At 36.5% G+C, this 57,671-nt stretch carries 52 protein-coding genes (1 of these 52 only partly in view); 27 read left to right on the top strand and 25 right to left on the bottom strand.

Going from position 1 to position 57,671, the window contains the following annotated elements; translation table 11 throughout:
• Nucleotides 1-15 precede the first annotated feature (15 nt).
• The gene (locus tag WJN01_RS08860) at nucleotides 16-1,575 is read right to left on the bottom strand and encodes a DEAD/DEAH box helicase (RefSeq protein WP_445196798.1); all 1,560 of its coding nucleotides are present in this window, start codon (nucleotides 1,573-1,575) and stop codon (nucleotides 16-18) included.
• Between the two features lie 200 nt (nucleotides 1,576-1,775).
• On the opposite strand from WJN01_RS08860, the gene mgrA reads away from it, so the two are divergent.
• Nucleotides 1,776-2,789, top strand: a complete 1,014-nt coding sequence (mgrA, locus tag WJN01_RS08855) for an L-glyceraldehyde 3-phosphate reductase (protein ID WP_445196797.1) — start codon at nucleotides 1,776-1,778, stop codon at nucleotides 2,787-2,789.
• Nucleotides 2,790-2,792: 3 nt separating this feature from the next.
• Here the strand turns inward: mgrA and WJN01_RS08850 are convergent, their stop codons facing one another.
• Together WJN01_RS08850 and WJN01_RS08845 are read right to left on the bottom strand one after the other, a co-directional pair.
• On the bottom strand, nucleotides 2,793-3,512 hold the full coding sequence (locus WJN01_RS08850; RefSeq protein WP_445196796.1) for a T9SS type A sorting domain-containing protein: 720 nt from the start codon (nucleotides 3,510-3,512) through the stop codon (nucleotides 2,793-2,795).
• A 33-nt stretch (nucleotides 3,513-3,545) separates the two neighbouring features.
• Nucleotides 3,546-4,220, bottom strand: a complete 675-nt coding sequence (locus WJN01_RS08845; RefSeq protein WP_445196795.1) for a hypothetical protein — start codon at nucleotides 4,218-4,220, stop codon at nucleotides 3,546-3,548.
• A 638-nt stretch (nucleotides 4,221-4,858) separates the two neighbouring features.
• Here WJN01_RS08845 and WJN01_RS08840 point away from each other — a divergent pair.
• Nucleotides 4,859-4,993, top strand: a complete 135-nt coding sequence (locus WJN01_RS08840; RefSeq protein WP_445196794.1) for a hypothetical protein — start codon at nucleotides 4,859-4,861, stop codon at nucleotides 4,991-4,993.
• Between the two features lie 68 nt (nucleotides 4,994-5,061).
• Nucleotides 5,062-5,619, top strand: coding sequence for an ExbD/TolR family protein (locus WJN01_RS08835; RefSeq protein ID WP_445196793.1), 558 nt, complete (start codon nucleotides 5,062-5,064; stop codon nucleotides 5,617-5,619).
• Between the two features lie 2 nt (nucleotides 5,620-5,621).
• Here WJN01_RS08835 and WJN01_RS08830 read toward each other — a convergent pair whose 3' ends face one another.
• Nucleotides 5,622-6,041, bottom strand: coding sequence for a 3D domain-containing protein (locus WJN01_RS08830; RefSeq protein WP_445196792.1), 420 nt, complete (start codon nucleotides 6,039-6,041; stop codon nucleotides 5,622-5,624).
• A gap of 17 nt (nucleotides 6,042-6,058) precedes the next feature.
• Nucleotides 6,059-8,035, bottom strand: coding sequence for an alpha-ketoacid dehydrogenase subunit alpha/beta (locus WJN01_RS08825; protein WP_445196791.1), 1,977 nt, complete (start codon nucleotides 8,033-8,035; stop codon nucleotides 6,059-6,061).
• 138 nt (nucleotides 8,036-8,173) lie between these two features.
• Here WJN01_RS08825 and WJN01_RS08820 point away from each other — a divergent pair, with 138 nt between their 5' ends.
• The 7 genes from WJN01_RS08820 (at nucleotide 8,174) to WJN01_RS08790 (ending at nucleotide 17,173) form a co-directional block, all read left to right on the top strand.
• On the top strand, nucleotides 8,174-9,124 hold the full coding sequence (locus tag WJN01_RS08820; protein ID WP_445196790.1) for an isopenicillin N synthase family dioxygenase: 951 nt from the start codon (nucleotides 8,174-8,176) through the stop codon (nucleotides 9,122-9,124).
• A gap of 33 nt (nucleotides 9,125-9,157) precedes the next feature.
• Entirely contained in the window at nucleotides 9,158-9,487 is a 330-nt protein-coding gene (locus WJN01_RS08815; protein ID WP_445196789.1) for a translation initiation factor, read from the top strand.
• 3 nt (nucleotides 9,488-9,490) lie between these two features.
• Complete coding sequence (locus WJN01_RS08810; protein ID WP_445196788.1) at nucleotides 9,491-10,432, top strand: DUF1835 domain-containing protein; 942 nt, start codon at nucleotides 9,491-9,493, stop codon at nucleotides 10,430-10,432.
• Entirely contained in the window at nucleotides 10,422-11,303 is an 882-nt protein-coding gene (locus WJN01_RS08805; protein ID WP_445196787.1) for a nucleoside phosphorylase, read from the top strand. Before WJN01_RS08810 ends, WJN01_RS08805 begins: the two co-directional genes overlap by 11 nt.
• Nucleotides 11,303-12,157, top strand: a complete 855-nt coding sequence (locus tag WJN01_RS08800) for a substrate-binding domain-containing protein (RefSeq protein ID WP_445196786.1) — start codon at nucleotides 11,303-11,305, stop codon at nucleotides 12,155-12,157. The genes WJN01_RS08805 and WJN01_RS08800 overlap by 1 nt, the downstream gene beginning before the upstream one ends.
• A gap of 98 nt (nucleotides 12,158-12,255) precedes the next feature.
• Nucleotides 12,256-13,629 (top strand): TlpA family protein disulfide reductase, encoded by a 1,374-nt coding sequence (locus tag WJN01_RS08795; RefSeq protein ID WP_445196785.1) that lies wholly within the window; start codon nucleotides 12,256-12,258, stop codon nucleotides 13,627-13,629.
• Nucleotides 13,630-13,831: 202 nt separating this feature from the next.
• Complete coding sequence (locus tag WJN01_RS08790) at nucleotides 13,832-17,173, top strand: S8 family serine peptidase (protein WP_445196784.1); 3,342 nt, start codon at nucleotides 13,832-13,834, stop codon at nucleotides 17,171-17,173.
• Nucleotides 17,174-17,216: 43 nt separating this feature from the next.
• Here the strand turns inward: WJN01_RS08790 and WJN01_RS08785 are convergent, their stop codons facing one another.
• A complete protein-coding gene (locus WJN01_RS08785; protein WP_445196783.1) occupies nucleotides 17,217-18,773 on the bottom strand; it encodes an NAD(P)H-hydrate dehydratase in 1,557 nt (518 codons plus the stop codon).
• 339 nt (nucleotides 18,774-19,112) lie between these two features.
• Here WJN01_RS08785 and thrA point away from each other — a divergent pair, with 339 nt between their 5' ends.
• From thrA to WJN01_RS08765, 4 genes are all read left to right on the top strand, one after another.
• The gene (gene thrA, locus WJN01_RS08780; protein ID WP_445196782.1) at nucleotides 19,113-21,557 is read left to right on the top strand and encodes a bifunctional aspartate kinase/homoserine dehydrogenase I; all 2,445 of its coding nucleotides are present in this window, start codon (nucleotides 19,113-19,115) and stop codon (nucleotides 21,555-21,557) included.
• 74 nt (nucleotides 21,558-21,631) lie between these two features.
• Entirely contained in the window at nucleotides 21,632-22,555 is a 924-nt protein-coding gene (locus WJN01_RS08775) for a homoserine kinase (protein WP_445197068.1), read from the top strand.
• Between the two features lie 7 nt (nucleotides 22,556-22,562).
• Complete coding sequence (thrC, locus tag WJN01_RS08770) at nucleotides 22,563-23,858, top strand: threonine synthase (protein WP_445196781.1); 1,296 nt, start codon at nucleotides 22,563-22,565, stop codon at nucleotides 23,856-23,858.
• A gap of 13 nt (nucleotides 23,859-23,871) precedes the next feature.
• Nucleotides 23,872-24,234 carry a DUF1801 domain-containing protein gene (locus tag WJN01_RS08765; RefSeq protein WP_445196780.1) on the top strand — a complete coding sequence of 121 codons (363 nt, stop codon included), beginning with the start codon at nucleotides 23,872-23,874 and terminating at the stop codon, nucleotides 24,232-24,234.
• A 157-nt stretch (nucleotides 24,235-24,391) separates the two neighbouring features.
• On the opposite strand, the gene WJN01_RS08760 is transcribed toward WJN01_RS08765, so the two are convergent.
• From WJN01_RS08760 to rpsA, 7 genes are all read right to left on the bottom strand, one after another.
• On the bottom strand, nucleotides 24,392-24,889 hold the full coding sequence (locus WJN01_RS08760) for a CAP domain-containing protein (protein WP_445196779.1): 498 nt from the start codon (nucleotides 24,887-24,889) through the stop codon (nucleotides 24,392-24,394).
• Nucleotides 24,890-25,054: 165 nt separating this feature from the next.
• Complete coding sequence (pdxH, locus tag WJN01_RS08755; RefSeq protein ID WP_445196778.1) at nucleotides 25,055-25,702, bottom strand: pyridoxamine 5'-phosphate oxidase; 648 nt, start codon at nucleotides 25,700-25,702, stop codon at nucleotides 25,055-25,057.
• Between the two features lie 107 nt (nucleotides 25,703-25,809).
• Entirely contained in the window at nucleotides 25,810-26,715 is a 906-nt protein-coding gene (locus WJN01_RS08750) for a ribonuclease Z (RefSeq protein WP_445196777.1), read from the bottom strand.
• A 76-nt stretch (nucleotides 26,716-26,791) separates the two neighbouring features.
• The gene (locus WJN01_RS08745) at nucleotides 26,792-27,124 is read right to left on the bottom strand and encodes a ribonuclease Z (RefSeq protein ID WP_445196776.1); all 333 of its coding nucleotides are present in this window, start codon (nucleotides 27,122-27,124) and stop codon (nucleotides 26,792-26,794) included.
• Between the two features lie 3 nt (nucleotides 27,125-27,127).
• Complete coding sequence (locus WJN01_RS08740) at nucleotides 27,128-28,057, bottom strand: aspartate carbamoyltransferase catalytic subunit (RefSeq protein WP_445196775.1); 930 nt, start codon at nucleotides 28,055-28,057, stop codon at nucleotides 27,128-27,130.
• Between the two features lie 6 nt (nucleotides 28,058-28,063).
• Entirely contained in the window at nucleotides 28,064-28,603 is a 540-nt protein-coding gene (pyrR, locus tag WJN01_RS08735) for a bifunctional pyr operon transcriptional regulator/uracil phosphoribosyltransferase PyrR (protein ID WP_445196774.1), read from the bottom strand.
• Nucleotides 28,604-28,856: 253 nt separating this feature from the next.
• A complete protein-coding gene (rpsA, locus tag WJN01_RS08730) occupies nucleotides 28,857-30,698 on the bottom strand; it encodes a 30S ribosomal protein S1 (protein ID WP_445196773.1) in 1,842 nt (613 codons plus the stop codon).
• A 288-nt stretch (nucleotides 30,699-30,986) separates the two neighbouring features.
• Between rpsA and WJN01_RS08725 the strand changes: the two genes are divergently transcribed.
• From WJN01_RS08725 to WJN01_RS08715, 3 genes are all read left to right on the top strand, one after another.
• Nucleotides 30,987-31,367 (top strand): LysM peptidoglycan-binding domain-containing protein, encoded by a 381-nt coding sequence (locus tag WJN01_RS08725; protein WP_445196772.1) that lies wholly within the window; start codon nucleotides 30,987-30,989, stop codon nucleotides 31,365-31,367.
• 89 nt (nucleotides 31,368-31,456) lie between these two features.
• Entirely contained in the window at nucleotides 31,457-32,029 is a 573-nt protein-coding gene (locus WJN01_RS08720; RefSeq protein WP_445196771.1) for a GNAT family N-acetyltransferase, read from the top strand.
• A 93-nt stretch (nucleotides 32,030-32,122) separates the two neighbouring features.
• Nucleotides 32,123-32,836: a hypothetical protein gene (locus WJN01_RS08715; protein ID WP_445196770.1), complete on the top strand. Its 714-nt coding sequence runs from the start codon at nucleotides 32,123-32,125 to the stop codon at nucleotides 32,834-32,836.
• Between the two features lie 26 nt (nucleotides 32,837-32,862).
• On the opposite strand, the gene pelA is transcribed toward WJN01_RS08715, so the two are convergent.
• The 5 genes from pelA to WJN01_RS08690 all read right to left on the bottom strand — a co-directional run bounded on the left by pelA (nucleotide 32,863) and on the right by WJN01_RS08690 (nucleotide 40,636).
• Nucleotides 32,863-35,148: a pectate lyase gene (gene pelA / locus WJN01_RS08710; protein ID WP_445196769.1), complete on the bottom strand. Its 2,286-nt coding sequence runs from the start codon at nucleotides 35,146-35,148 to the stop codon at nucleotides 32,863-32,865.
• Between the two features lie 25 nt (nucleotides 35,149-35,173).
• Nucleotides 35,174-36,952 (bottom strand): alpha-L-rhamnosidase-related protein, encoded by a 1,779-nt coding sequence (locus tag WJN01_RS08705; RefSeq protein ID WP_445196768.1) that lies wholly within the window; start codon nucleotides 36,950-36,952, stop codon nucleotides 35,174-35,176.
• Between the two features lie 389 nt (nucleotides 36,953-37,341).
• Nucleotides 37,342-38,619 (bottom strand): APC family permease, encoded by a 1,278-nt coding sequence (locus WJN01_RS08700; protein WP_445196767.1) that lies wholly within the window; start codon nucleotides 38,617-38,619, stop codon nucleotides 37,342-37,344.
• 72 nt (nucleotides 38,620-38,691) lie between these two features.
• Nucleotides 38,692-39,630, bottom strand: a complete 939-nt coding sequence (locus WJN01_RS08695) for a family 43 glycosylhydrolase (RefSeq protein ID WP_445196766.1) — start codon at nucleotides 39,628-39,630, stop codon at nucleotides 38,692-38,694.
• A gap of 19 nt (nucleotides 39,631-39,649) precedes the next feature.
• Nucleotides 39,650-40,636, bottom strand: coding sequence for an aldo/keto reductase (locus tag WJN01_RS08690; protein WP_445196765.1), 987 nt, complete (start codon nucleotides 40,634-40,636; stop codon nucleotides 39,650-39,652).
• 106 nt (nucleotides 40,637-40,742) lie between these two features.
• Here WJN01_RS08690 and WJN01_RS08685 point away from each other — a divergent pair, with 106 nt between their 5' ends.
• Complete coding sequence (locus WJN01_RS08685) at nucleotides 40,743-41,093, top strand: hypothetical protein (protein ID WP_445196764.1); 351 nt, start codon at nucleotides 40,743-40,745, stop codon at nucleotides 41,091-41,093.
• Here the strand turns inward: WJN01_RS08685 and WJN01_RS08680 are convergent.
• Complete coding sequence (locus WJN01_RS08680; protein ID WP_445196763.1) at nucleotides 41,086-42,033, bottom strand: NAD(P)H-dependent flavin oxidoreductase; 948 nt, start codon at nucleotides 42,031-42,033, stop codon at nucleotides 41,086-41,088. The two genes, WJN01_RS08685 and WJN01_RS08680, sit on opposite strands and share 8 nt — an antisense overlap.
• Before the next feature lie 176 nt (nucleotides 42,034-42,209).
• Here WJN01_RS08680 and WJN01_RS08675 point away from each other — a divergent pair, with 176 nt between their 5' ends.
• The gene (locus WJN01_RS08675; RefSeq protein WP_445196762.1) at nucleotides 42,210-42,710 is read left to right on the top strand and encodes a nicotinate-nucleotide adenylyltransferase; all 501 of its coding nucleotides are present in this window, start codon (nucleotides 42,210-42,212) and stop codon (nucleotides 42,708-42,710) included.
• Here WJN01_RS08675 and WJN01_RS08670 read toward each other — a convergent pair.
• On the bottom strand, nucleotides 42,707-43,936 hold the full coding sequence (locus WJN01_RS08670) for a class I SAM-dependent rRNA methyltransferase (protein WP_445196761.1): 1,230 nt from the start codon (nucleotides 43,934-43,936) through the stop codon (nucleotides 42,707-42,709). The two genes, WJN01_RS08675 and WJN01_RS08670, sit on opposite strands and share 4 nt — an antisense overlap.
• Nucleotides 43,937-44,060: 124 nt before the next feature.
• Between WJN01_RS08670 and WJN01_RS08665 the strand changes: the two genes are divergently transcribed.
• The gene (locus tag WJN01_RS08665) at nucleotides 44,061-44,558 is read left to right on the top strand and encodes a nicotinate-nucleotide adenylyltransferase (RefSeq protein ID WP_445196760.1); all 498 of its coding nucleotides are present in this window, start codon (nucleotides 44,061-44,063) and stop codon (nucleotides 44,556-44,558) included.
• A gap of 68 nt (nucleotides 44,559-44,626) precedes the next feature.
• Here WJN01_RS08665 and cydB read toward each other — a convergent pair whose 3' ends face one another.
• From cydB to WJN01_RS08640, 5 genes are all read right to left on the bottom strand, one after another.
• On the bottom strand, nucleotides 44,627-45,664 hold the full coding sequence (gene cydB, locus WJN01_RS08660; protein ID WP_445196759.1) for a cytochrome d ubiquinol oxidase subunit II: 1,038 nt from the start codon (nucleotides 45,662-45,664) through the stop codon (nucleotides 44,627-44,629).
• Between the two features lie 12 nt (nucleotides 45,665-45,676).
• On the bottom strand, nucleotides 45,677-47,023 hold the full coding sequence (locus WJN01_RS08655; protein ID WP_445196758.1) for a cytochrome ubiquinol oxidase subunit I: 1,347 nt from the start codon (nucleotides 47,021-47,023) through the stop codon (nucleotides 45,677-45,679).
• A 114-nt stretch (nucleotides 47,024-47,137) separates the two neighbouring features.
• Complete coding sequence (locus WJN01_RS08650) at nucleotides 47,138-47,656, bottom strand: lipocalin family protein (protein ID WP_445196757.1); 519 nt, start codon at nucleotides 47,654-47,656, stop codon at nucleotides 47,138-47,140.
• Nucleotides 47,657-47,769: 113 nt separating this feature from the next.
• On the bottom strand, nucleotides 47,770-49,680 hold the full coding sequence (gene dnaK, locus WJN01_RS08645) for a molecular chaperone DnaK (protein WP_445196756.1): 1,911 nt from the start codon (nucleotides 49,678-49,680) through the stop codon (nucleotides 47,770-47,772).
• Between the two features lie 122 nt (nucleotides 49,681-49,802).
• Nucleotides 49,803-50,261, bottom strand: a complete 459-nt coding sequence (locus WJN01_RS08640; RefSeq protein ID WP_445196755.1) for a nuclear transport factor 2 family protein — start codon at nucleotides 50,259-50,261, stop codon at nucleotides 49,803-49,805.
• 127 nt (nucleotides 50,262-50,388) lie between these two features.
• Between WJN01_RS08640 and WJN01_RS08635 the strand changes: the two genes are divergently transcribed.
• The 7 genes from WJN01_RS08635 to WJN01_RS08605 all read left to right on the top strand — a co-directional run.
• A complete protein-coding gene (locus tag WJN01_RS08635; RefSeq protein ID WP_445196754.1) occupies nucleotides 50,389-51,729 on the top strand; it encodes a rhamnogalacturonidase in 1,341 nt (446 codons plus the stop codon).
• 36 nt (nucleotides 51,730-51,765) lie between these two features.
• Nucleotides 51,766-52,584, top strand: coding sequence for a 3-methyl-2-oxobutanoate hydroxymethyltransferase (panB, locus tag WJN01_RS08630; RefSeq protein WP_445196753.1), 819 nt, complete (start codon nucleotides 51,766-51,768; stop codon nucleotides 52,582-52,584).
• 113 nt (nucleotides 52,585-52,697) lie between these two features.
• A complete protein-coding gene (locus tag WJN01_RS08625) occupies nucleotides 52,698-53,051 on the top strand; it encodes a four helix bundle protein (RefSeq protein ID WP_445197067.1) in 354 nt (117 codons plus the stop codon).
• Nucleotides 53,052-53,087: 36 nt separating this feature from the next.
• Nucleotides 53,088-53,783, top strand: a complete 696-nt coding sequence (locus tag WJN01_RS08620) for an RluA family pseudouridine synthase (protein WP_445196752.1) — start codon at nucleotides 53,088-53,090, stop codon at nucleotides 53,781-53,783.
• Nucleotides 53,784-53,810: 27 nt separating this feature from the next.
• Entirely contained in the window at nucleotides 53,811-55,190 is a 1,380-nt protein-coding gene (locus tag WJN01_RS08615; RefSeq protein ID WP_445196751.1) for an aldehyde dehydrogenase, read from the top strand.
• A 95-nt stretch (nucleotides 55,191-55,285) separates the two neighbouring features.
• Entirely contained in the window at nucleotides 55,286-56,776 is a 1,491-nt protein-coding gene (locus WJN01_RS08610) for a ComEC/Rec2 family competence protein (RefSeq protein WP_445196750.1), read from the top strand.
• Between the two features lie 154 nt (nucleotides 56,777-56,930).
• On the top strand, nucleotides 56,931-57,671 hold the 5' portion of the coding sequence (locus tag WJN01_RS08605) for a carbon-nitrogen hydrolase (protein WP_445196749.1). It continues 147 nt past the right edge of the window; 741 of the gene's 888 nt are visible here — the first part of the coding sequence; its start codon is at nucleotides 56,931-56,933; its stop codon lies beyond the right edge, outside the window.

Raw genomic sequence — 57,671 nt, 5'->3', positions numbered from 1 at the left:
AATGTTTAAGCGGTATTAATCTTCTGGAGGATAACCATTAATTTCCTCAAAAACTTCATCAAAATTAGAGCGTAAATAGGCATTAAGTTTTTTTCGATAATCTCCTTTTAGCCACTCCACAAAATTGAAGGTGCTTTTGCTGATGCATTTGGTATAACGCTGAATCCTGAAATCTATATCATCACCTAATTTTTTGGCCAATGCCAAGGCATCATACACATCTTCACTATTTTCAACACATATTTTGGCATGTTGGGCAATGGAACGCTCTAAAACAACTTTGGTGGTTTCGCCATTGCGTAAGGAATCTACATAGGTTTTCTGGATGTCAAAATAAACATCTATGGATTTTGAAAATTCAGCGCGCAATTCATCGGGCATTTCATATCGAAAATTGCTTTCTAAATCTTCATCACTCAAAATGGAATCTAGATAATAGTTTGGTGACTTGAAAATGCGCTGCCAATCCAAATCGTCTCCCCATGGACCAAATCTGTGAAAATTGTTACCTAAATCAACAACCGTAAACGTTTTTTTCTCTTTTAGAATACGCGATCCACGACCAATCATTTGGTAATAGAGGGTCAATGATTTGGTGGCTCGGTTCAAAATAATACTTTCAACAGAAGGCTCATCAAAACCAGTAGTTAAAATACTAACTGAAGTTAAAATGGCCCCAGGTGTTTTTTTAAACCATTTTAATATGAGTGCGCGCTCTTTTTTGGTATTGGTGTTATCAAGGTGTGCAATTGGGTAGCCCGCCCTCCTAAAAGTGTCATACACATGAAGTGAGGTGGTAATACCATTATTGAAAATCAAGGTTTTTTTGCCCAGCGAACGCTCCTCATAAGCTTGTATGAGCTTTGATAACATATCATCGGCGGTATATAAATCTTCCGAAGATTTTACCGTGTAATCGCCGTTGGCCCCAACCACAAGTGAGGTCAACCCCACGTTGTAAGTGTACATTTCTGCCCTTGCCAAAAAGCCATTTTCTATAAGCGATTCAATACTTTCGCCCACAATAAGCTCATCATAATTATCGGTCATAGGCAATTCAATGCTCGAACTTAAGGGTGTTGCCGTAACCCCCAAAATAAAGGATTGGCTAAAGAACTTGAACAATTTTGTAAAGGAATTGTAGTGCGCCTCATCAATAATCACCAAACCGATATCCGAAATATCCAATTTGTCGTCATTCAATCGGTTATTCAAGGTTTCCACCATGGCCACAAAACAGCTGTATTCGCCTTGATCACTTAAATCAGCTTTACTGTCTACCACTTTGTTTACTACGCCAAATTCCGTGAGCATGCCAGACGTTTGCTTGCATAGCTCAATACGGTGTGTCATCACCAAAACTTTCTTTTGGTGGTGTTTTAAATATTGCCGAACAATTTCAGAGAAGATTACGGTTTTACCGCCGCCAGTTGGTAACTGATAAAGCAGATGGTAGTCGTCTGGCGATTCCTCAAAAGCCGTGAATATTTTATTGATAGCACCCTTTTGATAACTGTATAATTTTTTGCCTTCCGACCTCTCTTCTAATTCTAGTTCTGCTTTGGTAAACGCCATACATTAAATTTTGCAACGTGCAAAAATAACATCTTTAATGGGTTTATGTGCCATGTTTCGTTAGAAAATTATTAAGGGGATGTTAACAAAGAATCATTCGCCTGAAGGTTTTTCGATTTCAACAGAAATAGATTTCGGGATAACCAATGGCTACTCTAAAAGTTATGTTTACTTTTACGCTGAAACTAAATTGATGCACCATGGAAATAAATGATAAGTCTGGCGTTGAAAATTATCAGGCCAATCCCCATAGATATGAAACAATGCTCTACAACAGAACAGGAAAAAGTGGTGTGCTTTTGCCCGCCATTTCCATTGGGTTATGGCATAATTTCGGTTTTGTGGATTCCATTCAAAACGGACGTGATATTTTAAGAACTGCTTTCGATTTGGGCATCATACATTTTGATTTAGCCAACAATTATGGTCCTCCATATGGTTCGGCTGAGGAAAATTTCGGAACCATTTTCAAAAAAGATTTTAAACCTTATCGTGATGAACTTTTTATTGCCAGCAAAGCAGGTTACGATATGTGGCCTGGACCTTACGGTAATTTCGGTTCCCGTAAATACTTAATAGCAAGTTTAGACCAAAGTTTAAAACGTATGGGGTTGGATTATGTGGATATTTTTTACCATCACCGTCCTGACCCTGAAACACCTTTGGAAGAAACCATGGGTGCTTTGGCTGATATCGTGCGTCAAGGCAAGGCTTTATATGCCGGTATTTCAAACTATAATCCGGAAGACACCCAAAAGGCAGCCAAAATACTTAAAGATTTGAACGTGCCTTTTATTTTGCACCAAGCACGATATTCGATGTTTGACCGCTGGGTGGAAAACGGACTATTAAATACTTTGGGAGAAAACGGTGTGGGCTGCATTGCCTTTTCACCATTGGCACAAGGTATGCTTACCGATAAATATTTGGATAGGATTCCTGAAGGATCCAGAGCGGCCAGAAATTTAACGTATTTGGAAAAGGAAACCGTGGCCAATAATCTTAAAAAAATCCAAAAGTTGAACGGCATAGCGCAACAACGTGGACAAAAACTATCGCAAATGGCCATTGCTTGGATTTTAAGACAACCACAAGTAGCATCAGTTTTGGTTGGTGCCAGTTCTGGCAACCAGTTAAGAGAAAATGTAAAAGCTTTAGGCAATTTGAGTTTTACAGATGAAGAATTGAAGTTGGTAGACGGGATTGTTTCTTAAAAACTATTTTACAAACTTTGTGGTTGACCTATTTCCCAATCTATCTCTAATCATAAGAAAATAAACCCCTTTTGGCAAATGCTCAACGATTATTGAATTTGATTTTAACTGTTCTGAGATTTTAAGTTTCCCAAGAACATCAAATATTTCAACATTGTAATTATTTAAATTGTTGGCCGAAGAAACAAATAATTTGTCTTTTACGGGGTTTGGGTAAATTGAAAAAGCTAGTTTAGTCAAGTTGTTCGACGAAAGATAATTAGTTCCGTAGTAAGCCGTATTACCATTTGGTGCGGTGATTAAAAAATACCCCGGTATGTCTAAATTTGGTGGAGATAGGGTATAATCGTAAACTGTGGAATCCTGAAAAAAACTAAAATACAAAACTTCAAAATCAGGATCCCCTAAATTACTACATGTTTCCAATGTTGTACCAGTAGATAAAATCGTTAGTTTGTTATTTGCTTCATCTAAAGTAAAAAAGCCATCTTTTACATTACAAATATAAGTATCGAAGTTTGGATTCGGGGATTCATAAAATTTTAAAAGTATATAATTCCCATTGTCATCTGTCTTCTTTTCATCTGGATAATTAACCCGGTACTCTTGTCCATCAATTTTCAAAATTTGTAGACGCCAAAAATCGCTATAAATGTTAAACGATTGCGATAAACCTGAAAACGAGATAAGAAAAATAAAAATGAAGAGGTAGTTTTTGAGCATAAATAAATATTTACACTAAAAATAGTAAAAATATTACTCCTTTACAACAATAACCGTGGCCTTTACTCCAGTTGCCAAGTTCCATTGGTTATGCGAAATAACACGTCCAGTGTCATCAATAACTTGAAATTCCGCCGTATTGGGGCCAGATTCGCCTTGGTTTAATGCCACAAAATCTATTTTATTAAAACCCTTTTGTAAATCAAGTTTAAAACCGCTGTAACCGCCGTTTAAAAACACCCTGGGTTTTACCACATCATCATTAATGCGCACTTGTATAAGGTCGCCATCAACATAGCCATGGTCGCGATATACAACTTTTACAAATTTGGCCTGGCTTTTAAAATCACCGAAGTATTGGTCGGTTGTGCTCCCATTTATGGCCTCAATTTCTTTTGGACTAAGTTTAAGGTCTTCTATGTTCTTTTTTACTTGAGATGTGTACAGCTCTCCCGGATTGCCAAATTCTTCCTGAGGAAACATAGAGAATTGTTTTTTTGGCAGTTCTAAATTGGGCGTAACCTTTGGAGTGTTCATCCCATAAGTACTATTTTCAATAGGCTGTGAAGGTGTTAACGGACTTGCATCGGTAGAATCATTTTCATTTTCAACGGCAGGGATAATAACAGATTTAGGTCTGCTATCAACTTGGGCATGAACTGAGAATGACAAAATACTAATAAAAAGAAGTAAAACAATAGGTCTCATTAATCTTGGATACTTTATAGCGTTGAGGCTTAAATCTTTTTCAAATATATTTCATTCTTGCCAATACAAACACGTAGAGGCAAATATTTAAGAAGATTTTAAGCAATAACTATTCCTAAAACGATTTTATTTTGAAATTATTAATATTTATTGATATAACTGCCAATATTCCAAGCAAATAGATATTCTCCCCTATCCATAAAAACTCTCAAATCTGTTAAAATTTGTTAAATCATTACTTTGTAATGCATAGTACTGTAACAAAATTAATTTTCGGTCGTCTATCATATGTAATCAATCAAAAAACAACAGTTAATCATTAATCGTCAAAATCAAAAATTATGAGAACTTTAAACACCAATCAATTAACAGGAACTTTGAACGGCACTAGAAGCCACGAATGGAACAGTAAAAGACGTTACAGATAAGCATTCGCTTATAAGTAGCAAAGACTTTCATCAATCAAATCATTTTTAAAAATCAAAATCAAAAAAACATGAGAACTTTAAACACCAATCAATTAACGGACACTATTAATGGCACCAAAAGCCACGAATGGAACAGCAAAAGACGCTACAGATAAGTAGCGTCTTTATTCCAAATCTTTCATCAATCAAAACTTTTTTATACATCAACACATGAAATCGATCATCAAAATATCAAGACATCTTAATAGCATTACCCAAGAACATCTTTTGGCTAGTAAGCGTATTATAGATTTTAAATCTTCAAACGAATCCATCTGGAATGGTGCAAAACGCTACGCGCATTAATCTGGAAATCTTATGCTTATGGTATTGTTTTTGTGATTTAAGTTTTTATTAACATTTAAACTTTAATCATGAGACATTCAAAATTAGTACCCGAAGTAAATGCAGGGTCTATGGCAGACATTGCATTTTTATTGCTCATTTTCTTTTTGGTAACGGCTACCATTTCTTCTGATGAAGGCATTAACAGAATGCTTCCTGAGGAATGCCCTCCGGGAATGGATTGCAATAGCATTAAGCCAGAACGCAATATTTTGCGCATTGAAATCAACAATAATGACGAAATTATGGTTGAAAATGAAATAATTGCCATTGAAGAGTTAAACGAAATTACCAAACAGTTTCTGGACAATAACGGTGATGGCTCGTGTACTTATTGCAACGGCGAACGGGCAAGTAACTCATCAGACAATCCGAAATTGGCTGTTATTTCATTACAAAATGGCCAGCAAACCACCTATCAGCAATATGTGGCGGTGCAAAATGAATTGACAAAAGCTTTTTATGAATTACGTCAGGCGTACAGCCTGAAGATACTTAAAAAATTGCCCAACGATTTATCTGAAGACGAAATGAATCAAGTCAAAAAAGCTTATCCCTTTATTCTTTCAGAAGCGGAAACAAAATAAGGTCAGTCCTTTTTGGGAATACCGTATTCAATACAGACCCGCCTTCTGCCCCAATTTTTGGCGGCTTTAACATCTTGCCCCATATAAATATCTATGCGGTTATTCCACTTATCACTCATTTTGTCTTTTACCAAATATATCCCTTCAAGACCTTCAATCTTGACTGGGATATTGTGTTTTAAGCCTTTTCTGTATAAATCCCTTGAAACAGCAATACATTTTAAATCTGGTTTTAAACTATCACCAAATGCCGTTATATTTGGATTGGCATCCGTTTGATAAGCCAATGAATTGTAGGCCGTTGCCGTTACATTTTGGGAATCCCAGATATATTGGTTTTCAAACCGTTTTTGTTCATCAACACAATTGAACATCAAAACAACCATAGAAAACCATAAAATCCTTGAAGCAAATCGTTCCATTCCACTAAAGATAAGAATTAGTAGGCTAATAGTTCCAACAAGGTGTTTTCAAATCTGTTTTTGGGAAGGTATTGCTGCTCCAATTGAGGGGCAAAAGGTATTGGGGTTTCCATGCTGGCAACGCGTTTTACGGGTGCATCAAGATATTCAAAACAATTTTCCAAAATTAAAGCTGAAATATCACTGGCTATTCCACCAAAAAGGGAATCTTCTTGTAAAATGATGGCCCTCCCCGTTTTCTTTACAGATGCATAAATCGTTTCGGTGTCCAAAGGCTGTAGCGTTCTTAAATTGATTAAATCTGCTGAAACATTTGGGTTTTTGTTCAAAGTTTCCAGTGCCCAATGAACCGCTGCTCCAAAAGTTATTACAGTAATCTGCGAACCTTTTTTTATCATTGAAGCCTTGCCAAATGGTAGCGTGAAATAATCTTCTGGAACGTCTTGGCGAATGCTTCGGTATAACGCTTTATGTTCAAAAAAGAGCACAGGATTAGGGTCATTAATAGCTGTTGCCAGAAGACCTTTGGCATCATATGGGAATGCAGGGTAAACCACCTTCAATCCAGGAGCTTTTGTAAACCAGGCTTCATTGGTTTGTGAATGAAAAGGACCAGCGCCAACGCCGCCGCCACAGGGCATTCTAATAACCACATCAGCGTTTTGTCCCCAACGGTAATGCGACTTGGCCAAGTAATTTACAATGGGATTAAAACCAGAGCTCACAAAATCCGCAAACTGCATTTCTACAACACTCTTCATCCCGGCAATGGACAATCCCATGGCGGTTTCAACAATTCCAGATTCGCAAATGGGTGTATTCCGAACTCTGTCTTTTCCAAATTGCTCAAGAAAGCCTTCCGTAATTTTAAATGCACCGCCGTATTCGGCAATATCTTGCCCCATAATTACCAAATCTTTATGAAGCTCCATGCTTTGTTTTAGGCTTTCGGAAATAGCATCTATAAACCGGATTTCTTTAGTCTCTGTATTATGTTTAACTTCTTGATATTTAAAGTTTTGAAATAAATCATTTAATTCATCTGTTTCATTCGGAATGATATCTTCTTCCTCAAAAGTAACCTTTAAATGTTCCTCGATTTCATGGGTAATTGACTCTTTTAAAGCGTGAATATCTTCATCACTTATAAATCCATTTTGTTTCAAGAAAACTTCATAATTTAAAATAGGATCTTTCTTTGCCCATTCATTCATTAATTCATCTGGAACATATTTGGTGCCACTCGCCTCCTCATGTCCGCGCATTCTGAATGTTTTAAATTCAATTAATACTGGTCTAGGGTTTTCTCGAACACTTTTAGCAATTTCACTGACTTTAGTATAAACTTCAAGAATATTATTGCCATCAATGATATGCGATTCCATACCATAGCCCAATCCACGGTCGGCCAAATCCTTGCAATTATATTGTTCGCTTGCTGGTGTTGAAAGGCCATAACCATTATTTTCAATGCAGAATAAAACAGGCAATTGCCATACCGAAGCAATATTTAAAGCCTCATGGAAATCACCTTCGCTTGTGCCTCCTTCACCTGTAAAAACAGCCGTAACGGAATTCTTGTCTTTTAGTTTTGAAGCCAAAGCAATGCCATCCGCAACTCCCAATTGCGGCCCCAAATGCGAAATCATGCCCACAATTTTATAGTGTTGCGCACCGAAATGAAAGGACCTATCCCTGCCTTTTGTAAATCCCGAAGCCTTTCCTTGCCATTGTGAAAACAAACGGTACAACGGAATCTTTCTAGTTGTGAAAACACCCAAATTTCTGTGCATTGGCAGAATGTATTCCTCTTTATCCAAAGCCATGGTAATCCCTACCGAAATAGCTTCTTGCCCAATACCCGAAAACCACTTGCTTATTTTCCCTTGGCGCAATAAAACCAACATCTTCTCCTCTATCATTCTAGGTTTCAGAAGGTTCTTGTACAATTCAATTAAGAGTGTTTGGTCCAGATTATTTATTATGTATTCCATAAGTTCGTAAAACCATTTTCAGCTTCTCAAATATACCATAAAAAGCAAAAATGAGTGTAAAAGTTATAGGGCTGGCATTACCATAATTTCTGCAATGATTTTGTACATTTGTGTTATTACATCTAAAAATAAAACTTTATGACTTCCATTCCCAGTGTCAATTTAAACGACTTTCTATCAGAAGACCCCAAACGAAAACAAAACTTTGTTGACGCCATTGGTAAAGCCTATGAAGAAATAGGTTTTGTGGCTTTAAAGGGACATTTTTTAGATGATACATTGGTAAGCAACCTCTACAGTGAAGTAAAGAATTTTTTCAATCTTCCTGTTGAAACCAAACAGAAATATGAAATTCCGGGAATCGGTGGTCAGCGTGGTTACGTGTCCTTCGGAAAGGAAAGCGCTAAAGGCAAAAAAGAAGGTGATTTAAAGGAGTTTTGGCATTTTGGTCAATATGTTGAAAATAACGACAAGCTAAAGACCGAATATCCCAACAATGTGATGGTTGAAGAACTACCAAATTTTAATAAAGTTGGAAAAGAAGCCTATAAAATGCTTGAGAAAACAGCAAAATATGTTTTGCGCGCTCTTGCTCTTCATCTAGGTTTGGAAGAAACTTATTTTGATGGATATATCCACAACGGAAATTCCATTTTACGCCCAATCCACTATCCGCCCATTAAAGAAGAACCAAAAGAGGCTGTTCGGGCTGCAGCGCATGGTGATATCAATTTAATCACCTTGCTTATGGGCGCCCAAGGTAGAGGTCTTCAAGTGCAAAACCACAAAGGCGAATGGATTGATGCCATTGCAGAACCTGACGAATTAATGATTAATGTTGGTGATATGCTGTCTAGGCATACAAACAACAAATTAAAATCTACTATTCACCGCGTGGTCAATCCGCCGAGAGAGTTGTGGGGAACCTCACGATATTCCATTCCATTTTTTATGCATCCCATTAGCGACATGAAGCTAAACGTATTAGAAGGCTGCATTGATGAAAACAACCCAAAGCAATACGAGGATATTACAGCAGGAGAGTTTCTAAACGAACGGTTAATAGAATTAGGTCTCATAAAAAAGTAATCTACCTTTCTTAATTTTTTGAATGCAGAGCTCATGGACTTAAAAGACCAATTGAAAAACTTATTTCCTGAACATGTTGAGGAAGAAATACAAGATGAAACGGGAAATTCTCCTGAAATTTGGATACAAGATGACCCCATAATTTGCAAATATGAGAAACGAAAAGGAAAGCCAATTACCATTATAGAAGGCTACAACGGCGCCCAAGAAGATTTTAAGATTCTAGCTAAAGAGATAAAAACCAAACTAAGTGTTGGTGGAAGTTTTAAGGACGAAAAAATAATCATTCAAGGAGATTACAGAGATAGAATTATGCAAATGCTTAAGGAAAAAGGGTTTAAAGTAAAACGTGTTGGGGGCTAAATCATGGAAAAAAAACCACTTCATATAACCAATGGTAGCGTTTTAACAAACGTTTTAACCGATTTAAAAGTTGAAGGTGACATGTTGACCTGGCAGGAAATGCTTTGTGAAGGCCCAACAATAGAGCATATAAATTCTGAGGAATTTCTTGAAATCCGAAAATCTTTCCTAAATGAATTCTATGATATAGAATTGAATATAGACGAAATTAAAGAAGAGCTTGATAAACTAAATCACGTTGAAAACTATTCAGAAATTGTGCTCTGGTTTGAATACGATTTGTTTTGCCATATTAACATGGTGGCGGTGATAAGCCTACTTCATCAGAAAAAAATAAACCTTCCGCTTTATTTAGTATCTAGTGGACGAGGCGAAGGAAGTAAAGGGCTAATAGGGCTTTCTGAACTTTCTTCACAGCAACTTATAAAGCATTACAAAAAGAAAGTTCGCCTAACTGATGAAGATATCGAAATAGCCACTACGGTTTGGGGCATCTATTGTGGTGTTGACCATAATTTGCTAAAGCCCTTTATTGTGAAAGCGTCCTCTTTCGACTATCTGAGCAATTGCCTGAAAGCGCATCTAGAACGATTTCCAAATTCAATTGACGGCTTGAATGTCATTGAAAGAAATATATTGGAAATCATCAATAAGTACGGTATTACCTCTAAAAACCATTTATTGGGTTACGCCTTGAATTATCAGGGATATTATGGATATGGCGATTTGCAACTTTCCCGAATTATTGATTACCTGGAGGTGTTTTATACAGTTGAGGAAGATGGATTAGAATTGAACAGAAAAGGCCATGAAGCTCTTTTGGGCAGCCATAATTTTTCTGGAGACATCGATAATAACATGGTTTTTGGTGGAGTCAAAAAGTCTGATTTCTTTTTTAGCGTAGAGAAAAACAAACTCATAAAGTCCGTTTTAAATGCCGATTAAAGAGTCTGAACTTATATTAAATGCCGATGGCAGTATCTACCATTTGAATTTAAAGCCCGAAAACATTGCCCATACCATCATTTTTGTTGGTGATCAGGATAGGGTTGAAAAGGTGACTAAGCATTTTGAATCCGTAGATTTTGAAACCCAAAAACGTGAATTTAAAACCCAGACCGGGATTTATAAAGGAAAACGCCTAAGTGTACTTTCGACGGGCATTGGTCCAGACAATATTGATATTGTTTTAAATGAATTGGACGCTTTGGTGAATATAGATTTTAAAACCAGAAAAGTTAAAAACCAGCTTAGCCGCTTAAATATTATAAGAATTGGCACTTCTGGGTCTTTGCAAAAAAATATTCCTGTAGATTCTTTTTTATCAAGTAGTTACGGGTTAGATATTAATGGAATGCTTCATTCATATGAAATGGAATCGATTGGGGATCCAGATATTGAAAATGCATTTATAACCCATACCAATTGGAGTAAAGATAAGGCTAAACCAATAGTTGTTAAAGCCAGCGAAAAACTACTCGAGGTTTTTAAAGGGAATAAAATGTTTGAAGGGTTGACTGCCACCGCAGGAGGATTTTATGGTCCTCAAGGTCGGGTTCTTCGCTTGCCAATTCAAGACGAAAAACTGAACTCCAAAATGGATTCTTTCAATTTTAAAGGTATCCAAATTACAAACTTTGAGATGGAAACATCGGCCATATACGGCTTGTCAAAGTTGCTTGGGCATCATGCAGTTTCATTAAATGCAATCATTGCCAACAGGGCAAATGGAACATTTAGTAAAGACACATCCAAAGTCATAGATAATTTAATTGTTTATGCTTTGGATAAAATAGCGGAAAAAATTACAGATTAATGAAGAAAGTTAAAATAGGCGGTGTGCCAGAACATTTTAATTTGCCATGGTACCTTACGCTTAAAGATGGCGAATATAAAGAGAAAGACATCAACTTAAGATGGATTGATTATCCAGATGGAACCGGTGCCATGTGCCATGGACTAAGGAATGGTGATATTGATATGGCCGTTATTTTAACAGAGGGCATTATTAAAGACATCATTGCAGGTAATCCTAGTAAAATTGTACAAACATTTGTCGAGTCGCCTTTGGTTTGGGGCATTCATGTGGCGCATAATTCAACACATAAAACCATAAAAGATTTAAAGGGCACCAAGGCAGCCATAAGTCGGTATGGGTCTGGGTCACATTTAATGGCCTATGTAAATGCGAAAAATAATAATTGGAATTTAGAAAATGATTTAGATTTTGAAGTTATCAATGATTTGGATGGTGCCGTCGAAGGGTTAACCAATGGTGCTGCAGATTATTTTCTTTGGGAAAAATTCACCACCAAGCCATTGGTTGACAAAGGTGTTTTTAGAAATATAGGCAATTGCCCTACTCCATGGCCCTGTTTTGTAATAGCCGTGCGTGAAGATTTTATTCAATCAAACAAAGATGATTTAAAAACTATATTGGAAATCATCAATAACACAACTTCTGATTTTAAAAATATACCAAGCATAGACAAAACCATTGCCAACAGATATAAGCAAAAACTTGAAGACGTTCAGGAATGGCTCACAATTACAGAATGGTCGCAAGAGTTAATTGATGAAGAAACCATCAATACAGTACAAAATCAATTATTTGCATTAAACATTATTCCAGAAATTGTTCCTTATAAACGATTGACCCACAAATTATAAGACAAAACCTTTAATTTCTAGACATCCTCTAAACTATTGTTAAAATTTAACGTTTAAGTTTGGTATTGCTTATTTTTACCAAAAATCAAAAAAGAAAAATGAAGAAGCTTCTTATAGTTGCTTGTGCAGTGGCACTAATGAACTGCAAAGAAAATCCAAAATCCGGTTACGCCATTATATCTGGTAAAATAAGCAATAAAACCCCTAACGAGCTTTCCATAAATAGCTACGACCAAAGTTTCAAGGAAGTTCTTGCTGTTTCTCCTGATGGAACTTTTTCGGATACTTTGAGTACTAAAAGAAGCAACTACGTCCTTTTTGATGGAAAAAACCCTGTGTTTTTATATGTTGAACCAGGTTTTAATTTGAATATAAATTATAATGCCCAAGACTTTCCCAATACATTGAATATAACAGGAAACGGGGCTGAAATAAGCAATTACCTTTCTGAAAAAAGAAAAGAGGAACAAGAGCTTCTTGGGAACTTAAGAACCATTTATGCGCTTGATGAAGCTGAGTATTTAGACAAGCTTAATTCCTTTAAAGCTAAGCAAGAATCATTGTTGCACAATGCCAAGAATATCCCTGAAAACTTTATTAAAAAAGAGGAAAGAAATATCCATTACAACTATTTAAGGATGCTTGGCGTTTATGAAATGGCGCACATACAGTTGGCACAAGATGCAAACTTTAGGGTCTCAGAAGATTTTTTAAAAGAATTGAACGATATAGATTATTCAAATGAAGAAGATTTTGAATTCTCCCATCACTACAAAGCCTTGGTTTCAGAATATTATAAAAAGAGAGCAGACAACCTTTCAAAAACGGAAAGTATGCCGTTTGATTTAGCTCTTTTGAAAACCCTTGGTGAAATTCCTAATAAAGCTATAAAAAATGGCCTTTTATTTGATTTTGCTAATTTCAACTTGGTTAAAAGTGAAAATGTAAAAGAGTTTTACAAACTGTATACTGAATATTCTACGGATGATGAAAACAATAAATTAATTGCTGATAAATACAAAAAGTTAACCGCTATAGAAATCGGGAAAGTTTCACCAAAATTTGTTAATTATAAAAATCATAAAGGTGGCACAACTTCATTGGACGACCTTAAGGGAAAATATGTTTACATTGATGTTTGGGCAACATGGTGTGGCCCTTGCGTTAGGGAAATACCTGCTTTGAAGAAAGTTGAAGCCCAATACCATGATAAAAACATTGAGTTTGTTAGTATTTCAATTGATAAGGCATCAGATTTTACAAAATGGCAAAACATGGTTACCGATAGAGAACTTCAGGGTATCCAGTTATTTGCGGATAACGACTGGAACTCTTCTTTTGTTAAAGACTATGGCATAAATGGTATTCCACGATTCATTCTTTTGGATCCCAATGGGAACATCGTAAATCCTGATGCCCCAAGACCTTCAGACCCAAACCTTGTGAAAGTTTTAAGCGAATTGGGTGTTTAAAAGATTTTGATGGCTCTTATTTAAAGCCATTATAAGGCTTTCATTCCAGTTTAAATATTACTGATAATTCATTTTTATCTGGTTTTGACTTAAAATAATGCAGTCAAAACAAAATTTAATTTGTTTTTCATTAATTGCAAAGGTTAAAATTTTGTCAGAATAATTCAGTTTTACTTATATTTGAGAACCTAAAAAAATTGTAATGCTAAAAAATTATTTGAAAGAAAGCCTGTGTGCAGTTTTGTGCATGCTTTTCGTTTCCACGGGATTCGCACAAACCCAAAAGGAACTAAAAAAAATCACTCAAGATTATAATACTGAAAAGTTAGAAAAACTCCAAACTAGATTTGAAACCACTTTCAAAGCGAAGTATAATGCGGCAATTAGAATGGCAAATCAAAATGGTTGGCCAATACGCTACAAAGAAAAAGGAACGGCTTATAACCTAAAGGAAGTTGTAAAAGGAAAACCTATTTATTGGAGGACAGATAATGCCAATGCAGCCCTATCAACTCGGACAAACTTTTTACATACTGGGGGTGGCCTTGGCTTAGATTTGGAAGGTCAAAATATGACCGTTCATATTTGGGAGGTTGAAGGTGTTGGGCTTGTTGACCACAATGAATATGATGGCATTGGCGGTGAAAACAGGTTGTCTATTGGAGATGATGAAACCGCATTGAGCGACCACGCCGCCCACGTTACGGGTACAATAATTGCTTCTGGATTTCAGGCTGCTGCCAAAGGCATGGCACCTCAAGCATACGCTATAAATTACAACGTAATCAACGATTTAGGCGAGGCCACTACTGCGGCAAACAATGGAATGCTACTATCTAACCATTCCTATGGTGTTGATCCTCAAAACTTAACTGGTGACCTAAGTTTTTATATTGGTGCATATACACAAGATTCTAGAGATTGGGACGAATTAATGTACAACGCACCTTATTATTTACAAGTTACTTCAGCAGGTAATTCAGGGGATGATAATACCTCAAATACTTCCCCGCTTGGTGGCAATGCCAATTTTGATAAATTGACTTTTAATGCTACGTCTAAAAACAATTTGGTTGTTGCCAATGGAGAGGATGCTTCAATAGATGTTGATGGTTCATTAATTAGCGTTGTTAGAAATTCAGGGAGCTCTGAAGGGCCAACTGATGACTTTAGAGTTAAGCCAGATATCATGGGTAACGGAACGGCGCTGTACTCCTCATTTAGCAGAAGGCCTTTTTCATACGGTACGACAACTGGAACATCCATGTCATCACCAAATGTTTGTGGTTCTTTACTATTGTTGCAACAGCATTACCACAACATCAACAATAAATATATGAAGGCTGCAACCCTAAAAGGTCTTGCTTTGCATACAGCAGATGATACAGAAATGACTGGACCAGATGCAACAACAGGATGGGGCTTGCTAAACGCCAAAGCTGCTGTGGAGACTATCTCAGAAAATGGTTTTTCATCTTGGGTTTCTGAAGAAGTCCTTGAAAATGGTGAAACGTTTACGATAGAAGTTGAATCTGATGGAATTAGCCCTTTAATGGCATCCATTTCTTGGACGGATATGCCTGGTGCAGCAATCACGAATACAGGAATTCCAAATGATGGCACCCCTGTTTTGGTGAATGATTTGGATATAAGAATTAGCCAATCTGGAACAGCTTACAGACCATGGAAACTAACGGGAGTTAATTCGAACACACAAGCCGATAATATTGTTGACCCCTATGAGCGTGTTGATGTTGTTGGTGCCTCTGGAACATATACCATCAGGGTTACCCACAAAGGAACACTTGTGGGAGGTTCCCAAAATTTTTCCTTGATTATTACTGGTTTGTCTTCAAACTTTACATTTAATACCCAAGAATCAGTGCAAGCAATATGCTCTCCAAATGAGGCAACTTATAGTTTTGATTATTTGCAAACAGGTGGAGGTACTACTAATTTCTCATTAAGCAATGTTCCAGCTAATGCTACGGCAAATATAACGCCAACTTCTTTGAATGCTGATGGAAGTTTTGATGTTACTTTTGGTAATCTATCCAATGTACCTGCCAATACTTATCTTATTGATGTCATTGGTGATGATGGCAATGAAACCGAAACCAGATCAATCGAATTAAGGGTCTTACATTCTGATTTTTCACCGTACCCCATGAATTTGTCTTATCCAGCAAATGGTAGTACTACATTGCCTTCAACATTATCCTTGGAATGGCAAGAGAATTTAAATGCAGAAAATTATTTGGTTGAAGTGTCTACAAGTCCATCATTTTCATCAATCGATTTTTCAGGAACAGTAAGTAATTTAGAATTTGATCTCTCTGACCTTGTTGAAGAAACCGTTTATTACTGGAGGGTTAAACCAAGTAATAGTTGTGGTACCGGTGCTTATTCAGAAATATTTAGTTTTCAGGTTGGAACGATTGATTGTGGGAATAACGTTTTTAATGCTACAGATTTTTCAGATGCCAATATCTTGACAACACCAAACGATGCTGCATCGGTTCCCGTAACCGTAGATACTGGAGGATTAACTGTTAATTCCATTGAAACAAGCTTTGAAATCAACCATACTTGGGTGAACGATATTTCCATTGCTTTAGAAGGCCCTGCAAGTATTGGCAACGCTGATGTGTTACTTTTTAATAGCTCTTGTAATACGGATACTGGAGGACAGACCGACAGCCCCGGAGATGGCGATAATTTTAATGTTACTTACTCGGATAATGGTACAGCGCTATATTGTGATGATGCTGCAATTCCAAGTATTAGTGGCACTGTTTTACCTTTAGAAAGCTTATCGTTTTTTAGCGGAGCTGCTGCAGACGGTATTTGGACACTTAGAGTTTTTGACCCTAATAATGGTGACGGTGGTGACATTATAGCGTTCAGTGTTGATATTTGTGTTGTAGAGGCTGTAAATTCTATTCCTAATTTTGCAAATAATGGGTTTAATGCACCATTAAATAGCACGTACACCTTTTTGAGCTCAGACATTGAAGCAACATCTACAAGTGAGACCGCTTTACAACAAACATATACCATTGTAGCATTGCCAACGGGTGGGACACTTGAAAAGGAAGCTGCTGTTTTATCGGTTGGAGATACCTTTACACAAGATGATGTAAATACAGGTAAAATAACTTATAAAAACAGCAACACAGTTGCTTATGCCGATAGTTTTAAAGTCGATATAAAGAACGGTGCAAACGGATGGTTACCTAACCAAGTTGTCAATTTGAATAGTACTTTAAGTACAAACGAGTTTGAATTGGCCAATGTTTCCATTTGGCCAAATCCAACAAAGAGAGACATCAATATTAAACTGGATAATTTATTGACCAATAATAAGGTTTCTGTTAATCTTTATGATATTCAAGGAAGGTTAATCAATAGTTTTGAATATAAAGTAAACTCCAAAATTCTCTACAAAACCATAGAATTGGATGATATCCAAAATGGCTTGTACCTTGTAGAAATTAGACAAGATAATTTAAAAGCCACAAAACGAATTATTATTAATCACTAATAAAAGAATACTAATAATTAAAAGCCGCAAATTGCGGCTTTTTTTATACATCGTTATCTTGTTCTTCCTCTTGCTGTGGTGGCTCGGGTTGTTTAAATAAATCTAAATATGCCTCACCTAAATATTCAATAATATGGCTTGCAATTAAACTTTGATAGCCAAAATCTTCAACAGCAATATCGGCCGACTTACCGTGTAAATAAACACCAAAAATGCTAGCAACAACAGGATGATAACCTTGTGATATCAATCCAGTTATAATACCCGTTAGCACATCGCCACTGCCCGCTGTGGCCATGCCTGGATTTCCAGTAGTATTTACATATAGTTTTTCATCAAAAACCATAATGGTATGTGCTCCTTTAATAACTACAACAACATTGTGTTTTTTTGAAAATGCCTTTGCTTTTTTAAGTTTATCAAAATCATCTTTCCATTTACCTATTAGCCGTTCCAATTCTTTTGGATGGGGTGTTAAAACGGTTGGAGTTTCAGGTAATAGTTTTAAAAACGATTTGTTTTTGGATAATATATTCAAACCATCGGCATCAATTACCAACGGCGTTTTATTGGTTTTTAAGAAGTCTTCTATGGCTTTTGTTGTTTTTGGGTCAGTCCCTATGCCAATTCCCAATCCAACAATAGTGGGTTCAAAATCTAGTTTTATTGATGTTATTTTTTCTTCATCGGTATCCGTTAAAATCATGCCCTCTGGAAAAGACGTTTGCAAAGGCACATAACCACATTTAGGAATATAGGCAGAAACCAATCCTGCTCCCGATGATAACGCTGCCCGGCTTGCTAAATTTACTGAGCCAATTTTCCCATAACTGCCACCAATAATTAATGCATGACCGTAAGTTCCTTTATGGGCGTATTTTTCTCTTGGAATATAATTTGGTAGGACTTCAAGTTTTCCAATAAGTTCAGATTCTGTTTCCGTGGTTTGCAAAAACTCCTGATCTAATCCAATATCCAAAACTTCCCATTGCACCGTGTATTTTGCCGTTTCGGGTAAAAAGAAGACTAACTTTGGCGAAGCAAAACTCAAAGTAAATCCAGCCCAAACCACCGCGTTTTCATCTTCCACAGCCTTATCTGTGTAAAGTCCAGAAGGGATGTCAATTGAAAGTGTAAATGCTTTCGTTTTTCTGAAATGCACAAACAAGGCTTTTACCCAATCATCAACAGGTCGATTTAAGCCAATACCAAAAACACCGTCAACAATAATGTCTTCTGGTTGAATTTCTGGAAATTCGTCTTCATCCTTCAATAATGTTGGCCAATGCTTGGTAACGTTTTTCATTCTATCATAATTGATCAAAAAATCCTTAGAGCGCTTGTCGCTATAATTTACCACATAGGTTTTTACGTTGTAACCATACGTAATCAGGTGTCTGGCTATGACCAATCCGTCTCCACCATTGTTGCCAATGCCACAAAAAACATGAACAGGTACTTGGGCACCTTGCATGCGCATATGCATCCAATTGAAAATTTGCGTTCCGGCACGCTCCATTAAATCTGTCGACGAAATATTTTGTCTTTCTGTGGTAAGTTTGTCGCCTTGGTATACTTGTTCTTTGGAAAAAATCTTCATTTTAATCGATTATAGATTTTTCAGTTCTTATTGGGGTTTGCCATTTATTTTCTATAAAAGATGCCTCAATATAAGAATACTACAAAAAAAATATTTTAGTTTTTTTATTAGCTTAAAAGTAATACTTTTGAGGTGTATTATTCACTACAATGAATTATTTAAGCCAAAATATTGCAACTGTTGTTTCTGTTACTCCTCAAGGAGCTGCATCTTTTTTTGGTACAATCACAAATATTACAACCCCTTGGGGTTGCTAATTATATACTCTTCAGGCTATCTTTGTAATTTTAAGAATTACAATATTTCAAGTATTTTTTCAATTATTCAACATATTAAAACATGAAAGTTTTAAAATTTGGAGGAACTTCGGTAGGTTCTTCAAAAAATATAAATAACGTCATCAACATTTTAGAAAATTATGGTAAAAGCGGCAATATAGCTTGTGTTGTTTCTGCCGTTGGTGGTATTACCGATAAACTGCTTCTGGCCGGAAAACAGGCCCAAAACAAAGATGATGCTTTTATTGACACGTTTAATTTGATAAAGGACGTTCACTTCAGTATTATAAAAGAATTAAACCCTGATAAATACGAAGCTATCATAAATTATGCAGATGAAAAGCTTAATGCATTAAAAAGCTTATTGGACGGTATTTATTTGATTAATGAATTGTCGCCCAAAACATCTGATAAACTAGTGAGTTTTGGTGAACTTCTTTCATCGTTCATTATTGCAGAAACGATGAAAAACAGAGGTTTGTCTGCCAACAGAAAAAATTCACAAGAATTAATTACCACAAATTCAAATTTCACCAAAGCGGAAGTTGATTATAAAAGCACCAACAAAAATATTCAAGCCTATTTTAAATCTGCTTCAGAAAAAATAACCATACTTCCAGGATTTATTTCTAAATCAAAATCAGGGGAGCAAACTACCTTGGGGCGCGGTGGTTCGGACTTTACAGCAGCCATTGTTGCCGCAGCATTGAACGTGGAACAACTTGAGATTTGGACAGATGTGAGCGGTATGTTCACTACCAATCCAAAAATGGTGAAACAGGCCTACCCTATTGAGAAAATATCTTATCAAGAGGCTATGGAACTTTCGCATTTTGGAGCAAAGGTTTTGTATCCACCAACAGTGCAACCTGTATTGAGTTTAGGCATTCCAATCCATATTAAAAATACTTTGGAACCTGAGGCAACCGGAACAATAATTTCAAACGATCCGTTTAACACCAATGGACCTGTTAAAGGGATAAGTAACATCAATAATATTGCTTTACTCACCTTACAAGGAAGCGGTATGGTTGGCATTCCAGGGTTTTCTAAGCGCCTGTTTGAAACTTTGTCACAGGAAAAAATCAATGTTATTTTAATTACCCAGGCTTCTTCAGAACATTCTATTTGTCTTGGTATAGAAGCAAAAGATGCCGAACTGGCCAAAAGCTCTATTGACGCGGTTTTTGAAAATGAAATTGCATTAGGCAAAATCGACCCCATTATTGTTGAAACAGGATTGTCCATCATTGCGTTGGTTGGGGATAATATGAAAAACCATCAAGGCATAAGTGGCAAAATGTTCAGTAGTTTAGGAAAAAACAACATTAATATTAGAGCGATTGCCCAAGGTGCTTCTGAAAAGAATATTTCTGCAGTTATTTTGGAAAGTGATGTAAAAAAAGCGCTAAACACATTACACGAGCAATTTTTTGAGTCGAAAACCAAACAGTTGAACGTTTTTATTACAGGAGTTGGAAATGTTGGTGAGCGTTTGGTTGAACAGATAAAACAACAAAGAAAGTACTTAAAGGAAAACTTAAAAATAAACTTGCGCGTTATTGGGTTGTCAAATTCCAGAAAAATGGTTTTCAATGAAGATGGCATCGATTTAAAAACTTGGAAAGAACAACTCGAAAATGGTGAAAAAGCTACTTTGCAGGGTTTCTTCGATAGAACAAAATCCTTGAATTTACGAAACAGTATTTTTGTTGATGTAACCGCAAATAAAGATGTAGCTGATTTGTATGCCCAATACCTTAAAGAAAGTATTGGCATTGTTGCTTGTAACAAAATAGCTTGCTCGAGTGATTTTGATAATTATAAATTGCTAAAACGCCTATCATTGGAATATAATGCGCCTCTTTTATTTGAAACTAATGTTGGTGCAGGTTTGCCTATTATTGACACACTTAATAATTTGATAGCATCTGGAGATAAAGTAACATCAATTCAAGCGGTATTGTCCGGTAGTTTAAATTTTGTTTTCAACAATTTCAATGATCAGACAAAATTTTATGATGTTGTGAAACAAGCAGGAGTTGAAGGCTATACCGAACCCGACCCAAGAATTGATTTGAGCGGTGTTGATGTGGCCAGAAAGATTTTAATTCTCGCTAGGGAAAGTGGAACACAAATGGACTTGGAAGACATTGAAAATACGTCTTTCCTATCTGAAGCTGGCTTAAAAAGTGACACAGTTGATGATTTTTATAAAACGTTGATTGCTGATGAAGCACATTATCAAAGTTTATATGCTTCCGCTAAAGCTAAGAATTGTCAATTAAAGTATGTTGCCCAATTCAATAACGGTAAGGCAAGTGTTGGTTTACAGGAAATCCCAGAGGGACACCCCTTTTATAATTTACAAGGAAGTGACAATATCGTGATGTTTTACACACACCGTTACGTGAATCAACCTATGATTATTAAAGGTGCTGGTGCTGGAGCAGACGTAACGGCATCAGGTCTGTTTGCTGATATTATAAGAATTGGAAACGATTAAATTTTAATATGGAATTGCATAAACAAAGTGCCATTTCTTGCTCTAGCGCAGCCGAGAACTATTTAATTGATAAAATGAACGAAATAAAAATATTTTCACCAGCTACGGTAGCCAATGTGGCTTGTGGTTTTGATGTTTTAGGTTTTTGCTTGGATAGTGTTGGGGACGACATGGTCATAAGAAAAGTAGATAAAAAAGGCATCCGCATCTCACGTATTGAAGGTTTCGAATTACCCTATGAAACCGAAAAAAATGTCGCGGGCGTATCGGCACTGGCCATGTACAATGCCATTGATGTTGATTTTGGTTTTGAAATAGAAATATATAAAAGAATTAAACCTGGTAGCGGAATTGGCAGTAGTGCCGCTAGTGCTGTTGGTAGTGTTTTTGGCATGAATGAATTATTGGGAAGACCTTTCAACAAAACCCAACTGACTGAATTTGCCATTAAAGGAGAAGCATTGGCCAGTAAGTGTGAGCATGCCGATAATCTTGCCCCTGCCCTTTTTGGTGGATTTACCTTAGTAAAAAGCGTTGTGCCACTTAAGATTTTGGAAATTCCTTGTCCGAATGATTTATATGCAACCATTATTCACCCACAAATTGAAATAAAAACATCTGAGGCTAGAGCTGTTTTGCCAAAGGAAGTTCCACTTGCCGACGCCATTACACAATGGTCTAACTTAGGAAGTTTGGTGCATGGACTGCATACAAGTGATTATGATTTGATAAAAGATTCCCTTAAGGATGTCATTATTGAACCACACCGAAGCAAACTCATTCCTTTTTACAATGAGGTCAAAAATGAAGTTTTAAAAGCAGGTGCTTTAGGAGCAAGTATTTCTGGTTCGGGACCATCTATTTTTTCTTTAAGTAAAGGATTGGAAACTGCTAAAACCGTTAAAGAGGCTATGAAAACTGTATATGCAAAATCTGGAATTGACTTTGATATACATGTTTCCAAAATTAACACCAAAGGCATAAAAATAATCGACTAAACAAAAAATGAATTATTACTCATTAAACCATAAAGCACCCAATTCAAGCTTTAAAAATGCTGTTATAAAAGGTTTGGCTCCAGACAAAGGACTATACTTTCCTGAAAGTATAACACCGTTACCTAAATCCTTTTTTGACAATATCGATGATTTGTCCTATTCTGAAATTGCATTCGAAACCATAAAACAATTTGTGTCTCCCGAAATTCCAAACGATGTTTTGAAATCGATTGTTGAAGAAACATTGTCGTTCGATTTTCCTGTGGTAAAACTTAGTAATAAAATTTCCACTTTGGAATTGTTTCACGGGCCAACTATGGCATTTAAGGATGTTGGCGCACGATTTATGGCGCGTTGTTTGGGTTATTTTAATCAAAATAACGATAGGGAAGTCACCGTTTTGGTAGCCACTTCCGGCGATACAGGTGGTGCCGTGGCTAATGGCTTTTTAGGTGTAAAAGGGGTTAATGTAGTTATTCTATATCCTAGTGGAAAAGTTAGTGATATCCAAGAAAAACAATTAACTACATTGGGGCAAAACATCAAAGCATTGGAAGTCAATGGTACTTTTGACGATTGCCAAGCGATGGTTAAAACGGCATTTCTAGATGAAAGTTTAACAAGCAAAATGCAGTTGACATCAGCTAACTCTATTAACGTAGCACGTTGGTTACCACAATTATTCTATTTTATATTTGCCTATAAACAATTGCATAAACAGTATAATGACATTGTGTTTTCTGTGCCTAGTGGCAATTTTGGTAATATTTGTGCTGGTATGATGGCGCAACAATTAGGTTTGCCAATTAAGCACTTTGTCGCTTCAAATAACGTAAATAATGTTGTAACGCGTTACTTACTATCGCAGTTGTACGAACCCAAACCATCCATACAAACCATCAGCAATGCTATGGATGTTGGTGCACCAAGTAACTTTATACGTATCCAAGAAATCTACAGAAACAATTTTGAAACCTTAAAAGACAACGTTTCTTCTTATAGTTTTACCGATAACGAAACGAAAGAAGCTATGTTGGAGATTTACAACAACTACAATTATGTGGCAGATCCCCATGGCGCTGTTGGTTATTTAGGCTGTAAGGAATATTTAAAGGAAAACCCGAATGCGCACTGTGTGTTTTTGGAAACCGCGCATCCAACCAAATTTTTGGATGTTGTAGAAGAAGTGATTAATGAAAAGCAGCCTTTACCCGAACAAATACAATCGGTTATGGGAAAAGACAAGGAAGCCGTTGTTATTTCCACATACGAAGATTTAAAGGGCTTTTTGTTGGGTAGCTAACGGTTCTTTTCCAATGATGAACAGTGACTTCTATCTAAGCAAAACCGAACCGAACAAAAGCTGTTTGATCACCCTTAGGAAAGTTATTCTAAATCAAGGCGAAAATGTTTCGGAAACAACAAAATATGGCATGCCCTGTTTTTGCTACAAGAAAAAAATGTTCTGCTACCTTTGGGTCGATAAAAAAACAGATGAGCCTTATATCCTTTTTGTTGAAGGCAACCATTTGACTCATCCAAAATTGGAAACTGGCACCCGAAATAGAATGAAAATTTTTAGGGTGAATCCCAACAGAGATATTCCACTAAAAACAATAGAAGCTTTATTGAAGGGAGCATTAGATCTCTATAGAAATGGCACAATAAGCATTAAATAAAACATAAAATCCTCCCAAATCTATTTGGGAGGATCCTATTCCAAAAACTAAAGTTAATAACGGTTAAGTTATCAATAATTACCAGTTTAATTTATTCTAGGCTATTAATCAGTAAATCAAAATGGTATGTTTTAATCGTTTCATTAGAGAAACAATCTTATTTTTTTATAAAGATATTGGTGTAATACCATCTACCTTCTTCATTTTTTTCAGCGGAAATATCAAAGTTTGTGTAATCTCCTTCTAAATTTTCTTTGTGTGCTTCACTTTTAAGCCAAGCATTTACAACAGATTCTGCCGAGCTATAACCATAAGCCACATTTTCGGATACGCGCTCTGCTCCAGCATGTGATTTTAAATAATTGCTTCTTGTATAAAAGTTAGCGTGCGATACTTCACCAGTACCAACCATATAGTCGGTATGGCTAAAAGCAACAGATTTTATAATATTCATACCTTCAAGAGGACTTAATCCTTGGGAAAGTCTGTGGTCATTTATAAGGTCAAGAATTTCAACTTCTATTGATTTGGCCTCTACGGACACAAGATTCATTTCCATAGCTTCGGCCATGTCGTCTAGGTTGTCTGTTGAACATGAAGAAAATGTCAACACAGCCAATAGAGCCAATAACGGCAGTTTGATTGGTAACTTCATAGGTTAAGTCATTTAGATTTGGGGTCATAAATTTATTTACCCTAATGACTATTTTAGCTATTGAAGCTTTACAATTCGATGAATGACAAGTTTAAAATCGATGAAATACAAAATACATCGATATAATGCATTGTTAAAATAAAAAAATAGTATTTTGACGGTATTTTATGGAGATAGTCGATTAATCAACCAATTATAGTCTTTTTGTAATGTATATCGAATTCTGTCGTGAAGCCTATTGGGGCGGCCTTGCCAAAATTCCATTTCAACAGGCTTAACAATATAGCCTCCCCAATGTTTTGGTCGTGGAATGTCCTTGCCATCAAATTTAGTTTCCAATTTTGACAATTCAGATTCAAGGTATGCTCTATTCTTTACCACCTCACTTTGGTTTGAAACCAAAGCGCCCAATTGGCTACCCCTAGGTCTCGATTCAAAATAGCCATCGCTTAAATTCTCCGCAATTTTTTCTGCTTTGCCCTTAATAATTATTTGTCTTTCAGCTGCATGCCAGAAAAAGGAAAGGCATACCTTTGGATTAGCCTCAATAGCTTTTCCCTTTTCACTTTTATAGTTGGTATAAAAAATAAAACCTTCATAGGTGTATTTTTTTAATAGCACGACCCTATTTTTTGGATACCCATCCAAACCTATTGTTGACAAAGTCATGGCATTGGTTTCATCTTCACTAAAATGCATATCTACTTCATAAAACCACTTTTGGAACAATTCCAAAGGGTTTTCGGGGACTTCATGTGCACGCAACTCCCCCTTTTGATAAGTTTTCCGGTAATTGCTTAAATCCTTTTCCATAGTTTAATTTTAGAGCAAGTTTGGTGCCGTAACGACACCACTAATTTACTTAAAATGATTTATTAAACCTTTTAGAAAGCCTTGAATAACTTTTAAGCCTTTTAAACCTAAAACTCAAAAAATTTACCATCTTCTGCTAATTCAACATTTTCGAATATTTCCTGAGCTTCTTTTTTGAATAAACTTAGACTGTCATATCGTGTTGAATAATGGCCTAGAATCAATGTGCCCACATGCGCTTTTTTTGCAATCAATGCAGCTTGTTTTGCCGTGGCATGCTTGGTTTTTGTGGCCAGATGCTTGTGCTGGTTTAAAAATGTGGACTCATGGTATAGCACATCCGTGTTTTCAATAATTGGAACAATTTCCTCTTTATAAATGGTGTCGCTGCAAAACGCATAACTTTTTGGTTTAGGTCCTGGTTTGGTTACAGTTTCGTTTTTTATGTGCACACCATCTTCATTTTCAACATCAAAACCTTGGGTGAGTTTTCTGTAGTAGGCCACATTGATGTTGGCTTTTTCGGCTGCTTTTCTGTTTAGCTTTCTCAGTCCTTCCTTTTCCTTGAACAAATACCCATTGGTGTATACCCTATGGTCTAAAGGAATAGTATGAACTTCTACTTTATCATCCTCAAAAATCAATTCAGATTGCTTGGAAGTCAATTCATGAAATATCAAATTATAGTTTGTCCATGAATCAGACAATTTCAATTGAAGCGTCACCACTTCCTTGATGCCTTTGGGCCCATAAATATGTAAATCAGTTTCGCGCGTGAGTAGCCTGAATGTAGAAATTAAACCAACCAATCCAAAAAAATGGTCGCCATGAAGGTGCGAAATAAAGATATGCTTAATCCTGCTGAACTTGATTTTATGCCTACGCAATTGCACCTGAGTGCCTTCACCACAATCGATTAAAAACATGTGGTTGTTAATTTCCAGCACTTGTGCAGTTGTATTGTTTAATGTTCTTGGAGTGGCACTGTAACAGCCTAAAATGGTTAATTTCATAATATTGTATGTTGTAAAGCTGTTAAGTTGTTAAGTCGAAAAAACTGCCAAACGACAAACAACTAAGCAACAAACATTAGAACCCTAAATCACGCTCCATTTCTTCCATTTCTATAATATCGTAAGCTTCTTGGATGGTAGGAACAACTACAATTTCATCTGGAACACTTTCGAGGTCTACCTTATCTGAAACGATTACAAAGGAATGCTTTGAACCTCTATGCTTGTTTGAAATTTGTAAAAACTCAACAATATCATCCAACCCAAGAGGTTTTAAGGATGTTAAAGCAACAATAACATTATCGTTTTTAAACTTTGGGTATAACTCGTTGAGTTTTTTAACCAGTTCTACAATCGTGGCTTTTTCTTGCGTAATTGTAGTTATGTTTCCGTCTTGGTCTAAAATCATAATTTACTGTTTAATTTTTGACGCCAATAAGTATATAACGGCCATTCTAACGGCCACACCATTTTGAACTTGGTCTAGGATTATGGACTGTTTTGAATCGGCCACATCACTCGTGATTTCAACACCTCGGTTTATGGGGCCGGGATGCATAATCGTAATTTCCTTGTCCAAAGAATCGAGCAATTCTTTGTTTACACCAAACTGTTGTGTGTACTCACGCGTGGATGGAAAATAACTAATATCCATACGCTCATTTTGAACACGTAGCATATTTGCTACATCACACCAATTTAAAGCTTTACGGAGATTAGTTTCAACTTTTACTCCAAGTTTATCAATGTATTTAGGCAATAGCGTTTTTGGCCCACAAACCATCACTTCGGCACCTTGAAGTTGGAGCGCAAATATATTTGACAGGGCTACCCTACTATGTAAAATATCACCAACGATAACCACCTTTTTTCCTTTCACCTCGCCCAGTTTTTCCCTTATGGAATAAGAATCCAGCAAGGCTTGTGTGGGATGTTCGTGGGCACCATCACCAGCATTGATGATTCGTGCATTGACGTGTTTTGACAAAAACACTCCTGTCCCTGGATTGGGATGACGCATCACAACCATATCCACTTTCATGGACAAAATATTGTTTACCGTATCAATTAAGGTCTCCCCTTTTTTAACCGATGATTGTGCCGAAGAAAAATTGAGCACGTCTGCGGACAAACGTTTTTCAGCCAATTCAAACGATAGTTTTGTTCTTGTAGAGTTTTCAAAAAACAAATTGGCAATGGTAATATCCCTGAGCGAAGGTACTTTTTTAATGGGTCGGTTGATCACTTCTTTAAAATGATCGGCTGTTTCAAAAATAAGTTGGATATCCTGTTGATTAAGATATTTAATTCCCAATAAGTGATCTACACTTAATTCGCTCATTCTATTTTATTTTTCAATTAAGTAAACCGAATCTTCTTTGTCGTGTTCTGCCCAGTTTACTTTTACTTTTTCGTTATTTATTACATCCACTTGTCGGCCTCTATAATCTGGCTGAATAGGTAAATGTCTGCTAAAACGCCTGTCTATAAGGGTTAATAGCTCAATTTCATTCGGTCTACCAAATGATTGTATTGCGGTTAAAGCTGCCCTGATGCTGCGTCCGGTATATAAAACATCATCAATAAACACAATGTTTTTATCTTCAACCAAAAAATTGATTTTCGTTTTATTGGCTTCAAGCGGCTTGTCGCCTCTTCTAAAGTCGTCGCGGAAAAAAGTAATATCTAAATACCCCAACTGGATATTTTTCACTTTATAATCTTCCCGTAAAATCTTGGCTAAACGGTCTGCCAAATACACGCCACGGGGCTGCAGCCCAATTAAAACAGTATCTGAAAAGTCGTTGTGTTTTTCAATAAGTTGACAAGCCAAACGGTGTAGAATGATGTTTACCTCTTTTGCGTTAAGTAAAACTTTTTGACTCATATAAAATCCAAACGTATCTGGAAAACAAAGGTAATGCAAAATTTTAGAAGTTGAAAGATGTTTTAATACATTACGTCATTACGAGGAAAGAATGACCGAAGTAATCTTTTGGATTGGACATATAATTTAACAGATTGCCTCATCATTTGTGCCTCTTTCCTCGCAATGACGAACAAAAAAGCCCCACATTTTGCGGGGCTTATAAGTTTTACTGAGACACTTCGACTGCGCTCAGTTTGACAAAAAAATCTAATTATTTTTTAGATTTCTTTCCATCCATTTTATCCTTAAGCGCTTGTAAAGCATCGTTGGCATCACCTAATGTTGGTTTTGCTTCTGCTGCTTGAGCTTCAGCCTTTTTAACAGCTTGCTTAACTATTTTAGCTTCTTCTGCTTTAAATACCGCAGTATGTGAAGCTACAACACGTTTAAACTCTTTGTTGAATTCAATGATTTTAAACTCAGCTTTCTCTCCTTTTTTAAGTTTGCTTCCGTCTTCTTTTTCAAGGTGACGAGCAGGTACAAAAGCAACGATATCTTCATTAAACTCTACAGTAGCACCTTTATCAACTATTTCAGAGATTTCAGCTTCGTGCGTAGTATCTAAAGCGAATTCAGTTTCATATTTATCCCAAGGATTGTCAGTCGTTTGTTTGTGACCTAAACTTAATTTACGTCCTTCAACATCCAACTCTAATACAACAACATCTAATTTATCGCCAACAGCACAGAATTCAGATGGGTGTTTAATTTTCTTGGTCCAAGATAAATCTGAAATGTAAATCAATCCGTCAATACCTTCTTCCAATTCAACAAAAACACCAAAGTTTGTAAAGTTACGTACAATACCTGTGTGCTTAGAACCTACTGGGTATTTCCCAGTAATATCTGTCCATGGGTCTGGAGTCAATTGTTTGATACCAAGTGACATTTTACGGTCTTCTCTATCAAGAGTCAAGATAACTGCTTCAACTTCATCGCCTACAGAAACGAAATCTTGTGCAGAACGTAAGTGTGTTGACCAAGACATTTCAGAAACGTGGATTAAACCCTCAACGCCATCAGCAACTTCAATAAATGCACCGTAATCTGCGATTACAACTACCTTACCTTTTACTTTGTCACCAACTTTGACTTCGTCAGCAAGAGCTTCCCATGGGTGTTTGCTCAATTGTTTTAATCCTAACTGGATTCTTGATTTATCTTCATCAAAATCAAGGATTACCACATTAAGTTTTTGGTCTAACTCAACAATCTCATTTGGATGGTTGATTCTAGACCAAGAAAGATCTGTAATATGAATCAATCCGTCAACGCCACCAAGATCAATAAATACACCGTAAGATGTGATGTTTTTAACAACACCTTCCAATACTTGGCCTTTTTCTAATTGACCAATGATTTCTTTCTTTTGTTCCTCAATATCAGCCTCAATAAGTGCTTTGTGTGAAACTACTACGTTTTTGAATTCGTGGTTGATTTTCACCACTTTAAATTCCATAGTTTTATTTACATACTGGTCGTAATCTCTAATTGGCTTAACATCAATTTGAGAACCTGGTAAGAACGCCTCGATGCCAAAAACATCTACAATCATACCTCCTTTAGTTCTGCATTTAACAAAACCATTAACGATTTCGCCAGTTTCGTGTGCTTTGTTTACACGATCCCATGCTTTAATTACACGCGCTTTTCTGTGAGATAATACCAATTGGCCTGTAGCATCTTCGCGTACATCAATTAATACCTCTACTTTATCGCCTACTTTTAAATTAGGGTTGTAACGAAACTCGTTTAAAGAAATAACGCCTTCAGATTTTGCGTTGATGTCAATAATGGCATCGCGGTCTGTGATATGAACCACTACACCAGTTACTACTTCATCATCTAAAGTGTCAACAAAGTTTTCCGCTACTAGTTTTTCAAATTCTTTTAATTGTTTGTCATCAACTTCATCAATACCTTCTTGGTAATTGTGCCAGTTAAAGTCTTTTAAGAATTTTTCAGGATTTGCTTGAGCTTCAGATACTTTTGGAGCTTCGGCAGCTTGTGCTTCAGTTGCTACAACTTCAGCTTGGTTTTCGTTTTCAGCCATATGCTGATTAATAATTTGTATTCTGTATGCCTCGGAAGTTTTAAGCGATTAACACACAGAAGTGTTATTTTTAGTTTAAATACAGTTCCTTCTATCTTTCCGACGATTCGCTAAAAGGAGTGCAAAATTAAACAATTTTATTATAATTACCTAAAAATGAGAAAATAAAAGCAATTGTGACTTTATGTTAATTCTTGTGTCTTAAAATTGAAAGAAATCTTAATGCTTTGATAATACTTTTAACACAAGAAATTCATATATTTAATACTCATTAAAAACTTAATAATTATGGCAGTAAAACAAAAATATCAGCCTGTTTTAGATCTAGGCGAAAAATTGAACATTCAAGATGGTGACGTTACCGTTGAAGGCGACATCCTTAAAATTAAAGGCACCGCTAAAACACAGTACGAAAAGAACATACTTTGGGACAAAATAAAAGAAATTGGAGGCGAAAACCCAAGCGACATAAAGGCTAACATTAAAGTGGCAGATGAAAGCGTTTATGCAAGACACATTGTGCAAAAAGGTGAAACTTTGGGAAAAATTGCCAAGCATTATTATGGTAATGCCGCCAAATATCAAGCCATATTTAAGGCCAATACCAATATTTTAAAGAACCCAGATTTAATTTATCCAGACCAAGAATTGGTTATTCCAAATCTATAAGATTCAAAAACATTGAAGCATCAAGCGAAACTGCAAAAGTTTCGCTTTTTTTATTTTATTAAATTTGAAAAGCATTCTTTTTAAACCTTATGGAAGCACCAACTCTGGAAAATCATCGTGTAAAACTAACGCTATTGGGCATGGGCAATTATAAGCATTTAACCGCCATTGCCAAAGAACCCAATTTAGTGCAATACTCCCCCAGTAAAATTGATACGCCCGAAGATTTAAAAGAATACGTTCAAGAAGCCGTTGATGCCTATTACCACAAAACCGCCATGCCCTTTATTATTTTTGACAAAGAAAAAAATGCCTATGCCGGCTGTACCCGTTTCGGACTCATTAATTGGAACAATAAAGTGTTGCATATTGGCTGGACATGGATTGGCAAAGATTTTCAAGGTACGGGACTAAATAAACACATGAAGTTTTTAATGTTGCAATATGCCTTTGAAACCCTAAAATTTGATAAAGTTGAATTTCGGGTTGATGAGCGCAACACAAAATCCAGAAAAGCCGTTGAAAAACTGGGTGCCAAACTGGAAGGTATTTTTCGAAAAGATGTGTTGATGTTGGATGGTTTTAAACGAAGCACCTGCTGCTACGGTATTTTAAGCGAAGAATGGGCAAAAATTAAACGTACTGTTTTTGGTGGGTTTTAGGGTATTGCGCTTATCAATAATAATTAAAAACTAGTTATCAACAATTTAGCCTGTAAGCATATTTTTTCTAATTTTAAAGAAACCTAAACAGTTATGCAAGTAGATATCCAAAAGCAATTATTAAAACAGCGCAACAAGCACAACAAGGGCGTAGATATTTTACAACAGGTGCAAGAGGTTTTGGCACAAGATTCCGCCCACGAAACTGCTATTAAAAACGCTTTGGTAGATAACACAACTAACCTTGAACACAACACCTTGAACCTAGATTTGCTGGAAACCAACCGGATTTTCCATATTGAGGATATTAAAAATATTTGTATTACCTACCGTTTACGTTTTTTGGAAAGCTATTTGTTTAAAAACGATATTCCAGCTGAAGCTATTAGTAAAATAAAACAATTGGAAAAAGCGCACAACACTACCCTAGGTGGTTTTAAAATTATGGCACCCAGCAAATTGTTCCGTTTAGAAAACTACGACGACCCTTTACTTTTTGCGCCCATTGGCAATGGCTATTACTATTTAATCCACAAATGGGGCAACGATTTAAGTGTGTGGCGCAAATGGCTTATGTATCCGTTTAGAAACCTGGACACCATTATTGTAAGTACCGTTGTGGCGGCCATTTTAATTGCCCTTAGTTTTCCGGAAAGCTATTACCACCCCGATTATAAAACCACGCAATTTATCTTTCTGTGCTTTTTTTGGTTTAAGGTTATTGGGTTCTGCCTCATTTTCTTTGGGGTAAGCCGAGGCAAGAATTTTAACTCCGCCATTTGGGATAGCCGTTATGTAAACCGTTAACGAGGGTTGGTACCAAATAAATAACATTAATCTTTAAAGTGCAAATCCATAAAATCTGCCATAACCTTAAAATCTCTTGGCAAAACGGCATGGCCTTCATCGTGCATGTAAAAACCCATATCGTTTAAAATGGCTTCTTCCAACGGGGGCTTATTATTATCGCCAACACCTTTTAATCCGTAAAGTTCATAAACAGTTTTTGCGGCATTAGCAGACACCCATTCTCCTGCAGAATCCGACCAAGTATCCGTTAAACCCACAACCTGTAATACAGGCCGCGGCGCGATAAGTGTCAAGAGCATGTGCCCGTCAACAGGCAGTTCATTTACCTTAAAAGCATAATCTGTATATCGTGGTGTATACCAATAATAATATCTAAATGGATTGGTTAAATCAGCAACAGTTTCTCCAAAGTTACGCCGACTTATAGACGCACCTCCTTCGCCTGAGACAATAGGGATGACCATGGCATAACGTTCATCAGAAGCACCTGCCCAAATTGCTGTTTTCCCTAAACGTGATACACCAGACACTGCTACTTTTTTGGTATCCACCTGGGGTATCGTTTCAAGTAAATCTATCACTTTTCCCAATCCCCACGACCAAGCGCTAATAGCACCCCAGGCATCGGGTTTAACATCGGCTTCATTAAACATGGAACGCACACCAAACGCCGCTCCACCTTTAAAGTCGGGCTCAATATCGCCATAATAAACCGTGGCCACGCCAAAGCCTCTTTCAATGAAGTATTTTGGATCGACATCCTTGATTAAATAAGCTTCCTTATCTGGAATTTGTAATTTCATTCTGGTATTCCATGCCATGCCTTCATCTATGCCTTCATCTTCATACAGCAACATATTAGGAGTAAAACTAATATGCAATAAAGTAGGCACAGCAACTTTGGCTTTAGCGGGAACACTGATGCAAACTCTAATTTCTGGAGCATCTACAACATCGGGGAATTTTATTCTGGCTTGTGTTCTTTTAGCCAAACCTTGCATGGTTGGCTTATCTTTTTCTATGACTTCAAAAACCGTATTTATTGTTTTGTTTGGAGTATAACCATGCTGATAGGTTTTAAATAATTGCAAGATTTCAGGACGCCTTACTTCTTCCCACTCTTTAATGGTTTTCACTGTTTTTCCATTTTGCAGTTTTAGTGGATTCGGCAAGGTGTAATTACCAACTTTTGCTTCATCAATGTTTGTGGGAGGTTGGCCATCCCATTGTCTTTCGTGAAGCCATTCTTTATATCTCTCAAATACTTTTGTCCCATTTTTATTATACCATTGATAGCCTTTGCGTCGTTCTAATTCAATCTCTTTAAGTTCATCCTTTATAATACCATCTCTGCCAGAAAACAAAGGCTTATTAGTGCCTATTTCATAATATCTAGCCCAAATGGGAGGCGCAGAAGAGTTCTTTTTTACTACAACATCATCGTCTGTTTTTAGCACTTCAATACCATTAATCTGTGCTTTCCGATACCACCCTACTCCAGATTTAACCGCTTGAACAACTTCTTCGGAAGGTTTACGGATATCCATTAATAACAGCAAAACATTGGCACTTTCACCACCACTTATAGCGGCAGGCTCAAAAGCTCTAGCTTGTTTGGGTTCATAGGTTATGGGGTCGCACTGTTGAGGCCATGCCGTAAGTTTTTCACCCACTTTAATCTGGCTTTTTAAAATGAAATCCAATCCTTTTGCATAGGCTTCCTTAGCTCTTTTTAAATTATCTTCTCCTATAATTTTAAAATCCGGCAACGTAATAACCTCATTAAGAAATGTCATTATATCCGTAATCACATCGTCATTAAAACTGGCATAATGGGAATAACTACTTTTAAAATCTGGATACGTTCTGGGCCATGCGCCACTTTTATATTGCGACTCTAAGATGAAGTTCAGTCCTCCAAGTATCGCCTTTTTGTAGCGTTCATCTTGAGTAGTTTTATACCCTCTAGCTAGAAAACGCATTTCGTTAAGCGATGCTTTCACTAAGGCTGCCTTATTCCCCCATTTTCCTATTCTGGTAGAATCGTCCTCAAACGGCAAGCGAGCTGTATTCATAAGTGGCCAACCTGTATTTTTGTATTGCCACGACAATATGTTTTCTGCAACGTATAACCCTTCATCAGAAGCATACCAACTATAAGGCTTTTTACTAACCGCTGTTTGCCACCAGTAAAAATTATCCAGATAATTAGTTTCACCACTTGTCTTTTTTTGCTCTTGGGAATAGCTGATGTTCATAAAAACCATCCAAAAAAGAATGATGAATTTAGTTGTTAATTGTTTATTCATGAATTTCTAATTTTTGAATGTCCCTCTAATTCTTGATAATCTCTATGCCTTCAGGAGCGTCTATTTCTGATTTAATTTGACCATTTTCAAGTTTAACATGTTTGACTTTCACAATGCCAAAAGGAGTCGGAAAAGTGCCTTCAACCCAATCCAAATCAACTAAATGAGGGTCTATTTTTAAGGTTTTACAACCTGCCTCCAGAACCTTTATTCCCAATACATTTTCCGTTAACCAGGCGGTGACTCCCGAAGACCAACCATGACATAAACTGTGCCTATAGCTTGGGTAACAATAGGCCCCAAAATCACCATGTATATCATTCATGCCTTCTGGAGTAATTTTATCAAGTCTTGCCGAGTTTTCCATCCACTCAATATTAAAGTCTTCCCAAAACGTGGTGGCCCCCATGTCTAACATCCCACCCCAATAATCATCAATAATATCCAAGGCTATATCCTGCTTACCGGCTAAAGACAAAGCATCTAGCATATATAGCCCATAAAAGGTTGAAAATCGTGCAGCTCCATCCACGGCAATAACTTCGTCACTTGCCTTTTTTGCATCCAGAATCCCGGCAACGGCCATCAGCGCCGCGGCCTGTTTTAAATTATTATGACTTTTAATATCCCGATTTAATTTTTCTATAGATTCATCACATTTGGACATGGCTTCATTTTCATTTAGAATGCCACATAACTTACGGGCATCTTTTAAAGCCCAAATTAAAAGCGCCCTAAAACCAGCTTCAACGCCCTCTTTATTGGGTGTTGATGGCCAATCCAGAAAACGGAATTTCCCTAAATTTTCCGAGCCATCTTCTTCAATTCCTGAATTTATTTGATCTATTAATCCTAAGATATAGGCTCTATGTTTGTCGAGAAACTCTGTATCCGCATTTTGCATAAACCATTCATAATGTATAATCAAATACCAAAAGGAATAGGATGCCATACCATTCATCCAATTTGGCAGTGGATATTGCTCGCAAGCCAAATCAAGACTTTTCGGAACCACCTCGTTGTAGCCGAAAACTTTGGTAATAGTTGCCAATTCGGGATGAAAATCTCCAAGCCAAACCAATCGGTCGCGCTTAATACCATCCCATAAATATTCCTGCATATTTAAATGCGTAGTGTAGGCTCCCGTTAACCAAATGGAATCCAGTCTGGAATTACTGCTATTGAATGACCCCAAATAAGGAATATCCCGATATCTAAGAATGGCCCTAGCCTCTTTCAAATTTATTAATGTGCTTGGTTGCAATAAATCTATTCTAACAAAACGAAATCCTGTATTTCCTATTTCTATTAAGCCGGTTCTAGGTATTTCCATGACGATATCACGCTTGGCATGGTCATCAGTAGAGAAGCCCATTAACCAATCTGAATTATAAGTATCACTATTGGCTTCACCAACAGATTCCCCAAACCGAATCCTAACCAATGAAGGTTCTCTGCGCGAAGAACCTCCCATAACCAGTTGAAGTCCACCATGCAATTCTTTACCATAATCCAATAAAATAGAAGCTGTATCTTTTTCGGTCGTTTTTATGGAACAAAATTGGGTTTGCCTGCTCATATCAGATTGACTATTCCCCCTTTTCAATAAAACTTGTGTGTTTTTAATAAATCCACCTGCTTTATCAGACGTCCACATAACACGAATTGGAGAAATAAATGTTCTTGTTAATTCGTCCTTTTGAGCAATGGAATCATATTCTAGACCAAATACTGGTGGTAATTGTGCGTATGCTGTTGTAGTGATTAAAAAGAATAAAAGCCAATAGGGAAGTTTTATTTTCATTTTTTGGTGGAAGTTTTGATCATATAAAACTTAAGTTAGTTTTGCTTTAAGGTTATTCTCAAATATAACACTTCTTTTAATTAATTATTAGAAAACATCACACTAGCAATTTGACTTATAAAAGTTTATAAACTAATGACTTTAATGCTTCCTAAGAACTAAAGCCCAATCAGTTTCTGTGCTTGGCGGCCGAAATAACGTTGGGGCATTTTGAGTAGCTGTAATAGAATTATAGATTTAAGGTTTTGGCTGATACCCGTTTTATCATCAATTCATTTTACTTGATTATAGGGGCCTTCAGCTAATTGTATTGAAAAGGTATTTCCTAAAGATGAAAACGCTTAATACTGTTAAAAAAAGAAGGGCTAAATAGATGCTGATGTTTTTCATTAATCATTTTCATTTTTTTTATAAATCCATTCGGCCAAGAAGCATACCAAAACTATAACTGCCGAAACCACGACTCCTATAAAATTTGAGGTATACTGTTGGTTTATTAAAACAACAGAAGCCACCATACACAGCACAAAACCAATTAAAGGAATGGCTTTATTGCTTTGTGTTTCCTTTGATAATCTATAGTTAGCCAAATTAACAATGCTAAAAATGATTAAAAAACCAACACTTCCCGCTGTTGAAATGCTTTCCAAATCTAGCGTATTCACCAAAATTAAGGTCGCTACAGAGGTAACCAACAAGCCAATGGGCTGGTTCCATAATTTAAAGGTGAAATGTTCGGGTAGTTCGTCATCTTCAGCAATTTCATAGTTCACTCGACTTCCTCCATAAAGCGATGCGTTAATGGCTGAAAACGTTGAAATTAATGCGGCGATGGTGATGATGGAAAAGCCAATACTTCCTAACATCGGTTTTGCTGCTTCGGCCAAAACGTAATCCTCGGCTGTCTTAATTTTATCAAAAGATAGAGAACCTACCGTTACCAAGGCAATAACAACATACAGAACAATGACGAAGATTACCGAATAATAATAGGCTTTCGGAATGTTTTTATCCGGATTTATAAGATTTCCGGCAACATTGGCAATGAGTTCAAAACCTTCATAAGCAACAAAAATAACCATCCCACCAGCAAACAATTTTACAGGCGTTTGCCAATTAGAAAGTGCCAACTGCGTTAAGTTAGGATTGCCAAACAGGCCATAAGCACCAATAGCTACAAAAGCCAAAAGAATTATAAGTTTAATGATTACAGCAAAGGATTCTATTTTGCCAACAACAGCAATACTGTAATAGTTGATGGCCGTGGCAAAAATGATGATGAAGCTGCTGTAGATATGAAAATCGAGGGTTTTGTCGGGAGTGATTTCCCATAAATTGGGCGCATAAGAGCCAAATGCCGATGCATACAACGATAACATGATAATATAACTGACCCAAAGTAGATTGTTAATTCCTCCACTAAAAACAGATTTTCCAAATCCTTGGTTTATAAATTTAACCGTACCACCACTTTCAGGATATTTTTTGGATAAATGAACATAGCTGTACGATGTAATCAATGCCAAAAGACCCGCCAATAAAAAAGCGACTGGTGTACCACCCTGCGCCAATGAAACGGCAAGCCCCAATACCGCGAAAATACCGCCACCAACCATGCCACCAACACCTATGGAAATAGCGTCTTTTAATTTTATTTTATCACTCATTTGTACCTTTTATTTAGCTTAAATCAATCCCCCCCCCACAAATATATTGGTGTGCTTGGGTTTTATAAGTAATCACTTAGTTGGTATGACGGGTTGAATTGTGCCATCTTTATTGTAATAAAGCTTATCAAAGCAAATTGATCTTCTATATGGATGCGGACTATCTTTATGCCCCCAACCAAATTTGGGTATTGCACTAGGATTATTTCTAAAATATAAATCGGAATTGTGATAAAACATATACCATTGCCCCTTATATTCTACAATTGAATGATGGTTGGTACCACTGTTCATTTTGGGCAAAATAACACCTTTATATTTAAATGGCCCTAAAGGATTATTGCTCATACCATATTTTATTTCACCACTTTCACCTACATAAGACAAATAATAATTACCTGCGTATTTATGCATCCATACAGCTTCAAAAAAATCATCTGCCCCTTCTAGTAAGTATACCTTTCCATCATATGAAATCATGTCTTCATTAAGCTTAATAGCATTAACTATTAGTTGTCCCATGTACAAATAGGCTTGTCCGTCATCATCAATAAAAACAGCAGGATCTATAAAATCGCGATTACAAACAACGCCTTCCGAATTCGTATGAATCAGCGGTTCATTCAATGGATCTTTAAATGGACCATAAGGTTTATCTCCAACAGCAACGCCAATTTTACTATGTTCTACAGGATAATAAAAATAATACTTACCATTTCTATATATACAATCTGGCGCCCAAGCCTGAAACGTTGCCCAATTTAAATCATTTAAAGAAAAAGCAACCCCGTGGTCCGTCCAAGTTTTCATGTCGGTTGTAGAAAAAACATGCCAATCTTCCATAGTGAATTTAACGGCATCATCTTTATCGTGAGAAGGAAAAACGTATAGCGTGTCATTAAATACTCTGGCTGAAGGGTCTGCAGTGTACATATGTGTAATAAATGGGTTTTGAGCAAACCCTTGAATTACCATTAAAACCAATAAAACGGTAAGACTAAATATTTTCATTTTTCAAATTATTGAATTATTAATACCCACCACGTATGTGTTGGTGAACATGGTTTTTATAAAATTCCTTTAATTGTTCATGTGTTTGGGGTGATAAATGCTCTAAATTTGAAACTGCGGCATTACCAATAACTTGTTTTGGTGAGCTTGCCCCAGGAATGATGGTACTCACCGCATCATGGTCCAATATCCAACGCAAGGACAATTGCACCATGGTTAAATCATCAGAAAGAATATCTTTTTTAATGGTTTCAACAAGTTCTACACCTTTTTTAAAAGGCAATCCGGCAAACGTTTCACCCACATTAAAAGACTCACCATCTTTATTGAAATTTCTATGGTCATTTTCTGGAAACGTCGTTTGGGTGTTGAATTTTCCAGTCAATAAACCACTGGCTAATGGTAGTCGAACAATAATACCAACGCCCTTTTCTTTAGCCACTGGGAATAATTCCGAAACCAATTTCTGCCTAAAAATGTTAAAAATAACCTGCAGAGACAGCAAGCCTTCTTGCTTCATACAAATTAGTCCTTCTTCAACCGTTTCAACACTGGCACCAAAATGTTTGATGAGTCCTTCAGCTTGCAAATCTCGCAGCCAATTAAAAACTTCACCGTCTTTTAAATATTGGGATGGAATGCAATGCAATTGCAACAAATCCAAAGTATCTACCTGTAAGCGCTTCAAAGAGCCTTCAACGGTTTTTCGTAAAACATCTTTTGAATATTTATCGGGATAAGCATTTCCTGCCCTTCCGAATTTGGTAGCCACACGAATCGGGACGTCGCATGTTTTTAAAAATTCTCCAATAAGGGTTTCACTTTTACCATTGCCATAAACATCGGCCGTATCAAAAAAAGTGATGCCATTTTTAACAGCTTCATTTAAAATTTCAAATGCATTATCTTTCGAAATGGCTTCGCCCCAATCTGCTCCCAATTGCCAGCAACCTAAACCGACTTCACTAACTTCAAAACCCTTTTTACCTAATATTCTGTCTTTCATCTATTTAATTTTTTGCAGTAACTTATTTTTCAGATATTCTAAATCGTATTGATAAAGATTCATTAAAATTACATTTATTAAATTGAAAACATCGTTTAAAATAAAAATGTTTGCCTTAATAATGGCCTTGTCTTTTTGCGGTTATTGTCAAGCCCAGTTTATATCCGTGGACGATGAATTGCATTTTGGGGCAGGCGTTTTAATATCGGGTGCCACTTACGGTGTAGTGTACACAGCAACAAAGGACAAGAAAAAAGCGTTTTGGTATAGTTTGGGCGCTTCGGTACTTGCCGGTGTTGCCAAGGAAGCTGTGGATAGCCAAGAAAAAAATGATAAATTCGATACTGGTGAAGCCATTGCCACAGGAATTGGTGGACTAGTAGTTAGCACAACTTTAAACCTATTTGTTGGGAAACGAAAAGCCAAAAAACGCAAGGAAATGGTTTTGGTTAACTGACCAAACGTTTGATGATTTCTTTAGTTGGTAGAATTTTTTTGGTGTGCTGAATACTTGGGCCAGCTACCCAAACTGTTTTATAGGTAGCCTGTTTTGCAGCCTTTTCGGTAGCCCGCATACCAATTGAAAACCGAATCATTTTCACCCACTTTTTAAGCTTTTTGTTTTTATTCAAAATGGATTCCAGCCACGTTTGTTTCGTGCCTATTTTCTGAACGTATGGTGTGTTTATAACGGTGCAAGGTGTACCTGAAATGCGCTCTGTCATTACAATATCATCGGCACCATAATCCACACAGGCTTGTTTGTATTCCTCAGTTACATTGGCTTCCTCTGAGGCAATAAATGGACTTCCCACAGAAACCCCGGCTGCACCATAGCCCAACATTTTATCAACATCAGCCTTGCATCCTACACCACCAGCAGAAATAATGGGAATCTTGCAATGGGCAGTTAATTCCTTGATTAGTTTTTCAGGAGCAATGTTTCCACGATGTCCTCCAGCCTCATTGTTTACGGCAATTATGGCATCTGCACCCAAATCTTCCACCTTTTTGGCAAACTTTAAATCTACCACATCACAAAACACCTTGATACCAACTTCATGTGCGCGATTAATGGTTTCGGCAGGACTGCCCAATGACGTAATGATAAAATCACAGCCTTCTTCACAAATCACATCCAACTGCCCTTTATATTTTACGTTGGATATGTTTACAATGAGGTTAAACCCAAACGCCCCTCCTATTGGCTTGGCAGCTTTTAACTCACGTAAAGCTATTTTCAATTCATCGAGTGTTCGGTAATTCAGTGCAGGAATACAACCCGCAATACCATTATTCATGGCTTCCTTTACCATGGCCACATTTGAAACCAAAAACATGGGTGCTTGAATTATAGGATGCTTAATTTGGAGCAATTTGGTAAGTTCAGTTTCCATGGTTAAATTGATTTCAACAAATATATAAAATATTATGCATGCATAGTATTTGATAATCAATTAGTTGCAAAATAATACTTCGATAATTTATAAATATCTGATTACATGATATTTATCATATTTTTATTATGCATGCATAATTATTTTTGACAATCAAATTTATTAATTCCTTTACCATGAAAAATATATTTTTAGCTGTAATGACTTTAGTTTTTGTCGTTAAAGCCTACCCACAAACCGTTAACTTACCCGAAACAATCATTACTATTAATTCAGATTATTTAAACGCTGTCAACACAAACCATTCCAACGATTATGTAGCCAAACTAGAACAAGCTATATTGAATTATAATCATTCGGACATTTCGCAACTTTATGATGATAAAAATGATATATACAATGTATCATTTAAACTACCTGATGGTGAAATAGTTGTATCTTTCAATAAAGATGGAAAAATAATTAAAACCTTTGAAAAATATAAAAATATGCGTTTACCGCTAGGTGTTATGAAAACCATTGCCGAAAAATATCCGGGTCATGGTATTATAGAGGGTGTTTATCTTATTAAATACCACAGCCAAAAAGAGATGCTACAACAAGAATATAAAATTAAACTCAAAAACAACGATAGTATTCTTACCGTTAAAATAAACGAAAAGGGAGAGTTTCTCTAGTTGATAAAACGGTAATATCCACATTTTAAGTAGGTGCCTTCAGGAAAACCGATGGGGTGATCAATATCATGAAAGGTTTGCAGAATGAGGTCAAATCTCCTGTTCGATCTATTTAAAACTTGATGATTAATATCGAAAAATGCTTGTGAAACCACACGGGATGAACAAGACGCCAAAACCAGTAAACCATTCTTTGCTGTTAGTTTTTCGCCCAATTCAGCCAATTGGGCATACTTTTTTTTTGCCAATTCTATTTCCGAAGCTTGTTTGGCAAAACTAGGGGGATCAATCACAACCACATCAAAAGTAGTTTTCGTTTCAATAAGCTTATTGAGTTCTTCAAAAGCGTCGCCAGCAATGGTTTTATGGATTCCCGAGTAATCATTTAATTTTCCGTTTTCAATAGCGATTTCCAAAGCTTGTTTGCTGATATCTAAACTGGTTACTTCCTTTGCCCCATTTGCCAATGCATGCACCGAAAAACCTCCTGCATAACTAAACACATCCAAAACTGTTTTGTTTTTGCTCCACTCACCCACTTGCTTTCTGTTGGCACGATGATCTAAAAAATAACCTGTTTTATGCCCCTTAATTACATTTGCTGAAAAGTTCACCCCATGTTCCACAAACTCCACCACTTCATTTTCAAGTATTCCATAAACAACCTCGTCGTCTTTTAATTGATGTGATTTTGAATTTTCCAAACTTCGGCTTAACCGAATAACTACAGTTTGGGCGTTGGATGTTTCCTGTAAACTAGGAAGAACCATTTCTAAATAAGGCAACCAAATTTCAGAATATAGCTTTACCACCAAAACAGATGCATATACATCGGCTATCAATCCGGGAAAACCATCATTTTCACCAAATATTAAGCGATAACTGTTGGTATTTGTTTTTAATAATGGTGTCCTTTTTTGGAAAGCCTCTTTAATTTTCCTTTGAAAAAACGTGGCATTGATTTCAACTTTTTCAGTTCCACTGTGCAGCATCTTTATTTGGATTGGCGAATCTCTATCATATAAACCCAAACCAATTACCCGATTTTTGTTTTTACTAAATATAATGGCCAAATCGCCAGTTTTGGCATCATCATTTATTTTGGCAATGCTATTTGAAAACACCCATGGATGCCCTTTTAAAACAAACTGTTCGCCTTTTGCATTAAGCTTAATCGCCAGTCGTTTTGGGGTGTATTTAGATTTTATTTTATCGGAAAAAAGCATTTCAAGATTTTGCTTGCAAAGAAACTAATTTATTTGTCCATTTCTTTATCTCGCTGATATATATCATTGCGGGCGTAGTATTTAACAAATAAATTTAGCCTATTAACCTTAAAATCTTTGTATCATGAAAAAATTAATTTTTAGTCTGATTGGTTTTGGCCTTTCTCTAGGAATGTATGCGCAAATACAATTACCTGAGGTAGAAATTACGGCCGTAAACTATAAATACCTGAACAGTGTAGACAGCGGAGACAATGATTTGTCCGTTCAGATGTTAGAAGAACAAGTAGCTATGTATGATTTGAAAAATTCTGATCTTTATAGTGATGAATATGACACTTATACCGTGTCGTTCTATATTCCACAAGGAAAGATATTGGCTGCTTACGATAAAAATGGAAAAGTAATTCGAACTATTGAAAGATTTAAAAATATTAAACTTCCAAAAGATGTACGCGATGCGCTTGCTACCAGATTCCCAAATTGGGATTTAGACAAGGATGTATATTCAGTTACTTACCATACCGTAGGTCCTAATGTGAAAAAACAATACAAGGTGAAACTTACCAACGGCGATGAAGTTGTTAGAGTAAAAATAAATGAAGAAGGTGATTTTCTTTAATTAATTAACACCTTGAAAACAAAAAGCGCAATCAAAAATGGTTGCGCTTTTTGTGATTATTGCCCATACTAATAACTTGTATCGTCCAATTTAACTTTACCGTGAAAGGTTTTATATAAAAACAGGAAATAGGCGGTTAAAAGCGGTGCGCCAATAACCACGATGGTTAACATAATCCCTAATGATTTTTGTGATGAAGCAGCATTGTATATGGTTACACTAAACTTTGGGTCGATGGTTGATGGCAACAAAACTGGATACAACTGAAAAGCGACCAACATTAATAAAAATGCCATAATTAATGAGGAAAACACCATGGCAAAAGCATACTTTTTCTTTGAAACCAGTCTTGGCACGTTAGCAACGGCCAAAAACGCCAATAAGGGTAAAATGAAAAACACGGGTTGCTCTTTAAACTTATCGGTTACCCCGTGAATAAAAACTAATGTGTATAATGAAGTCACCGCAAAGCTGACGATGAAAAATATCATCCCTTTCTTCAACAAAAACGAAAGCCTGGCATATAAACGCCCTTCTGTCTTTAAAAGAAGAAATATAGCGCCCTGCGTCATAAAAATGGACAAGGTTGTAAACCCAACTATAACGGCATAAGGGTTTAAAAACGAAAAGAATATACCGCCTTTATAAGTGAAATTCTCATGAATTTCAAAACCTTGTAAAACGTTGCCCAGTACTACACCCAATAAAAAAGCGATAAGCGTATTTGATGAAAAATAAATAATATCCCATGTTTTTCGCCACCAAAGCATTTCTTCCGCACTTCTAAATTTTATGGCTGCAGACCGTAATACCAACAACATCAAAAATATCATAAATGGAATATACATCGCAGACAACATTGTGGCGTACATAACAGGAAAACCCGCAAATAATGAACCACCACCAATAATTAACCAAACTTGGTTGGCATCCCAAAGTGGGCCTATAGCATTAATGGCTATTCTTCGGCTCAAATCCTTGCGCAAAAATAAATGCCAAGCACCTGCACCGTAATCAAAGCCCTCCAAAATGGCATATCCGGAAAACAAAAGCCCAACCACCAAATACCAAAGCGTTGGATAATCTATACCTAAAAACGTTTCCATAATCAATGCCTTTTAAATAATTTCATATTGGTGTTCTGCCTCGTCATACGGCCCATGCTTTATCTTTTTATTCAAGGAATATAGAAATAATAATAACAAGAGTGCATAAACCACAGTGAACAGAACAAGTGAAAATACAATTTGATTGGCGGTCACTTCTTGCGAAAACCCTTCACTTGTTCTTAAATGACCATAAACAATCCATGGCTGTCTGCCCATTTCAGCGGTAAACCAACCTACCTGATTGGCTATTTGAGGTAAAATCACCGAAAATGCAAATATTTTAAGCAGCCATTTCTTTTCAAACAATATTCCTCGCCACCATAAAAAACTGGCATAAAAGGTTAATGCGATTAAGAATAGCCCAATAAAAATCATAATATGATAAAACTGAAACACAGCATTTATCTGCCCTGGCCTATCTTCTTTTGGGAAAGCATTTAAACCAGTAATTGGCGCATCAAAATTTTGATGTACCAAAAATGACAATCCGCCAGGTATGCTTAATCCTGTAACTTTTTGCGATTCGTTGTCAACCCAGCCGAACAAATATAAATCGGCAGGGGCAGATTTATCGTAGTGTCCTTCCATGGCTGCCAATTTTGCTGGTTGGTTTTCTGCCACACCATCAGCTGAACTATGACCTGAAATTAATTGGGTAAAGGACACAATCGTAGCCACCAACAGGGCTATTTTAAAGGCTTTTTTTGAGATTTCAATATACTTTCCTTTTAAAAGATAATATGCATGAACGCTTAACACCAAAAAAGCGCCTGCTAAAAAGGCCCCTTGCCAAACATGAATAATTCTGTCTACACTCGAAGGATTAAAGACCATAGCCCAAAAATCAGTGACTTCTGCCCTAGCATTAAAACCTTCACCAACAATATGGTATCCGGCAGGTGTTTGTTGCCAACTGTTGGCCACCACTATCCAAATAGCAGAAAACATAGAGCCTAAAAATACGCCAATGGCCGAAATAAAATGGACTTTAGGAGATACACGATTCCATCCAAAAATTAAAATACCCAAAAACGTACTTTCCAAACCGAACGCGAACAAACCTTCTGCCGCCAATGCGCTACCAAAAATATCTCCGACATATCTTGAATAAACCGCCCAATTTGTGCCAAATTCAAATTCCATAATGATTCCCGTGGCCACGCCAATACCAAAGGTTATTGCAAATATCTTTAACCAAAAACGCGTGAGAACTTCGTATTCCTTTTTACCTGTTTTAAGATACAGGCCTTCCATAATAACCATGATTAGACCAATACCAATACTTAACGGAGGATATATATAGTGAAACGCAACAGTGAAGGCAAATTGAATTCTTGCTAAAATCTCTACATCCATAGCTTCTTTGTTTCGAGCAAAAATACGTTACAGCAAGGCAAGTATTGTAATAATTATCACAAAAAAGGCGCAACCAAAATGGTTGCGCCTTTTTCATTTAATTTTTTATAAAGATTATTGTCTTTCGAAAAATAGAACAGCATCTATATCCGCAATAATGCTAACGCCAGATTGCGATAAATCTTGTTTTTCTGCTATAGATAAAACCAAAGAAGATTCCGTAAGTTCTTCAATTTTCATTTTCCCTTGATCCCCATTGGCATTGGTTATTATTTCTCCATTGACCATTTCCCATGTGCCTGTTACTAAGCCCTCAATATTGTCAATGTTTTGTGTTGATGTTTGTCCTAATGTTGTTGTAGTTAGTTTAAGACTAAATGAGCCCATGGATATTAAGTTATTTGGGTTTTCTTCAAAAGTAATGGTATAATTCATATTGTAAGCCTCTCCTGTAAAGTCACTTTTTAAAGTTTGACCTTGGGCAGTAGTAACGGTCTGGCCAGTATAAGTATAATCTACCATATCCCATATACCAACAATATCTCCAGATATTTGTGGAATAGGATCACCGTCCTCAGTACAAGAAGTAATTATTAAAGCTAGTGCTACAAAAAATAAGTTTAGTTTTTTCATGATTTTTGACTTGGTTTGTTAAAGGCACAATAATAGTAAGAATTATTTTATAAAAAAAGTGCAATCAAAAATTGATTGCACTTTTTTTCTAGCTTCTTCTTCCGACTTGAAGCTTACTTGACTTCTTCGAAATCTACATCTTCTACATCACTGCTCTCCCCTTGACCATTTTGACTGGCATCAGGTCCTGGTTGAGCTTCACCACTAGCTTGTTGTGCTTCGGCTTGTGCTTTGTACATTTCTTCAGAAGCTACTTTCCAAGCTTCGTTTATTTTATTTAAAGCAGGCTCAATTACTGCAATATCTTTACTTTCGTAAGCTTTTTTCAATTCTTCCAAAGCATCTTCGATTGGTTTCTTTTTATCATCTGATAATTTATCACCAAACTCTTCCAATTGTTTTTCAGTTTGGAAAATCATAGAATCTGCTTCGTTCAATTTTTGAGCTTTTTCAGCTGCAGCTTTATCTGCTTCGGCATTTGCTTCAGCATCTGCTTTCATTTTTTGGATTTCTTCCTCAGTCAATCCAGAAGAAGCTTCAATTCTGATATCTTGTTTTTTACCAGTTGCTTTATCTTCGGCTGACACTTTAATGATACCATTGGCATCAATATCAAAGGTTACTTCAATTTGAGGTGTACCACGTCTTGCTGGTGGAATACCATCTAAGTGGAAACGTCCAATTGTTTTATTATCAGCAGCCATAGCTCTTTCACCTTGTAACACATGGATTTCTACAGAAGGCTGATTATCAGCCGCAGTTGAGAAAACCTGTGATTTTTTAGTTGGGATGGTTGTATTTGCCTCAATTAATTTGGTAAATACGTTACCCATAGTTTCAATACCAAGAGATAATGGAGTGACGTCCAATAACAATACATCTTTTACATCTCCGGTTAATACACCACCTTGGATACCAGCACCTAAAGAAACAACTTCGTCTGGGTTAACACCTTTGCTTGGTGCTTTTCCGAAGAATTTCTCAACCGCTGCTTGCACTGCAGGAATACGTGTTGAACCACCTACCAAGATGATTTCATCAATATCACTTTTGCTTAAACCAGCCGCTTTGAGTGCAGATTGGCAAGGCTCAATAGTACGTTTTACTAAATCGTCAATTAATTGCTCGAATTTTGAACGTGTTAATGTACGCACCAAGTGTTTTGGTCCACTGGCTGTAGCCGTGATATATGGTAAGTTGATTTCTGTTTGAGAAGAAGAAGATAATTCAATCTTGGCTTTTTCAGCAGCTTCTTTTAAACGTTGAAGAGACATTGGGTCTTTTCTTAAATCCATACCTTCTTCAGCGTTGAACTCATCTGCCAACCAGTTGATGATTTTTTCATCTACATCATCACCACCTAAGTGTGTATCACCATCGGTAGATAATACTTCAAATACGCCATCTCCCAATTCAAGGATAGAAACGTCGTGCGTACCACCACCAAAGTCAAATACCACTATTTTTTGGTCTTTTCCTTTTTTGTCCAATCCATAAGCCAATGCAGCAGCAGTAGGCTCATTGATAATACGTTCTACTTTTAAACCAGCAATTTCACCAGCTTCTTTAGTAGCTTGACGTTGACTGTCGTTAAAATAAGCAGGCACTGTAATAACAGCTCTAGTTACATCTGCTCCTAAGTAATCCTCAGCCGTTTTCTTCATTTTTTGAAGAATCATAGCTGACAATTCTTGAGGCGTATATAAACGTCCGTCTATATCCACACGAGGTGTGTCGTTGTCACCTTTTACTACTTTATAAGGAACACGTTCTGCCTCTTTTTTAGATTCAGAATATTTATTACCCATAAAACGTTTAATAGAATAAACGGTTTTTAATGGGTTGGTCACTGCTTGACGTTTTGCTGGGTCACCAACTTTAATTTCGCCACCTTCCACGAAAGCGATTACAGATGGTGTTGTTCTTTTACCTTCAGCATTAGGAATAACTACAGGCTCGTTACCTTCCATTACCGAAACGCAAGAGTTGGTTGTTCCTAAATCGATTCCAATAATTTTACTCATAATATTTTTATTAATTGTGTTGAATGTTCGTTTTAATTGTCGGTTAGTATAAGTCAATCATTATGCCAACAAAAAAATGCTGACACAGTGTCAGCATTTTTAAATAAATATATTATTGTTCTTTATTTTTCGCAGGTTGAACGCCGCCGTGTGTCAATTAGATAAATGATTTTCCATTGTTCACCATCTTTAAAAAGTTGAAATGAGTTTACCCCGCAATGACTGAAGGTGTCATTAAACCAAAACTCGTACGGTGTCCAAGCGTTGGCCATATTACCATCTACTTGAATGCTGTAATCCAATAAGCGTTCGTCCCATTTTTGGTCTTCTGGTCTATTTGCAATGGCATTAATAAGTTTTTCAGGTTCGTCCGTAACTAAAATATCTTTGCCTTCTTTACTTTTATAGGCTGTTTGTAATAGAACTTTATCCATCATAACCGATTTCATTAACGTTGTATCGCCCTTATGAAAGCCTTCAAAAAATGTATCAACGGCTGCCTTAACTTCAAATTCCTGGCTGGTCTGGCCAAAAATTGCGGAAGTGATTAAAAGGGCCAAATAAAATATTGCTCTCGTCATATTATATAAGTTTCAGGCTAAATTAACTGATACATAACGATATAGAACACCTTTAAAGAAAAGTTTAACAGTATCTTCTTTATTTAGTACTTTTACGGGCAACTGAAGACTAAACATATTGCAAAAAATGAAAAACATCCTTTTAATGGCAATTGCCATATTAACTTCTTGCCAACAGCAAGCCAATAAACAAGATACTATCAATAATAACAAGGATCTTTTTCCTGATGGAACTGAAATTCCGGAATGGTTTAAAGATGATTCAAAAATAGACCCAACTTCCTTAGGAAAACAATATGTCATTACAGACTATAATGTAAGTACCGATAGTACTGTAGTTCAAACAAAAGCAATTCAAAATGTCATAGATGAGGCCTATAGAAATGGTGGTGGCGTTGTGGTTATTCCAGAAGGTACTTTTTTAAGTGGTGCTTTGTTTTTTAAACCCAATACGCATTTACATGTGGTAAAAGGAGGAACTTTAAAAGGCTCGGACAATATTGCAGATTATCCTTTTTTACCATCGAGAATTGAAGGGCAGAGTATCGAATATTTTTCTGCTTTGGTAAATGCCAAGGCGGTTGATGGGTTCACTATTACTGGGAACGGTGTTATTGATGGTAATGGTCTAAATTATTGGAAAGCCTTCTGGCAAAGGCGTGAAGAAAACCCAAAATGCACCAATCTTGAGGTATCAAGACCACGTTTGGTGTTCATTTGGAAATGCAATAATGTTCAAGTAGAGGACGTGCACCTAAGGAATTCCGGGTTTTGGTCCAGTCACTACTACCAATGTAATAATGTAAAAGTTCTTGATTTACGTATCACATCCCCACATGAGCCCATAAAGGCGCCAAGCACCGATGCCATTGATATTGATGTGTGCTCTAATTTTTTGGTTAAAGGTTGTTATATGGCTGTTAATGATGATGCTATTGCACTTAAAGGCGGTAAAGGCCCTTGGTCTGACAAAAATGCCAGCAATGGGGAAAATACAAATATCATCATTGAGGATTGTGAGTTTGGTTTCTGCCATTCTGCCCTAACCAACGGTAGTGAATCTTTGCACAATAAAAATATCATTATGCGCAATTGCAAAGTCAGTGAAGCAAAGCGTTTGTTGTGGCTAAAAATGCGTCCAGATACACCCCAACACTATGAATATATTACTGTTGAAAACATTACGGGACAAGCCCACAGCTTTATTTATATTAAACCTTGGACGCAGTTTTTCGACTTGAAAGGACGTGAAGATGTGCCACTATCTTATTCCGACCATATCACCATGAGAAATATTGATTTAAAATGTGATATTTTCTACGATATGAAAATTACGGAATACGACAAACTTTCCGATTTTACATTTGAAAACATAAATGTTGAAGCCGAAGATGGCACCTACGATAAAAGCATTATTGAAGGCTTGACCTTTAATAATGTTAAGGTAAATGGAAAGCTACTTGAATAAAATTGCAATCATTCAAAATCACAAAAATCAAGACAGATGTCCGCAGCAAATAAAGATTACAAACGCATTACCGTAAAAACATTGGTTGACATGAAAGCCAATGGCGAAAAGATTTCTATGCTTACGGCATACGACTATAGCATGGCCAAAATTGTTGATGGAGCAGGCATTGATGTGATTTTGGTGGGTGACTCTGCGAGTAATGTTATGGCTGGGCATGAAACCACATTGCCCATTACGCTAGACCAAATGATTTACCATGCCTCCTCGGTAATTAGGGGCATTGAAAGATGTTTGGTTGTAGTCGATTTACCTTTTGGCAGCTATCAAAGTGACCCCAAGGAAGCACTTCGTTCTGCCATTAGAATTATGAAAGAAAGTGGTGCGCATTCGGTAAAAATGGAAGGTGGTAAAGAAGTTAAAGATTCTATAAAGCGTATTTTGAACGCAGGTATTCCCGTAATGGGTCATTTGGGTTTAACACCGCAATCCATTTATAAATTTGGGACATATTCTGTGCGTGCCAAAGAGGAAGAGGAAGCGGAACGTTTATTGGAAGACGCCAAAATGCTTGAAAAAATTGGCTGCTTTGCCATTGTACTTGAAAAAATTCCAGCCGCCCTTGCTAAACAGGTGGCCGAAAGCGTCAGCATTCCAATCATAGGCATTGGTGCAGGCCCTGATGTAGATGGTCAGGTTTTGGTGTTGCACGATATGCTTGGGATGACCCACGAATTCAATCCAAGGTTTTTAAGAAGATATTTGCACTTGTATGAAGATATGACCAAAGCGATCTCTCAATATGTAGACGACGTAAAGTCTAGGGATTTTCCTAATGATAGCGAACAATATTAGTCTAGATTTAGTTAGACCTTTTAGATTTTAGACTTCTTAGAAAAATAAATTCAGGACATATCAAAATCTAAAAAAAATCTAATTTGTCTAACCTTCTAAAAATCTGTTTAGAGATGCATCGATTTAAAGAATTGGAAATTTGGAAAAGAAGCAGATTGTTTTGTTCAGAAATATATCTTATTTCTTCAAAATTTCCTGAATCCGAAAAATTTGGACTAACCAATCAATTACGAAGGGCATCAGTTTCCATTCCGTCCAATATTGCTGAAGGTTCTTCCAGAGCATCAAATAAAGATTTTTCTCGGTTTTTAGAAATAACTTTAGGCTCGGCTTACGAAATTGAAACTCAATTAATGATAGCTTATGATTTAAAATTCATTTCAAAAGAAGAGTTAGATAAATGTCTTTCAGAACTTGAAGAAATTATTAAAATGATTTCAAAATTCAAATCAAACTTAAAAATCTAAAACTTCTAAAATTCTAACCAGTCTAACAAGTCTTGCATGTCTAATCATTCTAACAAGTCTAACCTACAAGTTTTATATGAAGATAATCACATCGTCATCATAAACAAACGTGCCGGTGATATTGTTCAAGGTGATAAAACTGGTGATAAACCATTGAGCGATGTAGTTAAAGCCTACATAAAAGAAAAATACAATAAACCTGGAAATGTCTATTTGGGCACTGTTCACCGTTTGGACAGACCAACCACAGGTCTTGTTATATTTGCCAAAACAAGTAAAGTCCTACCTCGATTAAACAAATTATTTTTATCAAAAGATATAAAAAAAACCTATTGGGCCGTTGTAAAAAATGCACCACCAAAAACTAAAGACACGCTCATTAATTGGCTAAAAAAGAATCCAAAAAACAATAAATCTTATGCATATCCAAACGAAGTTGAAGGCAGTAAAAAAGCCATTCTTCATTACAAGCTTTTGAAGAAGTTGGATAATTATTTTTTACTTGAAATTAACTTGGAAACGGGTAGGCATCATCAAATTCGTTCACAACTATCAAACATTGGATGCCCCATAAAAGGTGATTTAAAGTATGGTTTTGATAGGAGCAACAAAGATGCCAGCATTCATTTGCACGCCAGACATATTGAATTTATTCATCCTGTAAAAAATGAACCCGTGACAGTTACGGCCCCGTTACCAGAGGACGCAATTTGGAATGCTTGTTTGGTTTAAATCCTTATATTTATAAAAAACTCTCCTTTGAATTCTATTCCCGAAATCATTGCTGCCCAAAAAGCATTATTTGCATCCCAAAAAACCAAGGATGTTAATTATCGACTTCAGTTTTTAAAGGCATTAAAAGCTGAAATCCTTAACAAGGAGCAAGCTGTTTATGACGCGCTTAAACGGGATTTTAATAAGTCGGAATTTGAAGCCTATTTAAGTGAATTCGGATTGGTTATTTTAGAATTGGATTTGGCTATAAAAAACCTCAAAAAATGGTCAAAACCTGAACGGGTAAAATCGTCCATGCTCACCTTTCCTTCTTCAGATTTTATTTATAAAGAACCTTACGGAAATGTGCTAGTGATTGCTCCTTGGAACTATCCTTTTCTTTTGGCAATGGCACCATTTATTATGGCTGTTGCAGCAGGAAATACAGTAGTTCTAAAACCGAGTGAACTTACCCAAAATACCTCAAAGTTACTCGTAAAAATTATAGAAAATGTTTTCCCAGAAGATTTAGCAAAAACAGTAGAGGGTGATGCTGAAATTGGAGCTGAATTGCTCGACCAAAAATGGGATTATATTTTTTTTACTGGCAGTGTTGAAGTTGGTAAAATAGTGGCAAAAGCTGCAGCACAGAATTTAACCCCTGTTACGCTTGAACTAGGTGGAAAATCACCCTGCATTATAGATGATTCCGTTGATTTAAAACTCACAGCGCGCCGAGTAGTTTGGGGCAAATATTTAAACGGTGGGCAAACCTGTATTGCACCAGATTACTTATTGGTTAAAAGCAATATTAAAAATGACCTTATTGACGCTTTGAAAGCTGAAATTATTGCTCAATACGGCCAAATCATTCGGAATTCAGAAGATTTTCCTCAGATTATAGACAATAAAAATTTCGAACGTTTAAAAAATCTTTTAAAGAATGAAACGATTGTTTTTGGTGGTGAAATTGATGCGAATGAAAAATTCATTGGCCCAACCATTATGGACCAGCCCGATTTGGATAACCCAGTTATGAATGAAGAAATATTTGGGCCTCTCCTACCTATTTTAACTTTTGAAAATGAAAGCGACATTGAAAAAGTCATTTGGCATTTTGAAAAACCGCTTTCGCTCTATGTATTCTCGAAAAACTCAAATTTCACAGAACACATCCTTAAAAAATACAGTTTCGGTGGTGGCGTTGTTAACGATGTTTTGATTCACTTTGGAAATCAGAATTTGCCTTTTGGCGGTGTTGGTGCCAGTGGGATGGGCAAATATCATGGCAAATATGGTTTCGATACCTTTTCACATCAAAAAGCCATTATAAAGCGGGGAACTTGGTTTGATCCTCAATTGCGGTATGCACCACACAAAAATAGACTGGGCATCATCAAAAAAATGTTCAAGTATTTCGGTTAAATTTAAACCAGCCCATTTCTTTAAAATTACGTAGATCTACGCATTGTTTTTCATTGATTCAAGTTGTAACTTTCTGGTATTCAAAATTATAAATTATGCCAAATACCATTAAATATCTAAAATCCGAAAAAGCAAAAGTTTATACCTCAGGTACTGGAAACAAAGTTTTGCTGGAAGCACTCTGGGGCGATTATGTTGAATTAGTCTCTAACACTGTCACAAACGGAAGATACAAAGTCAATGTCCGCTGGGCCAAAAATGTTTACATCAAGGCCGATGATTTAGGCGATGAATCTCTTTTGGAGCTTTACTTCATAGACGTAGGGCAAGGCGATGGTGTTTTAATAGTTACTCCAGACCGTAAACATATTTTGATAGATGGCGGCTATAAACGTTCCAAACAACCCCACGGCAAAAGTGCGGCCGACTTTGTAGATTGGAAATTCAAAAAGGAATACAAAAAGGACATCATTGAACTCGATGCCATGATATGTTCGCATTGTGATGCCGATCATTACGGGGGGTTATGGGATTTGGTAAGTAAAGAAGAAAGCGCCAGAAAAGAACTGGATACTTCTGAAACAAAAGTCGAAGCTTTTTATCATGCAGGCATCTCCTGGTGGAAAAGTGCTCAAAAATCTAGATTTTTAGGTGATGAAACAGGTGGTGTGATGCATGATTTGTTAACAGGAAAAACATCCATTAAAAATGGTTTGAAACAAAATGCCGATTTAAAATTACAAGGTGAATGGGCCGATTTTTTAGAGTGTATTATTGACAATAACCCAGATGTAAAGCGCCTTTCATACAATCCAGAAAAAGGATTCAAATATTTAGAAGGTTTTGAAGAAGGCAAAGAAACGTCAATCAAAATATTGGGACCCATTGAAACCACAGTAAACGGGAAACCAACCTTAAAAGATTTGGGTTCTTACAGCAAAAACACCAATGGTAATTCCATTTTATTACGTATTGACTATGGCAGAAGCCGAATGTTACTAACGGGCGATTTAAACAAAAAAAGTCAACAACACATCATAGATTCCTTATCGGGCAACCTTATAGAATTGGCTGCAGATGTTGTAAAATCTTGTCACCATGGCAGTGATGATTGCTCCTATGAGTTTTTGCAGTATGTGAATGCCGCAGCAACCGTAATTTCTTCTGGCGATGATGAAACCCACGCCCACCCTAGACCTAATATTGTGGCAGCATCGGGCGCAACAGGGTTTAAAAAAATTGAAAACGATGAAATGGTTACCCCGCTTATTTACAGCACTGAAATTTCCAGAAGTCTCCGTATGGGAGACCCCTATGAAGTCAACTCAAAAAACTACGAAACACTCATTGGCACAATTGACGTTGTTTTGAAAAATGAAGCCAAAACCAACATCCGTTATAAACACACAGCTTCAGGTGCTTTAAATCCAACCGACAAGGTTAAAACCATGAGCCGACTAAAAGTGGTTGACGGTATCGTTTACGGCTTGGTAAACGTAAGAACAGACGGTGAAAAAATACTTTGTGCCACGCTAAATGAAGGCAAAAGCAAATGGGAGATTAAAACGTTTACATCTCGCTTTTAACCGCATTAATAATTTAAATCCTTTTTTTAACCCTTCCTTAATTTTTGTTGAAATATGTGCTGTTTTTATATGGCACATATTTTAATAAAACCTACTTTCGCATGAGTTAAAAATAAAATACTTTGTATATTAACCTTGATTTTAAATAAACAGAATGCCAAGTAAAACATACAAAATTTGCGTTATTCAATTAAACCTGAATAACACCCCAGAAAACAACTTAGAAAAATGCATTAAATGGGTAAAAGACGCTGCAAAACAAGGTGCTGAAGTTATTTTATTGCCCGAACTATATAGCAGTCATTACTTCTGCCAAAGTGAAGATGTTGACAATTTTGCTTATGCAGAACCACTTTACAGCACATCCTTCAAGGCATTTAGTGCTTTGGCCAAAGAATTGGGCGTGGTAATTATCGTTCCGTTTTTTGAAAAACGTATGGCCGGTGTGTACCACAACAGTGCGTACATTATTGATACCAATGGTTCGGAAGCTGGATTATACCGTAAAATGCACATTCCGGACGACCCCCATTTTTATGAAAAATTTTATTTCACCCCTGGTGATATCGGTTTTAAGTCCTTCCCCACAAAAAAAGGAAATATTGGTACGTTGATTTGTTGGGACCAATGGTATCCAGAAGCAGCACGATTAACGGCCCTACAAGGTGCCGAAGTATTGTTTTACCCAACGGCCATTGGATGGCATCCACAGGAAAAAGCAGAATTTGGTAAAAACCAACAAGGCGCTTGGATGAACGTGATGCGCGGGCATGCCGTAGCCAATGGCATTTATGTCGCCGCTGCCAACCGTATTGGTTTGGAAAAATATGTACCCAATACTCATGGCATTGAGTTTTGGGGTTCCTCGTTTATTGCTGGCCCACAGGGTGAAATT

Origin of the sequence: Tamlana sedimenti (assembly GCF_038148895.1) — a bacterium.
Taxonomy (GTDB): domain Bacteria; phylum Bacteroidota; class Bacteroidia; order Flavobacteriales; family Flavobacteriaceae; genus Tamlana.
Note: the sequence above shows the minus strand (reverse complement) of the source record. Positions and strands in the feature narration are given on the sequence as shown.

Excerpts from the sequence above, each read along its gene's own strand:
- WJN01_RS08860 (WP_445196798.1), bottom strand. The coding sequence starts at position 1,575 with ATGGCGTTTACCAAAGCAGAACTAGAATTAGAAGAGAGGTCGGAAGGC.
- mgrA (WP_445196797.1), top strand. The coding sequence starts at position 1,776 with ATGGAAATAAATGATAAGTCTGGCGTTGAAAATTATCAGGCCAATCCC.
- WJN01_RS08850 (WP_445196796.1), bottom strand. The coding sequence starts at position 3,512 with ATGCTCAAAAACTACCTCTTCATTTTTATTTTTCTTATCTCGTTTTCA.
- WJN01_RS08845 (WP_445196795.1), bottom strand. The coding sequence starts at position 4,220 with ATGAGACCTATTGTTTTACTTCTTTTTATTAGTATTTTGTCATTCTCA.
- WJN01_RS08840 (WP_445196794.1), top strand. The coding sequence starts at position 4,859 with ATGAAATCGATCATCAAAATATCAAGACATCTTAATAGCATTACCCAA.
- WJN01_RS08835 (WP_445196793.1), top strand. The coding sequence starts at position 5,062 with ATGAGACATTCAAAATTAGTACCCGAAGTAAATGCAGGGTCTATGGCA.
- WJN01_RS08830 (WP_445196792.1), bottom strand. The coding sequence starts at position 6,041 with ATGGAACGATTTGCTTCAAGGATTTTATGGTTTTCTATGGTTGTTTTG.
- WJN01_RS08825 (WP_445196791.1), bottom strand. The coding sequence starts at position 8,035 with ATGGAATACATAATAAATAATCTGGACCAAACACTCTTAATTGAATTG.
- WJN01_RS08820 (WP_445196790.1), top strand. The coding sequence starts at position 8,174 with ATGACTTCCATTCCCAGTGTCAATTTAAACGACTTTCTATCAGAAGAC.
- WJN01_RS08815 (WP_445196789.1), top strand. The coding sequence starts at position 9,158 with ATGGACTTAAAAGACCAATTGAAAAACTTATTTCCTGAACATGTTGAG.
- WJN01_RS08810 (WP_445196788.1), top strand. The coding sequence starts at position 9,491 with ATGGAAAAAAAACCACTTCATATAACCAATGGTAGCGTTTTAACAAAC.
- WJN01_RS08805 (WP_445196787.1), top strand. The coding sequence starts at position 10,422 with ATGCCGATTAAAGAGTCTGAACTTATATTAAATGCCGATGGCAGTATC.
- WJN01_RS08800 (WP_445196786.1), top strand. The coding sequence starts at position 11,303 with ATGAAGAAAGTTAAAATAGGCGGTGTGCCAGAACATTTTAATTTGCCA.
- WJN01_RS08795 (WP_445196785.1), top strand. The coding sequence starts at position 12,256 with ATGAAGAAGCTTCTTATAGTTGCTTGTGCAGTGGCACTAATGAACTGC.
- WJN01_RS08790 (WP_445196784.1), top strand. The coding sequence starts at position 13,832 with ATGCTAAAAAATTATTTGAAAGAAAGCCTGTGTGCAGTTTTGTGCATG.
- WJN01_RS08785 (WP_445196783.1), bottom strand. The coding sequence starts at position 18,773 with ATGAAGATTTTTTCCAAAGAACAAGTATACCAAGGCGACAAACTTACC.
- thrA (WP_445196782.1), top strand. The coding sequence starts at position 19,113 with ATGAAAGTTTTAAAATTTGGAGGAACTTCGGTAGGTTCTTCAAAAAAT.
- WJN01_RS08775 (WP_445197068.1), top strand. The coding sequence starts at position 21,632 with ATGAACGAAATAAAAATATTTTCACCAGCTACGGTAGCCAATGTGGCT.
- thrC (WP_445196781.1), top strand. The coding sequence starts at position 22,563 with ATGAATTATTACTCATTAAACCATAAAGCACCCAATTCAAGCTTTAAA.
- WJN01_RS08765 (WP_445196780.1), top strand. The coding sequence starts at position 23,872 with ATGATGAACAGTGACTTCTATCTAAGCAAAACCGAACCGAACAAAAGC.
- WJN01_RS08760 (WP_445196779.1), bottom strand. The coding sequence starts at position 24,889 with ATGAAGTTACCAATCAAACTGCCGTTATTGGCTCTATTGGCTGTGTTG.
- pdxH (WP_445196778.1), bottom strand. The coding sequence starts at position 25,702 with ATGGAAAAGGATTTAAGCAATTACCGGAAAACTTATCAAAAGGGGGAG.
- WJN01_RS08750 (WP_445196777.1), bottom strand. The coding sequence starts at position 26,715 with ATGAAATTAACCATTTTAGGCTGTTACAGTGCCACTCCAAGAACATTA.
- WJN01_RS08745 (WP_445196776.1), bottom strand. The coding sequence starts at position 27,124 with ATGATTTTAGACCAAGACGGAAACATAACTACAATTACGCAAGAAAAA.
- WJN01_RS08740 (WP_445196775.1), bottom strand. The coding sequence starts at position 28,057 with ATGAGCGAATTAAGTGTAGATCACTTATTGGGAATTAAATATCTTAAT.
- pyrR (WP_445196774.1), bottom strand. The coding sequence starts at position 28,603 with ATGAGTCAAAAAGTTTTACTTAACGCAAAAGAGGTAAACATCATTCTA.
- rpsA (WP_445196773.1), bottom strand. The coding sequence starts at position 30,698 with ATGGCTGAAAACGAAAACCAAGCTGAAGTTGTAGCAACTGAAGCACAA.
- WJN01_RS08725 (WP_445196772.1), top strand. The coding sequence starts at position 30,987 with ATGGCAGTAAAACAAAAATATCAGCCTGTTTTAGATCTAGGCGAAAAA.
- WJN01_RS08720 (WP_445196771.1), top strand. The coding sequence starts at position 31,457 with ATGGAAGCACCAACTCTGGAAAATCATCGTGTAAAACTAACGCTATTG.
- WJN01_RS08715 (WP_445196770.1), top strand. The coding sequence starts at position 32,123 with ATGCAAGTAGATATCCAAAAGCAATTATTAAAACAGCGCAACAAGCAC.
- pelA (WP_445196769.1), bottom strand. The coding sequence starts at position 35,148 with ATGAATAAACAATTAACAACTAAATTCATCATTCTTTTTTGGATGGTT.
- WJN01_RS08705 (WP_445196768.1), bottom strand. The coding sequence starts at position 36,952 with ATGAAAATAAAACTTCCCTATTGGCTTTTATTCTTTTTAATCACTACA.
- WJN01_RS08700 (WP_445196767.1), bottom strand. The coding sequence starts at position 38,619 with ATGAGTGATAAAATAAAATTAAAAGACGCTATTTCCATAGGTGTTGGT.
- WJN01_RS08695 (WP_445196766.1), bottom strand. The coding sequence starts at position 39,630 with ATGAAAATATTTAGTCTTACCGTTTTATTGGTTTTAATGGTAATTCAA.
- WJN01_RS08690 (WP_445196765.1), bottom strand. The coding sequence starts at position 40,636 with ATGAAAGACAGAATATTAGGTAAAAAGGGTTTTGAAGTTAGTGAAGTC.
- WJN01_RS08685 (WP_445196764.1), top strand. The coding sequence starts at position 40,743 with ATGTTTGCCTTAATAATGGCCTTGTCTTTTTGCGGTTATTGTCAAGCC.
- WJN01_RS08680 (WP_445196763.1), bottom strand. The coding sequence starts at position 42,033 with ATGGAAACTGAACTTACCAAATTGCTCCAAATTAAGCATCCTATAATT.
- WJN01_RS08675 (WP_445196762.1), top strand. The coding sequence starts at position 42,210 with ATGAAAAATATATTTTTAGCTGTAATGACTTTAGTTTTTGTCGTTAAA.
- WJN01_RS08670 (WP_445196761.1), bottom strand. The coding sequence starts at position 43,936 with ATGCTTTTTTCCGATAAAATAAAATCTAAATACACCCCAAAACGACTG.
- WJN01_RS08665 (WP_445196760.1), top strand. The coding sequence starts at position 44,061 with ATGAAAAAATTAATTTTTAGTCTGATTGGTTTTGGCCTTTCTCTAGGA.
- cydB (WP_445196759.1), bottom strand. The coding sequence starts at position 45,664 with ATGGAAACGTTTTTAGGTATAGATTATCCAACGCTTTGGTATTTGGTG.
- WJN01_RS08655 (WP_445196758.1), bottom strand. The coding sequence starts at position 47,023 with ATGGATGTAGAGATTTTAGCAAGAATTCAATTTGCCTTCACTGTTGCG.
- WJN01_RS08650 (WP_445196757.1), bottom strand. The coding sequence starts at position 47,656 with ATGAAAAAACTAAACTTATTTTTTGTAGCACTAGCTTTAATAATTACT.
- dnaK (WP_445196756.1), bottom strand. The coding sequence starts at position 49,680 with ATGAGTAAAATTATTGGAATCGATTTAGGAACAACCAACTCTTGCGTT.
- WJN01_RS08640 (WP_445196755.1), bottom strand. The coding sequence starts at position 50,261 with ATGACGAGAGCAATATTTTATTTGGCCCTTTTAATCACTTCCGCAATT.
- WJN01_RS08635 (WP_445196754.1), top strand. The coding sequence starts at position 50,389 with ATGAAAAACATCCTTTTAATGGCAATTGCCATATTAACTTCTTGCCAA.
- panB (WP_445196753.1), top strand. The coding sequence starts at position 51,766 with ATGTCCGCAGCAAATAAAGATTACAAACGCATTACCGTAAAAACATTG.
- WJN01_RS08625 (WP_445197067.1), top strand. The coding sequence starts at position 52,698 with ATGCATCGATTTAAAGAATTGGAAATTTGGAAAAGAAGCAGATTGTTT.
- WJN01_RS08620 (WP_445196752.1), top strand. The coding sequence starts at position 53,088 with ATGTCTAATCATTCTAACAAGTCTAACCTACAAGTTTTATATGAAGAT.
- WJN01_RS08610 (WP_445196750.1), top strand. The coding sequence starts at position 55,286 with ATGCCAAATACCATTAAATATCTAAAATCCGAAAAAGCAAAAGTTTAT.